The organism is Actinomadura rubrisoli, assembly GCF_004349215.1.
Classification (GTDB): Bacteria; Actinomycetota; Actinomycetes; order Streptosporangiales; family Streptosporangiaceae; genus Spirillospora; species Spirillospora rubrisoli.
Window position 1 is genome coordinate 1 of the sequence record NZ_SMKU01000008.1, and the last position, 56144, is coordinate 56144.

53 protein-coding genes and 1 pseudogene (1 of these 54 running past the window's edge) are annotated in these 56144 nt (G+C 74.2%); 30 read left to right on the forward strand and 24 right to left on the reverse strand.

Features of this window, described 5'->3' with window-relative positions:
- The coding region (locus tag E1298_RS03580) for a hypothetical protein (RefSeq protein ID WP_131889293.1) at positions 1-401 on the reverse strand (401 nt) is incomplete at its 3' end.
- A gap of 421 nt (positions 402-822) precedes the next feature.
- Between E1298_RS03580 and E1298_RS03585 the strand changes: the two genes are divergently transcribed.
- Complete coding sequence (locus E1298_RS03585) at positions 823-2163, forward strand: NsdA family TPR-like regulatory protein (RefSeq protein ID WP_131889294.1); 1341 nt, start codon at positions 823-825, stop codon at positions 2161-2163.
- An 8-nt stretch (positions 2164-2171) separates the two neighbouring features.
- Here E1298_RS03585 and E1298_RS50135 read toward each other — a convergent pair whose 3' ends face one another.
- From E1298_RS50135 to E1298_RS03605, 5 genes and pseudogenes are all read right to left on the reverse strand, one after another.
- A complete protein-coding gene (locus E1298_RS50135) occupies positions 2172-2342 on the reverse strand; it encodes a hypothetical protein (RefSeq protein ID WP_243725370.1) in 171 nt (56 codons plus the stop codon).
- A 124-nt stretch (positions 2343-2466) separates the two neighbouring features.
- Positions 2467-2889, reverse strand: a pseudogene (locus E1298_RS50140) (DUF4132 domain-containing protein); the annotation flags it as partial.
- Positions 2804-3331 (reverse strand): hypothetical protein, encoded by a 528-nt coding sequence (locus tag E1298_RS47700; protein WP_165975283.1) that lies wholly within the window; start codon positions 3329-3331, stop codon positions 2804-2806. The gene E1298_RS47700 and the pseudogene E1298_RS50140, both read right to left, overlap by 86 nt.
- 481 nt (positions 3332-3812) lie before the next feature.
- Positions 3813-4379 (reverse strand): hypothetical protein, encoded by a 567-nt coding sequence (locus tag E1298_RS03600; protein WP_131889296.1) that lies wholly within the window; start codon positions 4377-4379, stop codon positions 3813-3815.
- A 171-nt stretch (positions 4380-4550) separates the two neighbouring features.
- A complete protein-coding gene (locus E1298_RS03605; RefSeq protein WP_131889297.1) occupies positions 4551-4886 on the reverse strand; it encodes a hypothetical protein in 336 nt (111 codons plus the stop codon).
- 152 nt (positions 4887-5038) lie between these two features.
- Between E1298_RS03605 and E1298_RS03610 the strand changes: the two genes are divergently transcribed.
- From E1298_RS03610 to E1298_RS03620, 3 genes are all read left to right on the forward strand, one after another.
- The gene (locus E1298_RS03610) at positions 5039-6484 is read left to right on the forward strand and encodes a protein kinase domain-containing protein (protein ID WP_131889298.1); all 1446 of its coding nucleotides are present in this window, start codon (positions 5039-5041) and stop codon (positions 6482-6484) included.
- A gap of 63 nt (positions 6485-6547) precedes the next feature.
- The gene (murA, locus tag E1298_RS03615; RefSeq protein ID WP_131889299.1) at positions 6548-7849 is read left to right on the forward strand and encodes a UDP-N-acetylglucosamine 1-carboxyvinyltransferase; all 1302 of its coding nucleotides are present in this window, start codon (positions 6548-6550) and stop codon (positions 7847-7849) included.
- Between the two features lie 76 nt (positions 7850-7925).
- Positions 7926-8780, forward strand: coding sequence for a hypothetical protein (locus tag E1298_RS03620; RefSeq protein WP_131889300.1), 855 nt, complete (start codon positions 7926-7928; stop codon positions 8778-8780).
- Here E1298_RS03620 and E1298_RS03625 read toward each other — a convergent pair.
- Positions 8777-9937 carry a pyridoxal phosphate-dependent aminotransferase gene (locus E1298_RS03625; protein WP_131889301.1) on the reverse strand — a complete coding sequence of 387 codons (1161 nt, stop codon included), beginning with the start codon at positions 9935-9937 and terminating at the stop codon, positions 8777-8779. The genes E1298_RS03620 and E1298_RS03625 overlap by 4 nt on opposite strands.
- Before the next feature lie 102 nt (positions 9938-10039).
- Between E1298_RS03625 and E1298_RS03630 the strand changes: the two genes are divergently transcribed.
- The 4 genes from E1298_RS03630 (at position 10040) to E1298_RS03645 (ending at position 16137) form a co-directional block, all read left to right on the forward strand.
- A complete protein-coding gene (locus E1298_RS03630; protein WP_131889302.1) occupies positions 10040-10786 on the forward strand; it encodes a GntR family transcriptional regulator in 747 nt (248 codons plus the stop codon).
- A gap of 86 nt (positions 10787-10872) precedes the next feature.
- Positions 10873-12474: a long-chain-fatty-acid--CoA ligase gene (locus tag E1298_RS03635; RefSeq protein ID WP_131889303.1), complete on the forward strand. Its 1602-nt coding sequence runs from the start codon at positions 10873-10875 to the stop codon at positions 12472-12474.
- 139 nt (positions 12475-12613) lie between these two features.
- Positions 12614-14185 carry an FAD-dependent monooxygenase gene (locus tag E1298_RS03640; protein WP_131889304.1) on the forward strand — a complete coding sequence of 524 codons (1572 nt, stop codon included), beginning with the start codon at positions 12614-12616 and terminating at the stop codon, positions 14183-14185.
- Positions 14186-14187: 2 nt separating this feature from the next.
- Entirely contained in the window at positions 14188-16137 is a 1950-nt protein-coding gene (locus E1298_RS03645; protein WP_131889305.1) for an aconitate hydratase, read from the forward strand.
- A 69-nt stretch (positions 16138-16206) separates the two neighbouring features.
- Here E1298_RS03645 and E1298_RS03650 read toward each other — a convergent pair whose 3' ends face one another.
- Complete coding sequence (locus E1298_RS03650; RefSeq protein ID WP_131889306.1) at positions 16207-16614, reverse strand: DUF2795 domain-containing protein; 408 nt, start codon at positions 16612-16614, stop codon at positions 16207-16209.
- A gap of 121 nt (positions 16615-16735) precedes the next feature.
- On the opposite strand from E1298_RS03650, the gene E1298_RS03655 reads away from it, so the two are divergent.
- Both E1298_RS03655 and E1298_RS03660 read left to right on the forward strand, forming a co-directional pair.
- On the forward strand, positions 16736-17086 hold the full coding sequence (locus E1298_RS03655; RefSeq protein ID WP_131889307.1) for a DUF7668 domain-containing protein: 351 nt from the start codon (positions 16736-16738) through the stop codon (positions 17084-17086).
- Between the two features lie 81 nt (positions 17087-17167).
- A complete protein-coding gene (locus E1298_RS03660) occupies positions 17168-18643 on the forward strand; it encodes a pyridoxal-dependent decarboxylase (RefSeq protein ID WP_243725366.1) in 1476 nt (491 codons plus the stop codon).
- Between the two features lie 4 nt (positions 18644-18647).
- On the opposite strand, the gene E1298_RS03665 is transcribed toward E1298_RS03660, so the two are convergent.
- Positions 18648-20045 carry a cytochrome P450 family protein gene (locus E1298_RS03665; protein WP_131889308.1) on the reverse strand — a complete coding sequence of 466 codons (1398 nt, stop codon included), beginning with the start codon at positions 20043-20045 and terminating at the stop codon, positions 18648-18650.
- Positions 20046-20188: 143 nt separating this feature from the next.
- On the opposite strand from E1298_RS03665, the gene E1298_RS03670 reads away from it, so the two are divergent.
- Positions 20189-20395, forward strand: coding sequence for a DUF5302 domain-containing protein (locus E1298_RS03670; RefSeq protein WP_131889309.1), 207 nt, complete (start codon positions 20189-20191; stop codon positions 20393-20395).
- 127 nt (positions 20396-20522) lie between these two features.
- On the opposite strand, the gene E1298_RS03675 is transcribed toward E1298_RS03670, so the two are convergent.
- Positions 20523-21158, reverse strand: a complete 636-nt coding sequence (locus tag E1298_RS03675; protein WP_131889310.1) for a pyridoxamine 5'-phosphate oxidase family protein — start codon at positions 21156-21158, stop codon at positions 20523-20525.
- A 270-nt stretch (positions 21159-21428) separates the two neighbouring features.
- On the opposite strand from E1298_RS03675, the gene E1298_RS03680 reads away from it, so the two are divergent.
- A complete protein-coding gene (locus E1298_RS03680; RefSeq protein ID WP_131889311.1) occupies positions 21429-22322 on the forward strand; it encodes a hypothetical protein in 894 nt (297 codons plus the stop codon).
- A gap of 88 nt (positions 22323-22410) precedes the next feature.
- Positions 22411-23364: a serine hydrolase domain-containing protein gene (locus E1298_RS03685; protein ID WP_131889312.1), complete on the forward strand. Its 954-nt coding sequence runs from the start codon at positions 22411-22413 to the stop codon at positions 23362-23364.
- 124 nt (positions 23365-23488) lie between these two features.
- On the opposite strand, the gene E1298_RS03690 is transcribed toward E1298_RS03685, so the two are convergent.
- On the reverse strand, positions 23489-24265 hold the full coding sequence (locus E1298_RS03690; protein WP_131889313.1) for a DUF899 domain-containing protein: 777 nt from the start codon (positions 24263-24265) through the stop codon (positions 23489-23491).
- Positions 24266-24417: 152 nt separating this feature from the next.
- Here E1298_RS03690 and E1298_RS03695 point away from each other — a divergent pair, with 152 nt between their 5' ends.
- Positions 24418-25053, forward strand: coding sequence for a TIGR03086 family metal-binding protein (locus E1298_RS03695; protein WP_131889314.1), 636 nt, complete (start codon positions 24418-24420; stop codon positions 25051-25053).
- A gap of 27 nt (positions 25054-25080) precedes the next feature.
- On the opposite strand, the gene E1298_RS03700 is transcribed toward E1298_RS03695, so the two are convergent.
- The gene (locus E1298_RS03700) at positions 25081-26118 is read right to left on the reverse strand and encodes an MBL fold metallo-hydrolase (RefSeq protein ID WP_131889315.1); all 1038 of its coding nucleotides are present in this window, start codon (positions 26116-26118) and stop codon (positions 25081-25083) included.
- A 100-nt stretch (positions 26119-26218) separates the two neighbouring features.
- On the reverse strand, positions 26219-27226 hold the full coding sequence (locus E1298_RS03705; RefSeq protein ID WP_131889316.1) for a dihydrolipoyllysine-residue succinyltransferase component of 2-oxoglutarate dehydrogenase complex: 1008 nt from the start codon (positions 27224-27226) through the stop codon (positions 26219-26221).
- Between the two features lie 115 nt (positions 27227-27341).
- On the opposite strand from E1298_RS03705, the gene E1298_RS03710 reads away from it, so the two are divergent.
- The 4 genes from E1298_RS03710 (at position 27342) to E1298_RS03725 (ending at position 30204) form a co-directional block, all read left to right on the forward strand.
- A complete protein-coding gene (locus E1298_RS03710) occupies positions 27342-27986 on the forward strand; it encodes a PadR family transcriptional regulator (RefSeq protein ID WP_131889317.1) in 645 nt (214 codons plus the stop codon).
- A gap of 142 nt (positions 27987-28128) precedes the next feature.
- The gene (locus E1298_RS03715) at positions 28129-29154 is read left to right on the forward strand and encodes an ABC transporter ATP-binding protein (RefSeq protein ID WP_131889318.1); all 1026 of its coding nucleotides are present in this window, start codon (positions 28129-28131) and stop codon (positions 29152-29154) included.
- On the forward strand, positions 29151-29927 hold the full coding sequence (locus tag E1298_RS03720; protein WP_131889319.1) for an ABC transporter permease: 777 nt from the start codon (positions 29151-29153) through the stop codon (positions 29925-29927). The genes E1298_RS03715 and E1298_RS03720 overlap by 4 nt, the downstream gene beginning before the upstream one ends.
- A 70-nt stretch (positions 29928-29997) precedes the next feature.
- Complete coding sequence (locus E1298_RS03725) at positions 29998-30204, forward strand: DUF5988 family protein (RefSeq protein WP_131889320.1); 207 nt, start codon at positions 29998-30000, stop codon at positions 30202-30204.
- 11 nt (positions 30205-30215) lie between these two features.
- Here the strand turns inward: E1298_RS03725 and E1298_RS03730 are convergent, their stop codons facing one another.
- Entirely contained in the window at positions 30216-31568 is a 1353-nt protein-coding gene (locus E1298_RS03730) for a M20/M25/M40 family metallo-hydrolase (RefSeq protein WP_131889321.1), read from the reverse strand.
- A gap of 216 nt (positions 31569-31784) precedes the next feature.
- Between E1298_RS03730 and E1298_RS03735 the strand changes: the two genes are divergently transcribed.
- From E1298_RS03735 to E1298_RS03770, 8 genes are all read left to right on the forward strand, one after another.
- The gene (locus E1298_RS03735; RefSeq protein WP_131889322.1) at positions 31785-33419 is read left to right on the forward strand and encodes a peptide ABC transporter substrate-binding protein; all 1635 of its coding nucleotides are present in this window, start codon (positions 31785-31787) and stop codon (positions 33417-33419) included.
- 6 nt (positions 33420-33425) lie between these two features.
- On the forward strand, positions 33426-34352 hold the full coding sequence (locus E1298_RS03740) for an ABC transporter permease (protein ID WP_131889323.1): 927 nt from the start codon (positions 33426-33428) through the stop codon (positions 34350-34352).
- Between the two features lie 79 nt (positions 34353-34431).
- Positions 34432-35409: an ABC transporter permease gene (locus E1298_RS03745; protein ID WP_207944420.1), complete on the forward strand. Its 978-nt coding sequence runs from the start codon at positions 34432-34434 to the stop codon at positions 35407-35409.
- 7 nt (positions 35410-35416) lie between these two features.
- Positions 35417-36451 (forward strand): ABC transporter ATP-binding protein, encoded by a 1035-nt coding sequence (locus E1298_RS03750; RefSeq protein ID WP_131889324.1) that lies wholly within the window; start codon positions 35417-35419, stop codon positions 36449-36451.
- Positions 36435-37454 carry an ABC transporter ATP-binding protein gene (locus E1298_RS03755; protein ID WP_131889325.1) on the forward strand — a complete coding sequence of 340 codons (1020 nt, stop codon included), beginning with the start codon at positions 36435-36437 and terminating at the stop codon, positions 37452-37454. Before E1298_RS03750 ends, E1298_RS03755 begins: the two co-directional genes overlap by 17 nt.
- 132 nt (positions 37455-37586) lie before the next feature.
- Positions 37587-38447 (forward strand): spermidine synthase, encoded by an 861-nt coding sequence (locus E1298_RS03760; protein ID WP_131889326.1) that lies wholly within the window; start codon positions 37587-37589, stop codon positions 38445-38447.
- Positions 38448-38479: 32 nt separating this feature from the next.
- Entirely contained in the window at positions 38480-39250 is a 771-nt protein-coding gene (locus E1298_RS03765) for an SDR family oxidoreductase (protein WP_131889327.1), read from the forward strand.
- Positions 39251-39465: 215 nt separating this feature from the next.
- Complete coding sequence (locus E1298_RS03770; protein WP_131889328.1) at positions 39466-41439, forward strand: SpoIIE family protein phosphatase; 1974 nt, start codon at positions 39466-39468, stop codon at positions 41437-41439.
- On the opposite strand, the gene E1298_RS03775 is transcribed toward E1298_RS03770, so the two are convergent.
- From E1298_RS03775 to pdhA, 4 genes are all read right to left on the reverse strand, one after another.
- Complete coding sequence (locus E1298_RS03775; RefSeq protein WP_131889329.1) at positions 41436-42587, reverse strand: VldE C-terminal domain-containing protein; 1152 nt, start codon at positions 42585-42587, stop codon at positions 41436-41438. The two genes, E1298_RS03770 and E1298_RS03775, sit on opposite strands and share 4 nt — an antisense overlap.
- 100 nt (positions 42588-42687) lie before the next feature.
- The gene (locus E1298_RS03780) at positions 42688-43947 is read right to left on the reverse strand and encodes a dihydrolipoamide acetyltransferase family protein (protein ID WP_131889330.1); all 1260 of its coding nucleotides are present in this window, start codon (positions 43945-43947) and stop codon (positions 42688-42690) included.
- The gene (locus tag E1298_RS03785) at positions 43944-44945 is read right to left on the reverse strand and encodes an alpha-ketoacid dehydrogenase subunit beta (protein WP_131889362.1); all 1002 of its coding nucleotides are present in this window, start codon (positions 44943-44945) and stop codon (positions 43944-43946) included. Before E1298_RS03785 ends, E1298_RS03780 begins: the two co-directional genes overlap by 4 nt.
- A gap of 8 nt (positions 44946-44953) precedes the next feature.
- Positions 44954-46066, reverse strand: a complete 1113-nt coding sequence (gene pdhA, locus E1298_RS03790) for a pyruvate dehydrogenase (acetyl-transferring) E1 component subunit alpha (RefSeq protein ID WP_131889331.1) — start codon at positions 46064-46066, stop codon at positions 44954-44956.
- A 104-nt stretch (positions 46067-46170) separates the two neighbouring features.
- Between pdhA and E1298_RS03795 the strand changes: the two genes are divergently transcribed.
- On the forward strand, positions 46171-46674 hold the full coding sequence (locus E1298_RS03795) for an Lrp/AsnC family transcriptional regulator (protein WP_131889332.1): 504 nt from the start codon (positions 46171-46173) through the stop codon (positions 46672-46674).
- On the opposite strand, the gene E1298_RS03800 is transcribed toward E1298_RS03795, so the two are convergent.
- The 5 genes from E1298_RS03800 to E1298_RS03815 form a co-directional block, all read right to left on the reverse strand.
- Complete coding sequence (locus E1298_RS03800) at positions 46666-47841, reverse strand: serine hydrolase domain-containing protein (protein ID WP_165975285.1); 1176 nt, start codon at positions 47839-47841, stop codon at positions 46666-46668. The two genes, E1298_RS03795 and E1298_RS03800, sit on opposite strands and share 9 nt — an antisense overlap.
- 74 nt (positions 47842-47915) lie before the next feature.
- Positions 47916-48755 carry a DUF4253 domain-containing protein gene (locus tag E1298_RS03805; RefSeq protein ID WP_131889333.1) on the reverse strand — a complete coding sequence of 280 codons (840 nt, stop codon included), beginning with the start codon at positions 48753-48755 and terminating at the stop codon, positions 47916-47918.
- 138 nt (positions 48756-48893) lie between these two features.
- Positions 48894-49067, reverse strand: coding sequence for a hypothetical protein (locus E1298_RS47705; RefSeq protein WP_165975286.1), 174 nt, complete (start codon positions 49065-49067; stop codon positions 48894-48896).
- A gap of 27 nt (positions 49068-49094) precedes the next feature.
- Positions 49095-51575, reverse strand: a complete 2481-nt coding sequence (locus tag E1298_RS03810; RefSeq protein ID WP_131889334.1) for an ABC transporter permease — start codon at positions 51573-51575, stop codon at positions 49095-49097.
- Entirely contained in the window at positions 51572-52294 is a 723-nt protein-coding gene (locus tag E1298_RS03815) for an ABC transporter ATP-binding protein (RefSeq protein WP_424923061.1), read from the reverse strand. Before E1298_RS03815 ends, E1298_RS03810 begins: the two co-directional genes overlap by 4 nt.
- Before the next feature lie 177 nt (positions 52295-52471).
- On the opposite strand from E1298_RS03815, the gene E1298_RS03820 reads away from it, so the two are divergent.
- The 3 genes from E1298_RS03820 to E1298_RS03830 are packed head-to-tail and all read left to right on the forward strand — an operon-like array spanning position 52472 to position 54802.
- A complete protein-coding gene (locus E1298_RS03820; RefSeq protein WP_131889336.1) occupies positions 52472-53692 on the forward strand; it encodes a sensor histidine kinase in 1221 nt (406 codons plus the stop codon).
- Positions 53680-54318, forward strand: coding sequence for a LuxR C-terminal-related transcriptional regulator (locus E1298_RS03825; RefSeq protein ID WP_131889337.1), 639 nt, complete (start codon positions 53680-53682; stop codon positions 54316-54318). The genes E1298_RS03820 and E1298_RS03825 overlap by 13 nt, the downstream gene beginning before the upstream one ends.
- A 13-nt stretch (positions 54319-54331) precedes the next feature.
- Complete coding sequence (locus tag E1298_RS03830; protein ID WP_131889338.1) at positions 54332-54802, forward strand: NUDIX hydrolase; 471 nt, start codon at positions 54332-54334, stop codon at positions 54800-54802.
- Between the two features lie 21 nt (positions 54803-54823).
- Here E1298_RS03830 and E1298_RS03835 read toward each other — a convergent pair whose 3' ends face one another.
- Positions 54824-56144: the 3' portion of an aminotransferase class I/II-fold pyridoxal phosphate-dependent enzyme gene (locus E1298_RS03835; protein ID WP_207944421.1), read on the reverse strand. Its footprint extends 14 nt past the window's final position; 1321 of the gene's 1335 nt are visible here — the last part of the coding sequence; its start codon lies beyond the right edge, outside the window; its stop codon occupies positions 54824-54826.

The following is a 56144-nucleotide window of genomic DNA, read 5'->3' on the forward strand; positions in this document are numbered from 1 at the left end:
ATGTGCCCCACCGCCCCGGGCACGTCCCCGATCGGGCCGATCTCCTTGCCCATTCCCCAGTGGAATGTCCCGCGCTTGCAGGTGATCAGCCGCTCCGGCTCGTCTGGCCCCCGCTCCGTGACGATTAGGTTGGTCGCGAAGGCATGGACGGTGACGCCGCGCTCGCGGAGACCGGCCGCGACATCGCGCAACGCAAGCCGGGCGTCGGTGCGGTCAGCCTCGTCCAGCAACTCATGCAGGAGACCGGGTTCGTCGGCCTGCACTCCGACGCTCCCGCCGCGTCCGGGCGGGATCAGGCGCGAGGCATGCCAGATCGTGCCGCCGGGATGTCCCTCGGCATCGATCAGCCAGTCGGGGAACTGCTCGGCCAGCGCGTGCCGGGCCTCCTCTTGTTCAGTCATTGCCTGCTCTCCTCGATGCCGGTGGCCTTACGCAGCTTGCCCCGCAGGCCCTCAGCGGTGTCGGCGTCCAGCGTGGCGCCCTCGACCCCGGACAGATCCTCACTGACCAGGGATACGCGAGTCGCCCACCAGCGGCCGGTATCGGTGGTGTGGATGATTGACCAACGCGGGAACTCCTCTCGGAGCGCGGCCTTCTCCTTCGCGATGGCTTCATGAGATCACCGCGTCCGGGGTCGCCTTGTCTCTGGGCGGGGCCACGCACCGAGAAGGATCTTTTGGACCACACGGGAACGGTGGCTGGTGCGTGGCCCCGCACCATTGAGTGAAAACCCTGCACGGTGCGTCACGGAACGCTCACAATGGCCTCAGGCCAGGGGACATCCCCGTGTTCCCGTCCCAGCGGTGAAGGGTGTCAAGGGTCATGACCGTCCAGCAGCGCCCCGCGTGGGCCGTCCACCTCCAGGCCGCCCGCGAAGCACGCGGCTGGGGGCCCTTCGAGACCGCCCGTCGGCTGCGCGAAGCGATCGGCATCACCAGCCATCCCAGCGACAAGGTCAGGAGCCTGGCCAAGCAGGTCACCCGGCACGAAAAGGGGCACGTGTTCCCCACCGACTGGGCCCCCGCCTACGCCGCCGTGCACGGAATCCCGCAAGACGAACTGTTCCCCGCCCCTCCGCCCTCTGAGCAGCTGGTAATCACCGGCCCTGCGAGTACCGTGGATCAAAGTCCTCTACTCGACCCCTGGGACGACGTTGTGAGACGACGTGAACTCATCCACGATGCCGCGGCCTTGACCGCGAGCGCGACCGTCGCGCCGATCCTGGCGAAACTCACCGAGGCATGGCAGGCCAGCGAACCCTCCCTTCCTGGGGCGAGCGTGTCGCAGGCGATGATCGACGACTGGGAGGACGCCGCCGTCGTCCATGGCCGGCGAGCCCGCGTCGAGCCTCCCGCCGTGATCCTTGCCGCGCTGGCGGCCGACTTCACGGTCATGGCCCCGCACCTCAAACGCAAGCAGCCCGACGCTGTGCGGCGCGACCTGGCGCATGCCGCGGCACGACACGCGATGCTGATCGGGGGGAAGCTCGTTGACCTGGGCCAGCGCCGAGAATCGCGCCGGTGGTGGGGCAAGACCCGCGCACTCGCCGATCAGTCGGACGATCCGTTGCTGGCGTCGTGGCTCCGCAGCAGGGAGGCGCTCTACCGGCGCGGTGACCCTAGCGAGGACTTGGAGGAGGTGCTCCGCGTCGCGTCCGAGGCCCGGCGCCTGGCTGGGGAGCGACCCAGCGCCCCGCTGGCCGCCGCGTTCACCGCTGAGGCACAGGTGCTTGCCTGTCTGGGACGTATGGGCGAGGCCGTCTCGGCACTCAGATCCGCAGAGGCGGCGTTCGACAAGATGTCCACGTCCACAGTCTTCGATCCCGACTGGGCACGGCGCGAGGAGGGACTCTGGTTCGATAAGAGCCTGATCTACACGCTTGCCGGTGACGTACGGCAGGCGACCGAAGCTCAGAACACTCTGCTGCGGCCGGACGCCGATTATCACGTCACTGTGGAGATACAACTGCACCGGGCAGCGTTGGGGGCACGTACCGACCCCACGTCAGGGCTAGAGGAGGCCACCCGCATGGTGGCCGCTCTACCGCAGGACCGCCGGACGACGAGGTATCTGGGGGCCGCCCGCATGACTCTCAACGCCATCCCCGACAAGGCGGCAGCGCTACCGGCTGCGCGGGAACTGAGGGCGCTGCTCTCTGGTTAGAGCGCCGGCTACGTCCTGCGGGTGCTCCGAGCGGTGAGGTCGGCGATGAGCTCGGAGGCGGTGATCGGGTCCAGGTCGACCATGATGCGGCGGTCGCCGGGCAGCGGACGGAAGATCCCGCCGGGGTTGTCGCGGTCCCAGCCACGGTGCCTCATCGCGAGGGCCCTCACCGTCCGCACCGTGGCGTCCTCGAACCGGGTGAGGCGGCCGCTTGCGCGCTCCTCCCCGGTGAGCGCGTGGACCGGTTCTCCGGATCTGGGGGAAGGGCTGGAGGGTCTCGTAGTCGTCCAGTGTCGCCCGCCAGGCTCGGAGGGTGTCGCCCAGGTCGAGCGGGTGCGCGATGCGGATGGCGGCGGAGCCGGGCGGGGTGAACGCGTCGTCGTGGACGTCGGTGAACGTGCGGTCCTCGGCGAGGCGGAACGCGGTGTCCTGGGTTCCTTCCTCGGCGAGCCAGATAAGGCGGCGCACGATGTGTCAGATGACCGGGTGCCGGACGAAGAGGGGACCGAACTCGGCGGGCGTCCAGCGCCGCAGCGTGACCATCGCCGTCTCCAACCGGCGGATCTGGTCGGCGGCGGTCCGCGCCACCTTCTTCATTGAGGAGAAGCGCTGGTAGGCGGCGGGGGACAGGGCGGCGTCGTCACCGGAGGACAGGCGGGGGAGGGTCTTGCGGCGCCGCCCGTCCTCGCCGATGACGAACGGGTCGAGCGCCTCGTCGAAGCCCACGGTGAAGCGGAGCGAGCCGCAGCGCCGTCGCGTCGTCGCCGAACCGGCCGAGCTGGTCGAGGGCCCAGCCGTCCCCGGCGGACGCGCCGTACCGTTCCGAGCGCTCGAACAGCGCCCACGCGAACCCGGCGAGGGAATGCGCGTCGCACACGTCGCGGACCATCTCTATGCCCGCGTACACCTCGCCGAGCTTCGACATCGCCAGCAACATGACCACCTGGGCGGTCGCGGTGTCCGGCAGCGCCCGTTCGCGGCCCCGCAGGAGGATCTGCGGGAGCATGCCCGGCGCGGCCCATTCCGGTACGTCCGGTATGCGGGCGGGCAGGCGTTCCAGCGGGTCGGCCGTCAGTAGGGCCTCGATCGCGTCGGCTGCTCCGGCGCCGAGATTGCGGGCGGCGGCGACGATCTCCGTGGGGCCCAGCTCGGCGGCGAGGAACCGCAAGGCCCCCCTCGGCCTGCCTTCGGGACGTGTCCGCCTCGCCCAGCGCGGCGGGGAGGAGCATCCGGGCGGCGCCGGTGCGATGCCTGCCGAACCAGGCGATGGTCGTCTGCTGGCCGGACTTCTTCCGCGCGAGCCAGCCGGCCATCAGCTTGGCGATCCCGGCGGTCAGGTAGGGGACGAGGATCCCTGCCGCAGGCCCCGGGGTTCTGCTCGGCGGCCCTCGTCACCAGCGGCAGGGCGTCGGGCCCGTAGCGTCCGGCCATGGTCTTGAGCCAGGGCATGTCGTCGGCGTGCCAGGAGGAGTGCGGGTCGTCCCAGTCGGCGAGCAGCGGGCAGATCAGGTCTTCGGGCCTCTGCGCGAACAGGGCGGTGGCGGTGAGGCGGCCGATCGGTTATGGCGGGATAGCGGCGCCCCCGGCTCGGCAGGTACGGGACGGCCCATGCCTCGCGCTCGCCGGGCGCCCAGGTCACCTTCCGCTCGTCAGGTGGGGTCGGCCCGGTGATGACGACCGGTTTCGCCGCTTTCCGCTTGCGGGCCCAGGGCGGCTCGACCAGTAGCGTCGGCAGCTCGTCCGGGTCCGCCTCGGGTATCCGCGCGGTGGACGGGACGGCCGCCTCGACGGTCCGGCGTGTCTCGGAAGCGAGCCCGGGGCAGCATCGCCGCGGTCGTCTCCGGGTGGGCCCGCACATGGTCGGCTAGTAGCGCGGCGGCGGTCTTCGAGCGGGCGGCGGCGGGCACCAGGAGCCGCAGCGCCCGTGCTGGGGAACGCGTCATCGCCGCGATCAGCACGGGCTGGACGTACTTCTCGTCCGACCGGTCGATCAGCGCCTGGAACGCCGCGTCCCGGGGCAGCAAGGCGATGACGTTGAGCAGCCGCCTGTGCTCGGACGCGCCGACGTGCCCCTCGTCCAGCGTCCTGGCGAACAGGGGGAGGGCGCCGGCCCCGGTGGCGTCGGCCAGCGTGACCTGGAGGCCCATGGGGCAGGAGCCCGGCTGGAGCACCGCGTCCATCGTGAGCTGCCCGGGTGTGCTGAGGGCGTGACGCAAGAACCACCAGATAGGACGCGACCATCTTCTGCGCCTGCGTGTTCCGGTGACTCGCCAGCCGTTCCGCCGCCTGCCGGAAGACGGGTTCGTCGGCGGCGGCGAGCAGGGCGCGCATGTGCCGGGCGGCCTCCTGATCCGCCTTGATCTCGTCGCCGCTGTGCAGCCGCACCTTCAGAGCGCGGCCCTCGGACGGTACGTGCGGCGAGGGTGCTCAGCTCGACCAGGGCGCACGCGGCGAACGTCGTCCCGCGCCCGCCGGATCGGGCTTCCCGGTGAGGTACCGCTGGTCGCGCTCCACCCATTCGGTGGGCCGACGAGCGTCCTCCGCAGGGAATCGGCGTCCGGCCACACCTCGTCCACGAGCCCCCGGATCCGCTTCGCGGCGGTCTCGTCCACGGTGACCCGCGGCCCCGGCGAGCCGCCCCGCCGCGGATGCAGGCGCCGTCGCAGCTCGGCGGGGAGCACCAGGGCGTCCTCGTCCGGCGGAAACGGGGGTCGATCACTCATGGCGCCTCACCGTAGCGGCGCGCCCCGACAGGCCCCTGACTGTGAGCATCGGCCCTCCGTTCTGCGGTTCTCGCGGGGATGGAGGCGCCCCGCCGCGCATTGTGACCTTGGCGAGGTTGCGAGTGGACGGGCGGCGCGGCAGGGTACAGGCCATGACTTGGGACGTTCCGGGTTATTCCGTGGTGAGGGTCCTGAGCGAGGGTCCGGCCGGACGCGTCGTCCAGGCGGTCCGCGACGGGTTCGGGGAGCAGGTCGTCATCCTCGACCGGGCCGAGCTGGCCGACGACGACGCGCGGCTGCTGGCGACGCTGCGCGACCCGCACGTCGTGCGCGTCCACGAGTACGTGGAGGGGCGGCGGGCGCTGGTCATGGAGCTCGTCGACGGGGTGACGCTGGAGCGGCTGATCGGCGAGTCGGGGCCGATGGCGCTCGACGCGGCCCTGCGGGTGCTCAAGGGCTGCCTGCTCGGCCTCGCGGCGGCGCACCAGGCCGGGATCGTCCACCGGAACCTCACGCCGGCGAACGTGCTGGTCGTCGGGGGCGCCTGCAAGGTCACCGGGTTCGGGCTCGCGGTCCGCGGCACGTCCGTCTTCACCGCGCCCGAGCGGCGGGACGGCAGCGTCACGGCGGGCGGGGACCTGTACTCGGCGGCCGCCGTGTTCTACCAGTGCCTGACGGGGCGCCCCCCGGGCGAACGGGGCGTGCAGTTGGAGCGGCTGCCGGAGCGCGCGCGGGCGCTCGTCGTGCGGGGCATGGCGCAGTACCCGCCGGCCCGGCCGAAGTCGGCGGCGGCCTACGCCGCCCTGGTGGACGCCGTGGCGCGGAACGAGTGGACGCGGCCCCAGCCCCCGGCCGCGCTTGCGGCGCAGGACGCACCTGTCGCGCCGGAGGCCCCGGAGGAACGGCCCGGCCTGCTCAAGCCGCTCGCCGGGATGGTGGCGCTCGGGCTCGTCTGCGGATTCGGGACGTTCGGCATCGCCAAGGCGTTCGGGGACGACGAGCCCGCGCACGCGACCCCGGTGGTCAGCCACCGGCCCGTCCAGCCGGGGACCGGGGTGTCGCGGGGACGGCTGGCCTACACGATCAATCCCGCCGCGCGGGTCGTCGGCGCCGCGAAGGCGCTGAGCCCGACCAACCGGCAGCGGATCGACGTGCTGCTGAGCGTGACGCCCTCTCAGGCCCACCCCGGGAACACCGTCACCGTCCGGATGGTGGAGCGGCGGGCCAACCGGTCGGCGTGCCCGCCCGCCGCCCAGGGCAAGTGGGGCTGGAGCGTCGGCGACGGGCATGCGCAGGCGCTGTGGCTCTACCCCGCGTCCGCCGGAGTCCTGCCGTCGCGTCCGAGCGACCGGCGGGTCGAGGCCGCGGTGCGGACGGCCCCGCCCAAGACCGCGGCCAAGGGCTGCGGGCGGACGACGGTCGTCCGGAGCACCTACACGTTCAAGATCGACAAGACGATCAAGCCGGGGTCGTACCTGCTGTCGCCGTGGAACCCTCCCCGGGTCGCGCGGATCTTCACCGGCACGGGCGCCCGGGCGCCCCTGGCGGCGGCGCGGGCCACCAACAGGGGACGGCTTCCGGCGCTGACCGTCCGGTAGACCGGACGTGGCCTTTGGATGGATTCGGTTGGTGCACCCGCAGGGCGGCCGTAGGCTGCACGAATGACCGAGAAGCTGTGGGAGATCGAGCCGTCCGGCCCGCTGCGCGGCGACGTCACCGTGCGCGGGGCCAAGAACGCGGTCAGCAAGCACATGGTGGCGGCGATGCTCGGCGCGGAACCGAGCACGATCCGCAACGCGCCGGACGTCGGCGAGGTCGGGATCACGACGGGGATGCTGGAGCACGTCGGGACGGGTGTCGAGCGGTCCGGCGGCGAGATCACCGTCGTGCCGGGCCCGGTGTCGGAACCGGGCGTCGGCAAGGCGTTCACCGGCCTGAACCGCATCCCGATCCTCATGCTCGGCCCGCTGCTGCACCTGGCGGGGGAGGCGTTCGTCCCGCTGGTCGGCGGCGACCCGATCGGCCGCCGCCCCGTCGACTTCCACGTGGACGCGCTGCGGGCGTTCGGCGCCGAGGTCACCATCGCCGCCGACGGCATCCACGCGCGGGCGTCCCGGCTCGTCGGGACCCGGATCGACCTGCCGTACCCGAGCGTCGGCGCCACCGAGACGGTGCTGCTGGCGGCGGTGCGGGCCGAGGGCAAGACGGTCATCAGGAACGCCGCGACGGAGCCGGAGATCATCGAGCTGGCGCTGTTCCTGCAGCGGATGGGCGCCCGGATCTCCTTCGCGCCGGACCGGCGGATCGTGGTCGAGGGCGTCGAGCGGCTGAGCGGCGCCCAGACGCGCCTCGCCGGGGACCGCATCGAGGCGTTCTCCTACCTGGTGGCGGGCCTGGTCACCGGCGGTGAGGTCCGGGTGCACGGCTGCCCGCAGGACCGCCTGGTCACCGCGATCACCACGCTGACCGGGATGGGCGCCCGGTTCGAGATCACCGATGACTGGATCATGGCGTCGGCACCGGACGGGCTGCGCCCCGCGGCGGTGCAGACCGACACGCACCCGGGGTTCGCGACGGACTGGCAGACGCCGCTGATGGTGCTGTTCACTCAGGCGGACGGCATGTCGGTGCTGCACGAGACCGTGTACGAGAACCGGCTCGCCTACGTCCCGGCGCTGCAGAGCATGGGCGCGGAGATCGAGGTGTACGACACCTGCCTGGGCGGCCCCGCCTGCCGCTACCACGACACGCCCGCGCTGCACTCGGCGGTCGTGCGCGGGGTGAGCAAGCTGCGCGGCGGCGACGTGACCATGCCCGACATCCGGGCCGGGTTCTCGGCGGTGCTGGCGGCGGCGGTGGCGGAGGGCCCGTCCACGCTGCGCGGCGTCCACCACATCGAACGCGGCTACCACCACCCGGTCGAGCAGTTCCGCGCCCTGGGCCTGGCCCTGCGCGCCGGCTAGCAGCGGCCGGGCCGGATGACCCGGTGATGACCGAAACCGACAAGACGCTTGTGGCGGCGGCGGGCACGCTGGAGCCATGGATCTGAACAAGGCCGCCGACTTCATGGCCACGCATGCGCGCCCGCTGGACCGCCGCCGCTTCGACATGCTGACCGGGAAGGGCGACCCCGAGGCGCTGCTGGCCGCCCTCAACGCCTACCGCAACCCCGACGGCGGCTACGGCCGGGGACTCGAACCCGACCTGCGGTCGAGGACGAGCCAGCCGGGGCCCGCCCTGCACGCCTTCGAGGTCTTCGAGCAGCTCGCCCCCGGTACGGCGCCGGAGGCGGCGGCGCTGTGCGACTGGCTGGAGGCGGTGGCGCTGCCGGACGGCGGCCTGCCGTTCGGGCTGCACGTGCCCGACCCGGCGGGGTGCGCGCCGTTCTGGGCGGACGCCGATCCGCGGACCTCGTCGCTGCAGATCACGGCCATCGTCACCGCCACGGCCCAGCGCGTCGCGGCGCACGATCCGGCGGTCGCCGCGCATCCCTGGCTCGGCCGCGCCACCCGCTACTGCCTGGACACCGTCCGGACAAGGGATGAACTGCATGCCCTGGAGCTGGCCTTCGTGCTGTCGCTGGCCGACAGCGTCCAGGACACCGAGCTGATCGCCCTGCTCGGCAAGCACATCCCCGAGGACGGGCTCGTGCACGTCCAGGGCGGGCTGGAGGACGAGATGATGCGCCCGCTCGACTTCGCGCCCTACCCGGACCGCCCGGTGCGGGCCCTGTTCACCCCGGACGTGGTGGCCGCCGAGCTGGCGCGCCTCGATGAGCAGCAGCAGGACGACGGCGGCTGGGCCGTGGACTTCGCCACCTACTCCCCGGCGGCGCACCTGGAATGGCGCGGCTACGCGACCGTCAGAGCCGTCTCCATCCTGCAGCGCAACTAGGCGAGGGCGTGGTGGAAGCGGGTGGAGAGGTCGGCGAGGCGGTCTACCGGCTCGTTGGCGAAGACGAGCCGCAGGTAGTGGGCGCCGCTCGGGCCCCAGCCGTCCATCGGCGTCGCGGCGACCTTCGCTCGGTCGAACAGCCGGCGGGACAGGTCGGCGGGCGTCAGGCCGAGGGGCCGGGTGTCCAGCAGCAGCGACCAGCCGCCGTGCGGCCGCACCACCGGCAGGCCGGCGAGCTGCTCCAGGATCAGCTCGCAGCGCTCGCGCCAGATCCCGGTCGCGGCGGCCACGTCGGCGTCGGCGTCCGGCGCCGCCAGCGCCGCCGCGACCGCCTCCTGGGCGATCCCGACCTGGCAGACGACGTTCGTGAGCCCGACCAGCCGGATGTCCCGCATGATCTCGGCGGGGCCGGCGACCCAGCCGACGCGCCACCCGATGAGCCTCAGCTCCTTGGACGCCGACCCGACCGTGATGGTGCGCGCCGCCAGGCCCGGGACGCGGGCGGGGTGGTCGGGCGGGCGGCTGTCGAAGCGGATGCGCTCCATCGCCGCGTCGTAGACGAGCCATGCGTCGTGGCGGTCCAGCGCGCCGGCCAGGGCCGTCCAATGTGAGGTGTCCAGGACGAGCCCCGTGGGCATGGCGGGCCCCATCATCAGGACGGCGGCGGTGCGGGGGCCGACGGCGCCGGCCAGGCGCTCGGGGTCGACGACCCAGCCCTGGGGGGTCGCCTCGCACGGGACGAAGCGGGGCACGCCGCCCGCGAGGCGGACCCGGTTGACCAGCCCGGCGTAGATCGGGTCGCACAGGACGACCTCCTCGCCCGGTTCGACGGTCGCGAGGAGGGTGTTCAGGATGCCGTTCAGGCCGCCGGCGACGCTCACGCACTCGGTGTCCGGGTCGTAGGAGCGCCCGGAGAGGCGCCCCACGTGCGCGGCGGTGGCCTCCAGCAGGCCGCGGTGCCCCTGGAACGGCAGGTAGCTGTTGGCGTCGTCGGCGTCCACGGCGGCGCGGGTCGCGGCCAGCGCCGCGGCCGGGGGCCGCACGTCGGTGTCGAGGTTCTCCAGCCGGAGGAACTCCGGGTCGGCCGCGGCGTCGGCGGCGTCGCCGACCCTGTCCACGCCGATGCCGGGGATGTCGCGAAGCCTGGACACCGTCACGGTCGCGCTCCTCACTTCGATCTTGGTGCCCAGCGTGCTGCATCGCCCGGCGCGGCGTCCAGTGACGGCCGGAGAACGTCCGGAATCGGATATGTATGGGGGGTGATCGATTCCTCCGGGCCGTTGCCGAAGTACCTCCAGCTTCGCGCCATCCTGCTGGACCTGATCGAACAGGACCGGCTGCCGGTGGACGCGCCCGTGCCGTCCGAGCGCGAGATGTGCCGCACCTATGGGGTGTCGCGCATGACGGTCCGGCAGGCGGTCGACCAGCTCGTCGCCGAGGAGAGGCTGCGCCGCATCCCCGCCAAGGGCACGTTCGTGGCGCGTCCGAAGGTGCAGATGCCGAAGGAGCTGGTCTCGTTCACCGAGGACATGCGCGCCCTCGGCCTGCGGCCCGGCTCGGTCGACCTCGCGTCCCGCACCATCGAGGCGGACGCGCGCCTGGCCGCGCTCTTCGGCGCCGGGCCGGGCGCGGCCGTGCACGTCCTGGAGCGGCTGCGGCTGGCAGACGGGGAGCCGATGGCGGTGGAGCGCTCGCACATCCCCGCGTCGCTCGCGCCCGGCCTGTTCGACCGCCGCCCGCCCGACACTTCGCTGTTCGACGTGCTGGAGCGCGAGTACGGGATCGTGATGGACGCGGGGGAGCAGACCATCGAGGCGGGCCCGGCCGGCGCGGGCGACGCGCGGCTGCTGGGGATCGAGCCGGGCGGCACGGTGTTCTTCCTGCAGCAGCGGACGTCCAGCCGCGGGATCTGCGTGGAGGTGACCTTCGCCATCTACCGGGCCGACCGCTACCGCATCCACCTGGGCCTGGAGAGCCGGAACCGCCCCGCGGCGGGCGCCGGCTGACGCCCTCCGCGTGAGAGCCTTGGAGACGCGGGTCACATCCGCGCCGGGGTCGCGCCCGCCCCGGCCGACGGCACCGGAGGATCGCGATGCGCAACGGACCGGGCTACACCCCGCTCACCCCGCTGTCCTTCCTGGAGCGGTCGGCGGAGGTGTTCCCCGGCAAGACCGCGTACGTGCACGGCGACCGCCGCGTCCCCTACGCCGCGTTCGCCGCCGAGGTGACACGGCTCGCGAACGCGCTGCGGGCCATCGGGATCGAGCCGGGCGACCGCGTGGCCTACCTCGCGCCGAACGTGCCGGAGTTGCTCGTCGCGCATTTCGCCGTGCCGCTGGCGGGGGCCGTCCTCGTCGCGATCAACACCCGGCTGGCGTCCGAGGAGGTCCGCTACATCCTCGGCCACTCGGGCGCGAAGGCGCTGGTCGTCGACGCCGGGCTGCATCCCACGGCGGCGCCCCTGGCCGGTGGGCTGCCGGACGTCGTGACGGTGTCCGCCGCCGGAGCCGAACCCGACCCGGCGGTCGGCGGTATCACCTACGGCGAGCTCCTCGCGCGCGGCTCCGACGACCCCCTCCCCTGGAGCGTGGACGACGAGAACGCGGCCATCTCCATCAACTACACGTCCGGCACCACTGGGCGCCCGAAGGGCGTCGTCTACACGCACCGGGGCGCCTACCTCAACGGGCTCGGCGAGGTCCTGCACTCGCGGCACACGCCCGACAGCGTCTACCTGTGGACGCTGCCGATGTTCCACTGCAACGGCTGGTGCACGCCGTGGGCGCTCGTCGCGGTCGGCGGGACGCAGGTGTGCCTGCGGGCCGTCGCCGCCGGGGAGGTCTGGCGGCTCATCGACGCCGAGGGCGTCACCCACCTCAACGGCGCCCCCACCGTCCTGGTGGCCATCGCCAACGCCGCCGAGGCGCATCCGCTGGAACGGCCGCTCGTCGTCACCACGGCGGGCGCCCCGCCGAGCCCCACGATCATCGGGCAGATGGAGGGGCTCGGCGCGAAGATCGTCCACGTGTACGGGCTGACCGAGACCTACGGGCCGTACTCGGTGTGCGAGCCGCAGCCCGGCTGGTCCGCGCTGGCGGCGCCCGAGCGGGCCCGGCTGCTGGCCCGGCAGGGCGTCGGGATGATCCAGACGGACGGGCTGCGCGTCGTCGACGCCGACATGGCCGACGTGCCCGCCGACGGCGAGACGCTCGGCGAGATCGTGATGCGCGGCAACAACGTCATGCGGGGCTACCACGACGACGAGGACGCCACGGCGGCGGCGTTCCGGGGCGGCTGGTTCCACTCCGGCGACCTCGGCGTCCGCCACCCGGACGGCTACGTCGAGCTGCGCGACCGGTCCAAGGACATCATCATCTCCGGCGGCGAGAACATCTCGACCGTGGAGGTGGAGCGGGCGATCGACTCGCATCCCGCCGTCCTGGAGGTCGCCGTCGTCGCGGCGCCGGACGGCACGTGGGGCGAGCGGCCCAAGGCGTTCGTCGTCCTGCGGGAGGGGCGCGCGGCGACGGAGGCGGAGATCGTCGAGCACGTGCGCGGGAGCCTCGCCCGGTACAAGGCGCCCGACTCCGTCGAGTTCGTGGCCGGGCTGCCGAAGACCTCCACCGGGAAGATCCAGAAGTTCCAGCTCCGCGAGAGGGAGTGGGCGGGCCGCGACCGCCGCATCCAGGGCTGACCGCGCCCGCGCCCGGCCGCGTCCAGGGAATCGGATCCGGCCCCCGCGCGGACGGTACAGGCGCGTGAGGAACGCCCGTTCCGGGGAAGGTTCGGGAGGCGGGAACCGAGCACGGCCGACAGAGCGGGAGGGGAGCGGGATGTCACCCATCGACAGGTCCACCGGCGAGCCGGCCGGGAACGTGCTGATCGTGGGGGCGGGCCCGACCGGGCTCCTGCTGGCGGGGGACCTGGCCGCGGCGGGGATCGGCTGCACCGTGCTGGAGCGGCGGGAGGAGGACACGAGCAACCTGACCCGCGCCTTCTCCGTCCATGCCCGGACGCTGGAGCTGCTCGACGCGCGCGGTGTCGCCGACGAGCTGGCCGCGACGGGGACCCGCGTCGAGAGGGTGCGGTTGTTCGGAGGTCGCGGGCTGCGGCTGTCCCGCCTGCCCGGCCGCTTCCCTTACGTCCTGGTCACGCCGCAGTACGAGACCGAGCGGGTGCTGCGGGAACGGGCGCTGGCCGCGGGCGCGGAGATCGTGCACGGCGCCGAGGCGGTCGGGCTCCGGCAGGACGCGGCGGGCGTGGACGTGGACGTCCGCACGGCCGCCGGGGACGAGCGGACCCGCCGCGCGTCGTACGTGGTCGGCGCCGACGGGGTGCGCAGCACGGTCCGGGAGGCGCTCGGGCTGCCGTTCCCCGGGCAGGCGGCCGTCCGGTCGGTGATGCTCGCGGACGTGCGGCTGGACGACGCGCCGAGCGAGGTCCTGACCGGCGGGACGTCCGGCGACGCGTTCGCCTTCCTCGCGCCGTTCGGGGACGGCTGGTACCGCGTGATCGGCTGGAACCGGCGCCACCAGGTCCCCGACTCCGAGCCCGTCGACATGGACGAGCTGCGGGAGGTGGTGCGCCGCGCGCTCGGCACAGACCACGGCATGGGCGAGCCGCGCTGGACGTCCCGGTTCCGCAGCGACGAGCGGCAGGTCCCGAGGTACCGGGTGGGGCGGGTGTTCCTCGCGGGCGACGCCGCGCACGTCCACTCCCCGGCGGGCGGGCAGGGGATGAACACCGGGCTGCAGGACGCCGCCAACCTCGGCTGGAAGCTGGCCGCCGAGCTGCGCGGGTGGGCGCCGTCCTGGCTGCTCGACAGCTACCACGAGGAGCGGTACCCGGTCGGGCGGCTCGTCCTGCGCGGCAGCGGGGCGTTGCTGCGGTTCGCACTGGTGGAGCCGCCCCTGCTGCAGAGGGCGCGCGGCGCGGCGGTGTGGGCGGCGACCCACGTCCGGCCCATCGAGCGGCGGCTGGCGGGCAGGGTGTCCGGCATCGACATCGCCTACCCGGCGCCGCAAGGCGCCCACCGGCTGGCCGGGAAGCGCGCCCCGGACGTCCCGCTCGCGGGCAGCCCGGGGCGGCTGTACGGGCTGCTCGGCGACGGGCGGTTCGTGCTGGTGGTGGCGGCCAACGACCCGGCGGTGACCTACCTGGCGACCAAGCGGTGGGCGGACCGCCTGCACTGCGCGCTGGCCGGGGGCGCCACCCGCACCACCGCGCTCGTCCGCCCGGACGGGTACATCGCGTGGGCGTGCGACGAGACCGCGCCCGACCGGCGCGCCGCCGCGATCCGCGACGCGCTCGCCCACTGGTGCGGGCAGCCCGCCGAGCGGCCCCAGCACGACCCCCACCCGGCCGAGCGGATCCCGGGGAACGTCCAGGAGGAGAAGGGCATCTGACCATGGCGGCCCAGAACGTCGCGCGCAAGCTCATCGCCTCGCACCTGGTGAGCGGCGAGATGACGCCGGGCGCCGAGATCGGGCTGCGCGTCGACCAGACCCTCACGCAGGACGCGACCGGCACGATGGTGATGCTGGAGCTGGAGGCCCTCGACCTGGACCGCGTCCGCACGCAGGTGTCCGTCCAGTACGTCGACCACAACCTGCTCCAGGCCGACGAGCGCAACATGGCCGACCACATCTTCCTGCGGTCGGCGTGCCGCCGGTACGGGCTCTGGTACTCGCGTCCGGGCAACGGCGTCTCGCACCCCACGCACATGCAGCGCTTCGGCGTGCCCGGCGCCACGCTGGCCGGCTCGGACTCCCACACGTGCGCGGCCGGGTCCCTCGGCATGCTCGCGATCGGCGTCGGCGGGCTGGAGACCGCGATGGCGATGGCCGGGGAGCCGCTGCACGTGACGATGCCGGAGATCTGGGGCGTCCGGCTGACCGGCGCGCTCCCGCCCTGGGTCAGCGCCAAGGACGTGATCCTGGAGATGCTGCGGCGGCACGGGGTGCGCGGCGGCGTCAACCGCGTCATCGAGTACCACGGGCCCGGCCTGGCGTCGCTGTCGGCCATGGACCGGCACGTCATCGCGAACATGGGCGCCGAGCTGGGCGCGACGACCACGGTGTTCCCCTCGGACGGGCGGGTCCGCGCGTTCCTGCGCGCCGAGGGACGCGAGGACGACTTCACCGAGATCACCGCCGACCCGGGCGCCGCCTACGACGCCGCCGAGGAGATCGACCTGTCCGCCCTCGAACCGCTGATCGCCCGTCCCGGCTCGCCCGGCGACGTGGTGCCGGTCCGCGACGTCGCGGGGCGGGAGGTCCACCAGGTGGTCGTCGGGTCGTCGGCGAACCCCGGGCTGCGCGACTTCGCGTCCGTCGCGGCGATCGTCCGGGGCCGCCAGGCGCATCCGCGGGTGTCGCTCGACGTCAACCCGACGTCCCGGCAGATCCTCCTCGACCTGACGCGGACGGGCGCGGCGGCCGACCTGATCCAGGCCGGCGCGCGGATCCACCAGGCGGGCTGCCTCGGCTGCATCGGCATGGGCCAGGCGCCCGCGATCGGCCGCGACAGCCTGCGGACGTTCCCGCGCAACTTCCCCGGACGCTCCGGCACGAAGGGCGACCGGGTCTGGCTCTGCTCGCCCGAGACCGCCGCGGCCGCCGCGCTCACCGGGGAGATCACCGATCCGCGCGACCTGCCCATGGACCCGCCGGACGTCCGGCTCCCGGAGACCTCCAGCGCCGATCACGCGATGCTGGAGGCGCCCCCGCCGCCCGAGGAGGCGTGCGGCGCCGAACTGGAGAAGGCCCCCAGCATCGGCGTCCTGCCCGAGCTGGACCCGCTGCCGGACGAACTGGACGTCCCCGTCGTGATCAAGGTCGGGGACGACGTGTCCACCGACGAGATCCTCCAGGCGGGCGCGCGGGCCCTCCCATACCGCAGCGACATCGCCAAGCTCGCCGACTTCGCCTTCACCCGGCTCGACGAGGGCTACCCGGACCGCGCCCGCCGGGCCGGTCCGCACGCGGTCGTCGGCGGGCGCAACTACGGGCAGGGCTCGTCGCGCGAGCACGCCGCGATCGCGCCGCGCCACCTGGGGCTGCGGCTCGTCCTCGCCCGCTCCTACGCCCGCATCCACTGGCAGAACCTCGTCAACTTCGGGATCCTGCCGCTGGAGTTCGCCGACGAGGCCGACTACGACCGCGTCCGGCAGGGCGACGAGCTGCGGATCGGGAACGTCCGCGGCGCCCTTGCGGGCGGCGGCGGGATCGAGGTCCGCAACCTCACCAGGGACGAGACGTACCGGGCGCGGCACCGCCTGTCCCCGCGCCAGCGCGACCTGGTCGCCGCCGGAGGCCAGATCCCCCACCTGCGCGCCCGCGGACCCCGTGATCATTAAGCCGCGGCGAGCCGTCCCCGTGAGGGCTGGCACGGGGGCGGCTCGCCGCAAGCGGGGACGGGAGGCGGATCAGAAGCGGCGGCTCTCGCGGCCGTAGCCGAGTTCCTCGGCGACGTCGGCGAGGTTCTCGTAGTCCCGGTCGGGCAGGGTCTCCAGGGCCCCGACCGCCTCGTCCGGGGCGCCCTCGCCGGACGCGTGGGCGACCAGCTCGTCCGGCCGCGCCGGATACCGGACGCCGGTGAGCAGCCGGGCCAGCGCGCTGCGGCCCTCCACGTCCCGCGCGCTCATCCCGGGAGGGGACCCCTCGCGCGGATCGCCGCCGGGGGCGGTCGGATCCCACGCGGCGTCGCCGGAGTACGGCTCGGTCTCCTTGAACTCCTCGGCGTGCGTGGAGTGGCCGCCGCGGACCATGCCCTCCGTCTCGTGGCCGATCTCGTCGTCCAGCCTGGGGCCGTGCTTGTCGCTCTTGTCTGGCATCGTTCGTCCTCCCTGCGCGGTCGAGCCGGCCTCATGGTCCTTCGTGGTCACAATCTTCCCGGGCGGGGCCGTCTAAACAGGACGCCGATCTTGGCGCGCCGGGCGCGGTACGGTGTGGCGCATGCTGCCGGAGGAGGGCGTGAACGCCGTTCGGGCCGTGGTCGCCCTGCTGGTGCGCGGGCACTACGAGGAACTGGAGACCCTGACGGAGGGGCGCAGATACACCGCGTCCGACATGGCGGCGACGATCGCCCGGTCCGGGCGCGACCTGATCAGCCCGCCGGAGGAGGCGTTCCGCGCCGTCGACGCGGTGGCCGCCCCGCAGGAGGCCGCCGACGAGCGCGCCTTCCACGTCGAGTTCCCGCTGTGGACGGCCCAGGAGGGCCGTTCGGACATGGCGGTCGGCCTCGTCGTCTCCGAGGTCATGGACGGCGTGTGGACCGTGGCGCTGGAGGGCATCCGGGTGCCCTGACCTGCCGCCGCGCCGGCCGGCCTCCGCGTTCGGGGCCCATATGATCTGGTCCGGGCGGGTCTGCGGCAGACGGGAGCGCACGTGGCAGGGCACATGACGCCGGAGGAGTTCCGCCGGTACGGCAGGCAGGTCGTCGATTGGATCGCCGACTACCAGGAGAAGATCGAGTCCTATCCCGTCCTGTCACGGGCCCGGCCGGGCGAGGTGCTCGCGAGCCTGCCCGCCCACCCGCCGGAGCGCGGCGAGGGGTTCGAGGCCGTCCTCGCCGACCTCGACCGCGTCGTGATGCCCGGGATCACGCACTGGCAGCATCCCGGCTTCTTCGCCTACTTCCCCGCCAACGCCAGCGGCCCCGCGATCCTCGGCGACCTGCTGTCGGCCGGGCTCGGCGTCCAGGGCATGCTGTGGGCGACCAGCCCCGCCTGCACCGAGCTGGAGACCCGGACGATCGACTGGCTGGCCGAGCTGCTCGACCTGCCCGCCCGGTTCCGCGGCGACGGCGCGGGCGGCGGCGTCATCCAGGACTCGGCGTCCGGCGCCGCGCTCGTCGCGATCCTCGCCGCGCTGCACCGGGCCGACGGCGGGACCGCCGGACGCGAGGGGATCACCCGCCGCCACACCCTCTACATCAGCTCCCAGACCCACTCGTCGCTGGAGAAGGCCGCCAAGGTCGCCGGGATCGGGTCGGCGAACGTCCGCGTCGTGGACTCGGGCCCCGGCACCCTCGCCATGGCCCCCGCGCACCTGGACGCGCTGCTCGCCGAGGACGCCGCGGCGGGCGCGGTGCCCGTCCTGGTCTGCGCGACGGTCGGCACCACGTCCACGACGGCGGTCGACCCCGTCCCCGAGATCGGCGAGGTCTGCGCCCGGCACGGCGTCTGGCTCCACGTGGACGCCGCGTACGCAGGCGTCGCGGCCGTCTGCCCGGAGCTGCGGTGGGTCAACGACGGGCTGGACGGCCACGTCGACTCCTACTCGACCAACCCGCACAAATGGCTGCTCACCAACTTCGACTGCAACGCGCTGTGGGTGGCCGACCGGGCCCCGCTGGTGGGCGCGCTGTCGATCCTGCCGGAATACCTGCGCAACCAGGCCACGTCCTCGGGCGAGGTCATCGACTACCGCGACTGGCAGATCTCGCTCGGCCGCCGGTTCCGCGCGCTGAAACTGTGGTCGGTGATCCGCTGGTACGGGGCGGAGGGGCTGCGCGAGCACGTCCGGACGGGCGTGCGGCTGGCCCGCGACCTCGCGTCCTGGGTCGCCGCCGACCCCGGGTTCGAGCTGCTGGAGCACCCCCCGTTCGGGCTCGTGTGCTTCCGCCCGCGCTGGGACGGCCTGCCGGACGGGGAGGCCGACGCGGCGACGATGCGGCTGATGGAGCGGCTCAACGCGTCCGGCGACCTCTACCTCACCCACACCAAGGCCGGCGGGCGCGTGCTACTGCGCATGGCGATCGGCGCCCCCGCCACCGGCGACGCCCACGTGGCGGCCGCCTGGCGCCGGATCCGCGAGGAGGCGGCCGAGCAGGCCGCGGAACGGGCCGACCCCGGCCGGTGAGCCCCTAGGACTGGGCGAGGCGGACGGCACGCAGGATGCGCCGCACCAGCGACCGCGATTCGGGCTCGTCCGCGCCCTGCCCGGCGGCCGGCTCCGCGTCGGGGCTCCCGGCGGGCGGCGGCGGCTCGCCCGCCAGCTCGTAGTGGACCGGCAGCGAGCGCAGCCCCCGCATCATCGGGGACGACCGCCACGGCAGCTGGTCGGCGGGCAGCGCCAGCCGCAGCCCGCCGAACCGGTCGAACAGCCGCTCCACCGCGATCACGGTGATGGTGGTGGCCAGGTCGCGGCCGAGGCAGGCGTGCGGCCCCGCGCCCCACGCCAGGTGCGCGCGGGAGCTGTAGATCGAGTCGGCCGCCGCGCCTTCGGTGAAGGCGGGGTCCAGGTGCGCGGCGGCGGGCGACAGCATGACCGGGTCGCCGGCCGCGATCTGGAACCGGCCGATCCGCACGTCGACCTTCGGCCAGCGGAACGACAGGTTGGCCATCGGCGGGCTGGAGATCGCGGCCCGGTTGACCGCCTCCTGGATCATCCCGGCGGACAGGCTGTCGCGGGCCCCGGTCTCCCCGATGACCACCTCGGCGATGGTGTTGCCGACCAGCGTCCCGGTGAAGTCGCCGATCAGCCCCGTCAGCAGGACCATCTCGCGGGCCAGCTCGTCCACCGTCAGGTCCGGGACGGCGGCGAGCATGAAGGACGGCAGGTCCTCGCCGGGCTCGGCCGCCTTGGCCGCGCACACCTGCGTGACCTCGGCCATCAGCCGCGCGGACGCCTCGGCGGCGTCCGGGCCAGCGTCCAGCACTCGCCACAGGTCCATGATCAGCTCGTCGCCGCGGGCGCTGTCGGCCCCGAGCAGCCGGCCCATCACCATCAGCGGGAGGGGGCGCGCGTACTGCGCCGACAGGTCGGCCCAGCCGGTGCGGCCGCCGCCCTCCGACAGCACGGTGATCAGCTCGTCGGCGTACCGCCGGACGGCCTGCTCCAGCTGCTTGGCCTGCGGCCGCGAGCGGTCCTGGAAGGGGCGCAGGCCCTCGCTCCAGGCGCCCCGGAGCCGGCTCAGGTCGGCGCCGTCGCGGAACACCGAGAAGTCGAGCCCGTACACGGGCAGCAGCGGCCAGTCGGCGGGCACGCGGCCCTCGCGGCGCGCGCGCCAGGAGTCCAGCCGCCGGCTCCAGACGCCGCGCGCGTCGCGCAGGATGTCGAGCGTCTGCGGGTAGCCGATGACGAGCCACGCGGGCACCCCGAGGACGTCCACCGGCGCCACCGGCCCGTACTCGGCGCGCAGCCGCTCGTAGAAGAGCGCGGGACGGGACTCGTAGTCCCGGTTGACCAGCGGCTGGACGGCGAGCGCCTCCAGCGGCGGATGGGCCGGCGCGGGCTCGGACGGCGGGATCTGGGGCTCCACGAGCACACCCTAGGGGAGTTCGTCCCGCTAATGATCGTCCCGCCGGGAAAACCCCGGAATGATCTTCCCGGCGGGTCCGGTGCCCGCGTTCCCCTCCGGGTATGTGAGGCTAGTGGGTGCCCCTACAACGGCTGGAGGTCCGCATGGCCGACTCGTCAGGAGAGAAGGACGGCAGCGAGAAGGACGGCAGCGAGGACGACGTGAAGCGCAGGTTCCGGGAGGCCCTGGAGCGCAAGCGCGGAGCGGCGGCCGAGAAGAACGCGGGCGCGGGCGGCAGGAGCGGTTCGAAGGTGCGCGGCACCCACGAGCGCGCCGACCACCAGCGCCAGTTCCGCCGCAAGAGCGGCTGAGCGCCGGCCGCGCAGCCCGTCCGCACACGAGAGCGGCCGGAAGGGGCCGCACCGCCGAGACCCCCGCGCGAATGCGCGGGGGTCGACGAGGCGTGCCCTGGGCCCGCTTCGGCCGCCGGTCCGCGTGTCAGCCCCGGTACAGCTTCTTCTCGTAGGCGGGGCCGTAGTACTCCTCCAGCTCCTCGACGCTCTCCTTGGTGAACTGCACGTCCTTCTGGATCCGGGCGTGCGAGGGCAGCGCGCCGGGCTCCCACTCCCCGGGCTTCCACAGGTTCGACCGCATGAGCGCCTTGCCGCAGTGGAAGAAGATCTGCTCGATCTCCACGACCAGGGCGAGGACCGGGCGGTGGCCCTTGACGACCATCGCGTCGAAGAAGGGCGCCTCCCGGACGAGCCGTGCCCGGCCGTTGATCCGCAGCGTCTCGCGGCGCCCGGGGATCAGGTGGATCAGCCCGACGTGCGGGTTGGCCAGGACGTTGAGGAAGCCGTCGGCGCGGCGGTTGCCGGGACGGTCGGGGATGGCGAGGGTGGTGTCGTCGAGGACGCGGACGAACCCGGGCGGGTCGCCCTTGGGGGACACGTCGCAGTTCCCGGCGGCGTCGCTGGTGGCGATCAGGCAGAACGGGGACCGTGCGAGCCATTCCCGGTCCCAGTCGTGCAGGGCGACGCGCTCCTTGTCGACCGCGCGCGGCATCGGGGCGCCGAGCAGCTCGCGCAGCTCCTCCGCAGAGGTGATCTCGGTGAACTCGGGGGCGAGCGTCATCGCCGCTCCTTCCGCCGTGGGGCCCGGAAGGCCAGCGTAACTCCCGGCCGTCCGGGCATCGTGGACCGGGCCATCCCGACTCCACCCGCCGTGCCCCGGCGCTTGCCTCCCGCGCCGCGTCCGCGTTTCCCGGGACGGGAGCGGGTGCGATAAAAGAGCGCGGCCGCGCGATCACTCGCGGCGACGAGTAATTCCGATTCCGCATTCCAGCGGGTGCCCAAAGATTAGTATCCGGCCCTACAGGTTCTGGTCGTCTTCTCGGAGGCCCGGGTGATCGGCGTCGCGACCTCGCTCGTCGCGGTCTGCCTGTGCTATTGCGGCGTCGCCCTGTTCAAGGCGGCCAGCGCCCGGATGGAGCCGCTGCGCGGCGACCGCCTCCCGCACCTGCTCGGCCAGCTGCTCACCAGCCGGCTGTGGGCGGCGGGCCTGCTGCTGCTCGTGGCGGGCGTGGAACTCCAGCTCGTCGGGTTCGCCAGGCTGCCGGCCGCGCTGGTCGTCCCGCTGTCGGGCACGGCGGGCGTCCTCCTGCTGGGGTTCACCGCCGGGTGCTTCGGCGAGCGGCTCGGCGGGCGCGACTGGCTGGGGATCGCCCTGTTCGCGCTGGGCGCCCTCCTGGTGGCCGCGTCGCTGGCCGACGGGAGCCGCGGTCCCGGCCGCCCGCCGCCGCCGTCGGTGCTGCTCGCCGTCGCCGTCCCGTCCCTGGTCCTGCCCGCCCTGTGGTCGGTGCTCGGCCACCTGCGCCCGGACGGCCGCCACCGCCGCACGTCCGCCGGCGTGTCCTACGGCGTCGCCTGCGGGGTCCTCGTCGGCGCCGCCGAGATCGGCGTGAAGGGCCTGGCGATCACCTTCTACGCCGGCGCCGGCGCCGCCGACGTGCTCGCCGGCCCCCACTTTTACATCGCCGTGGTCGGCATGGCGCTCGCGCTCGTCCAGGGCATGATCGCCTTGCAGCGCGCCCGGATGGCGGTCTGCATGACCGTCGCCACCATCGTCGCCCTGATCTACCTGGTGGTGGCCGGAACGTTCCTGTTCGGCGGCGACTGGCCGTCCGACCCGCTGTGGGGGGTGCTGCGGGTCGCGGGGGTCGGCGTCGCCGTCGCGGCGGTCTTCGCCTTCCCGCGCGAGGCCCCGCCCGAGCACCCGTCCCACCGCGCCCGGGTGTGACCTGTCCTGGAACGGACGAGGTAGGGCTGACCGCAGCAGGAACCCACCGGCTGGCCCCGTCGTGGCGGTGACGCGGCGTCCCTAGCGTTTGCGTACGGGCGGCGGGTCCCACTTCCGGGCGGGCAGCAACACCAAGACGTACGTGGCCACGGTGATCCTCCAGCTCGTCGCCGAGGGACGGATCGGCCTGGGCGACTCGGTCGACAAGTGGCTGCCCGGCCTCGTCCAGGGCAACGGCAACGACGGCAAGAAGATCACGGTGCGGCACCTGCTGCAGCACACGAGCGGGCTCTACAACTACACCGAGGACCTGCCGTTCGGGACGGAGGCCGACTTCCAGGCGCACCGGTTCGACCACCACACGCCCGCGGAGCTGGTCGGGATGGCCTTGAAGCACCGCCCGAGCTTCGAGCCGGGGGAGACCAAGCCGGACGGCGACCCGAAATGGGAGTACTGCAACACCGGCTACGTGCTCCTCGGCATGATCATCAAGCGGGTGACCGGACATGAGTGGGACCGGGAGGTCATGCGGCGGATCGTGCGGCCGCTCGGCCTGACGCACACCGGGTTCGCCCCGGGCTACGACGTTCCGCGGCCGCACGCGCAGGGCTACCAGCAGTTCACGGTGGGCGGGCCGTTCGTGGACGCCACCCGGATGGACTACAGCTGGGCGTCCTCGGCCGGGACGCTGACCACCACGGCGGCGGACCACAACCGGTTCTTCAAGGCGCTGATCGGGGGACGGCTGCTGCGCCCCGCGCAGCTGGCCGAGATGCAGAGGACCGTGCCCACGGACATGGACGGCTACTTCACCGGCGCCCGGTACGGGCTCGGGCTGATTTGGCTCCCCCTGCCCTGCTCCAAGGCCGGGTACTGGGGGCACGGCGGTGACACGCCCGGCTTCATGACCCGCGAGGGCGTCACCCCCGACACGCGGCGGAGCGTCGCGATCAGCGTGCCGTCGCAGCTGGCGGGCGATCCGGGGCTGCCGCTGGACCTGGCGGCGAGGACGGCCGTCCGGAACGTCCTCTGCGGGCGGTAAGGCCCGCACCGGCGCATCGGCGCACCGGGTGGCCGCGTGGTGTCCCCCGTGCGGACCACCACGCGGCCGCCGGGCCGCCGCGCGCAGGGCACCACCGGTGCCCAAGGGGAAGGGCGCGGCGCTCTCAGTGGGAGTACTCGTCGTCGTACTCGTCGGGATAGGGCAGCTTGCCGCCCGCCTGCACGCCGCCTGAGCCGCGGCCCTTGGGCTCCTCCCACTCCTCCTGGCGGCCGAGGGCCGTCATGTCGAGGAAGTAGTAGGAGCCGCCGACCTGCTCGGTGCCGCGCGCGTACGCGGAGTAGGTGTGGTAGACGGCGTCGCCGTCGCGGAGGAAGCAGCTGGAGCCGGGCAGCTCCATCGGGCGCTCGCTGTCCAGGAAGGCCCGCTCGCCGGCCCGGCGGTACTCGTCGGCGGTGCGGTAGTTGTACTCCTCCGGCGCCACCGATCCGTCGACCGTGACGTGGAAGTCGTAGTTGAAGTCGCTGCCGTACGAGGAGTACCAGGGGAACACCCAGCCCATCTCCGCCCGGAACGGCCCGATCTTCGACTGCGGCGCGCGGGACACCGCGGCGTAGGCGGTGCCGCGGTCGCGCAGGTGGCGCAGGTGCCCCACGGAGATCTCCGCGAGCCCGGACGAGCAGCTCCGGCAGGCGCGCTCCCAGGACGGGTCCCACATCACGTGCCCGACGATGAGCTGGCTCCGGCCCTGGAACAGGTCGAGCAGGCCCGCCTTGCCGTCGGGCCCCTCGAAGACGTAGTCCTTGTCGATCCGCACCATGGGCAGGCGGCGACGCTCGGCGTTCAGCGCGTCACGGGCCCGGGTGAGCTCCTTCTCCTTGACGAGCAGCGCCTTGCGCGCGGCCACCCACTCCTCGCGCGTGACGACCTCCGGAAGGGCCATGCCTTCTCCTCCGTCCGAAACAGGGGTGCGTGCGGTCATTTGGTACCGACTTGGTGGCGCACCGGAAATCATCGGCCCCGTCCGGTGACTTTCGGGACGCGGCGGAGTCGGTCCTTGTGGGGGATGGCGCCCCCAGGAGGATGAGGGGTGCGATGGACGCGGTGGAGACGGCGGCGCTGCGGGGCTACGGCTCCGGGCTGCTGGAAAGGTCGATCGGTTTCGCGGTCGGCGTCCTTGAGTCCGTCACGGCCGAGACGCTCCGGCGTCCGACGCCGTGCCGGGGCTGGGACCTGGAGGCCCTGCTGCGGCATATGGCCGAGTCCCTGGCCGCGCTGTGCGAGGCCGTCGACACCGGCTCGGTGCGGCTCTTCCCGGACGACGACCCGGGGCACGACGATCTGGGGCCCGCCGAGGCGGGCGCTTCCGCCGCCGCGCTCGTGGTGGGCTTCCGCGCGGGCGCCGACCGGCTGCTCGGGGCCTGGACGGCCGCGGCCGAGGACGACCGATCGGTCACCGTCGGCGGCTGCCCCATGCGCGGGAGCCTGGTCGCCGGGACGGGGGCCATCGAGATCGCGGTGCACGGCTGGGACGTCGCCTGGGCCACCGGGCGGCCGCGCCCGATCCCGCCCGCCCTCGCGGGCCAGCTGCTCAGGCTCGCCTCGACTGTGGTCACCGACGCGACCCGGCACGGCCTGTTCGCGCCGCCGGTCCCGGTGCCGCCGGCGGCCGGGCCGAACGACCGCCTGCTCGCCTACCTCGGCCGCGACCCGTCCGCGGTCCCCGGCTGACCGGCAAGCGCCCTAGGGGCGGAGGGGTCAGCCGCGAGGGGCGTAGCGGCGGACCCCGCCGTCCTCGTGCGCGTCCAGGACGCCCTGGTCGGCCAGGACGTCCAGGTGCGCCTCGATCTCCAGCACCGCCAGCATCCGGCTGAACGAGTCCAGGTCGTCCAGCTTGCGCTTGCGGCGCGTCCACGGGATGGCCCGCGCCACCTCGAAGGCCGTCGCGTGCCCCGCGCGGACCTGCCCGGCGGCGGCGTCGAGGCGGGCGGCGTGGTGGTCGAGCAGCTCGTCGATCCGCGTGTGCGTGCTGGCCTTCACCGGGCCGTGCGCGGGCAGCAGCAGCGTGTCGGGCATGTCCCGGACGAGCCGCAGCGACGCCAGGTAGCTGCGCAGCGGCTTCGGCTCGGGCTCGGTCTCCAGCCCGATGGACGGGCTGATGTGCGGCAGCACGTGGTCCCCGGCGAACAGCAGCCCGGCGGCGGCGTCGCGGAGCACGACGTGTCCGCGCGTGTGCCCGGGCGTGGCGAACACGTCCAGCCCCCGCTCGGCCAGGGGAACGCGCTCCTCGTCGTCCAGCCAGGCGTCCGGCATGGCGTCGGGGACGCTCCGCCCGGAGGTGTCGACGGGGGCGCCGGCGATCTCGTCGGCCAGGTCGCCCGCGCCGCAGCGGCGCAGCAGGTCCACCTGGCGGGGGTGCAGCCCCCGGCGGACGTCGAACGCCTCGATCGAGGGCCGCTCGCCGCGGCCGATCCGCACCCGGGTGCCGAACGACTCGCGCAGCGCCAGGGCCTGGGAGTAGTGGTCCCAGTGCGCGTGGGTGACGAGGAACTGCGCCACGTCGTCCAGCCGGTGCCCGAGCGTGCGGAGCGCGCCCTCCAGGGACGCGCGCGTGTCGGGCATGGCCCAGCCGGAGTCGATGACCACCGGGCCGCCCGGGTCCTCGATGACGTACACGTTGACGGCGTGCAGCGAGGGGATCGGCAGCGCGAGCGGGATCCGGTGCACCCCCGGCGCCACCTGATGGGCGCCGGGTTCGGTCCAGTCCGTCGGCTGCTCCACGACCGGTGCCGTCACCGCGCCCCCCTCGACAATCGAATCACGTTCGGGGTCGAACCTACTTCATGCTGAATATCCGATTCGTCGCACCCCTGGCCGGCCGGTGCCGAGCGGCGGGTCAGCGGTGCCCGGCGTCCCGCCCGGCGGCGCGGCGGGCCTGCGCGGCGGCCTCGCGGGCTTCGCGCGCCGCCTCGTCCGCCCTGGCCCGGGACTGCTCGGCGCGCTCGGCCCTGCGGACGGCCGCGTCGCGGGCGGCGACGGCCCGCTCCAGCTCGTGCCGCAGGCGCCCCACCTCGGCGGACGCGGCCTCCGCCTCCTCGCGCGCCGCCCCGGCCCGCTCCGCGCGCTCGCCGAGCGCGCGCTCGGCCTCCTCGGCCCGCTTGCGCAGCGACTCGGCCCGCCTGGCGCGGACCCCGCTCGTCCGCGACGCCTTCGGCTTGGCGGCGGGACGCCCTTCAGGTGGCGCGCCCGCCTTCGGCTTCGCGGGGCGCTCCTCGCTCGTGCGCGACGCCTTCGGCTGGGCGGGGCGCTCCTCCAGCGGCGCGCCCGCCTTTCCGGTCTTGGGCTTCTGCTCCCGGTCCTTCCCGGCCTCGGGCCGCCTCTCGGCCCTGGGCTCCGGGCGGCCGTCGCCGTCGGGGCGCGGCGCCGCGGGGAAGCCGGCGGGGACGAAGCCGGTGTGGCTGCGCGGCTGCGAGAGCCGTCCCGCGCGGACCTCATCGGCCACGTCGGCGTCCACGGTGGCGGCCTGCAAGGTGTCCTCGACCTCCCGGACGGCCTGCTCGCGCAGCGGGTTGCCCGCCTCGGCGGCCAGCTCGCCCGCCCTGCGCACGAGATCGCGGATCAGCCGCGCCCGGCGCTGTTCGAGGTCGCCGAGCCCGCCGCCCGAGCCCCACGCGGCGCGCATCTCGGCGCCGACGTCCAGCAGGCGGCCCAGGTCGTCCGCCGCCGAGCGCGACAGCAGGTTGACCGCCCACGCGGGCAGCGTTGGGCGGCGCAGCGCCCCGATCCGCTTGGCGAGCGCGGCGTCGCCGTCCGCCTTGGCCTGCCGCGCCAGCCGCGTCCTGGTGGCGACGAACTCGGCCGGGACGGCGCCGTAGAGCTCGTCGGCCGAGCTGGAGAAGTCCACGCCGCATTCCTACCCGGGCGCGGGCCCAGGTGATCAGGGCGTCCGGGACCGGCCTGGACGCGGCGCCGCGCCCTCGATATACTTGCACGCGAGTATTCGTCCACGAGGAGTCGGGATGCCCAAGCGGCGCAAGGTGAGCAACCTCCTCGGCCTTGCCGTCCTGTCCACGGTGTCGGCCAGGCCCATGCATCCCTACGAGATGGCGTCGCTGATGCGCGCGCGCGGCAAGGACAGGGACATGGACGTCAAGTGGGGCTCGCTCTACACCGTCGTCCGGAACCTGGAGAAGCACGGCTTCCTGGCCGTGGCGGGGAGCGCCCGGGAGGGCGCGAGGCCCGAGCGGACCGTCTACCGCATCACCGACGCGGGCCTGGAGGAGCTGGCCGACTGGGTCCGGGAGCTGATCGGGGTGCCCGAGCGCGAGCATCCGCGGTTCAAGGCCGGGCTGTCGGTGATGGGCGCCCTGGGCCCGGACGAGGCGGCCGAACTGCTGCGCAGGCGGCTCGACGCCCTGGACCGCGAGATCGCCGAGGACGCGGCGGCGCTGGCGGCCGAGGACGAGGTGCCCCGCATCTTCCTCCTGGAGGCCGAGTACGACCTGGCCGTCCGGCGGGCGGAGGCCGGCTGGGTGCGCGGGCTGCTGGCCGAGATCACCGGCGGTTCGCTGCCGGGCCTGGACCTGTGGCGCGCGTTCCACGAGACCGGGCGGGTCCCCGCCGAGGTGGCGGAGCTGGCGGAAAGGGGCGCGACGGAGAACTGAGCAGAAGTGGTCCCGGTGGCGGTGCGGCAACACCGCCGCCGGGACCGGAACCCACCACCCGATCCACGCGCGGAGCGGGACCCGGCGGCGAGACCGCGGTCACCAGCCTATCCGGGGTCCTCCGCGCGCAACGGAGGCGACCATGGCGCACGCCATCGAGGCCGAGGGCCTCGTCAAGACCTATCCCGGCGACGTCCGGGCCCTGGACGATCTGTCCATCACCGTCGGCCCGGGGGAGATCCTGGGCCTGCTCGGCCCGAACGGGGCCGGCAAGTCCACCACGGTCAAGATCCTCACCACGCTGATCCGGCCCGACCGCGGGAAGGCGGCCGTGGCCGGGCACGACGTGCTGCGCCGCCCCGACCGGGTCCGGCGCCTCATCGGCGTCGTGTCGCAGCGCTCGGGCGCCGACCCCGACGCCAGCGGGCGCGACAACCTGATCCTGCAAGGCCGCCTGTACGGGATGGGCGGCGCCGAGGTGCGCCGCCGCGCGGGCGAGCTGCTCGAACGGCTGGGCCTGGGCGACGCGGCGCGCCGCGCGGTGAAGACCTACTCCGGCGGGATGCAGCGGCGCCTCGACGTGGCGCTCGGCCTCGTCCACCGGCCGCGCGTGCTGTTCCTGGACGAGCCGACCACCGGCCTCGACCCCGAGGCGCGCACGGCGATGTGGGCGGAGATCGCGCGTCTGGCCGGGGACGACGCCCTGGCGATCCTGCTCACCACCCACTACCTGGACGAAGCCGACCGGCTCGCCCGGCGGGTGGCGATCGTCGACCGCGGCCGCGTCGTCGCCGAGGGCACCCCGGACGCGCTCAAGGGCGAGCTGCGCGGCGACGCCGTCCACCTGGAGTGGCGGGAGGCGCCCGACGAGGCGCTGGCGCGGGCGGCCCTCGGCCGCCTGCCGGGCGTCCGCGACGTCCTCGTGGACGGGCCTCGGCTCAGCGCCCGGGCCGACGACGGCGCCGCCGCGGTGCCGGCGGTGCTCGCCGCGCTGGACCACGCCGGGATCCCGGCCGCCGCCGCGACCGTCGCGCGGCCGTCCCTGGACGATGTCTACCTGCGCTACGCCGGACGCCGGTTCGCCCAGGCCGACGCCGCTCCCGCCTCCGAGGCCCCGGCCCAGGGGACCGCCGCCGCCGACGCCGTCACCGCCGGAGGTGCCCGATGACCGCGCTCCTCGCCGGGACGTGGTGGATGACCCACCGCCGGCTGTCCGCGCTGCTCCGCAGGCCCGCCGTGCTCGTCATCACCCTCGTCCAGCCGGTCGTGTGGCTGTTCCTGTTCGGCGGGCTGTTCGAGAAGGTCGTCGAGCTGCCGGGATTCGGGACGGGCTCGTACCTGGACTACCTCGTCCCCGGCGTCGTGATCATGAACGCGGTGTCGCTGAACTCCTTCGCCGGGATGGGCACCATCGACGAGATCGAGCGCGGCACGCTCGACCGGTTCCTGGTGACCCCGGTGCGCCGCGGCGCGATCACCAACGCGGGCGTCGCCGAGCAGGCGATCAGCACCGCGTTCCAGTCCGCGGTGATCATCGCGCTCGGCCGGGCGGCGGGCGCGCACTACCCGGGCGGCGCCGCCGGCCTCGCGGTGCTCGTCGCGATGGCGGTGCTGGTCGGCGTCGTCCTCGCCGCGCTGTCCAACACCCTGGCGCTGCTGGTGCGGGACCGCAACACCATCATCGGGCTGAACGTGATGCTGCTGCTCCCGCTCACGTTCCTGTCGTCGGCGTTCATGGCCAAGGGCCTGATGCCGGGCTGGATGCGGCACGTGGCGTCCGGCAACCCGGTGAGCTGGGCCCTGGACGCCGGGCGCGCCGCGCTGTCCGACGACCCGGACTGGGGCTCGGTCGCCGCGCACGGCGGCGCGCTGCTGGCGCTCACCGCGGCGACCGTGGGCCTCGCGGTCCTGTCGTTCGGGAGCTACCAGAAGTCGCGGTGAGGGCGGGGTCGCACGGATACCTCCTTCCGGAGGATTGGCGCGAGGGCCGCACCGTGTGACGATCCGATCTATGGACACCTCGCTGAAGGCATTCCTGGAAGGCGGTCCGGCGGACCTGCCGGACCGGATCGTCGGGATCACCCCTCCCGGTGTCGAGCTGAGGCTGCCGTTCCGCGGTGGATACGAGCACTTCCAGGCCACCGCCCGGCACCGGGACACCCCCCACGGCCGGCTCCCCGTCTACCGCTGGTCCCGCCGCTCCGCCACCCCCGACTAGGACGCATTGAATCAACGCGTATCGAGGAAGCGGTCGAGGACGCGCGTGCCGAATGCCAGGCCCTCCAGCGGGACCCGCTCGTCCACGCCGTGGAACATCCCCAAGTAGTCCAGCTCCGGACCGAGCAGCAGGGGCGCGAATCCGAAGCTCGCGATGCCGATCTGGTTGAAGGACTTGGCGTCGGTGCCGCCCCCCATCACGTACGGCACCGGGCACGCCGCCGGGTCCTCGGCGCGCAGCGCGCCGGCGAGCGTGTGGAAGGTGTCCCCGGCCGGGTCCGCGGCCGGGGCCTCCTCGTAGTTGAGGAACTCCCGCGTGACCTTCGGGCCGAGCAGCCGGTCGACGGTGGCGAGGAACTCCTCGCCCGTGCCCGGCAGGTACCGGCCGTCCACCTGGGCGGTCGCCGTGCCGGGCACAACGTTGATCTTGTAGCCGGCGTCCAGCCGGGTCGGGTTGGCCGAGTTGCGGATCGTGCTCTCGAACAGCCGGCCGACGCCGCCGAGGCGCGCGGCCTCCTCGTCGAGGCGGTCGTGGTCGATGGTGGTGCCGAGCGCGTCCGCCAGACCGTCCAGCAGGGCCCGGACGCCCGGGGTCAGCCGGACGGGCCAGGTGTGGGAGGCCAGCCGGGAGACGGCGTGGGCGAGTTCGGCGACGGCGTTGTCGGGCGCGGGCTTGGACCCGTGGCCCGCGGTGCCGCGCGCCGTGAGCCGCATCCAGGTGGTGCCGCGCTCGCCGGTCGCGATCGGGTAGATCCGCCTGCCGCCCGCGTCCACGCTGAAGCCGCCCGACTCGCTGATCGCCTCGGCGCAGCCCTCGAAGAACTCCCGGTGCTCGCGCACCACGTACCGCGACCCGTAGTCGCCCGTGCACTCCTCGTCGGCGAGGAACGCCAGCACCAGGTCGCCGCGCGTGCGGCGGCCCTCGCGCAGCCGCCGCCGGACGGTCGCGAGCGTCATCGCGAGGGTGCCCTTCATGTCGACCGCGCCGCGCCCCCACACGCACCCGTCCCGCACCTCGCCGGAGAACGGGGGGACACTCCACTCGGACGCGTCGGCGGGCACGACGTCCAGGTGCCCGTGGACGAGGAACGCCGGATGGGAGGGGTCGGTCCCGGGGACGCGCGCGAGCAGGCTCGCCCGGCCGGGCGCCGACTCGACGATCGTGGACGCGACGCCCACCTCGTCCAGGAGCGCGGCGACGTGCTCGGCGGCGGGCCGTTCGGGACGGGCCACCCCCTCGCCCTGGTTGGTGGTGTCGAGGCGGATGAGATCACCGCAGATCTCCGCCGCCTCCACGCCCGCTGAGGCGGCCCCCGCGCCCGCCGCGGCGGCGTCCCCGGACTCCTCGCGAACCCTTTGCCCCATTACTCCCACACCCGCCTTTCGTAACAAACCTTCATTTTCACCCCCCGCTGACCTCTGTCAACGAGTGATCAACAACGTATCGATCCGGTTTCGAATCCCGCAGCGATGTACCCAAACGGCCCGCGCGGTACAACGCTGCCACCAATCTGAGACGCGGTGGGCAGGTGCCGCCGCACGAAGCGACACCGTAGGAACCGACAGGGCACGAGGAGGAGCATGACCAGCCTCAGGGGTGCGAGCCGGAAGGTCCGCGGGCGCACGGGCGCCGGCCGGGGGACCGCGGGGCTCGCCGCGGTGGTGCTCGCGGCGTCGCTCGGGCTCGCGGCCTGCGGCGGCGGTGACGGCTCGTCGGACGGCACGTTCACCGTCGGCCACTCCGAACCCGACCACCTGGTGCCCGGCAACACCACCAGCAGCTACTCGTTCGACGTGCTCAGCGGCCTGTTCGACAACCTGGTGGGGCTCACCAGGGACGGCAAGACCGTGAACCTGGCCGCCGAGTCGGTCACCACGAAGGACCAGAAGGTCTGGACGGTCAAGGTCCGGCCGGGGCAGAGGTTCCACAACGGCGAGCCGGTCACCGCGGGCAGCTTCGCCGACGCCTGGAACACCGCGGCGTACGGCCCGAACGCCTTCAGCGCCAACGACTACTTCTCGCACTTCCAGGGGTACGCGGAGATGAACCCCGAGGACGAGGACGCCAAGCCGAAGGCCGACAAGCTGTCGGGCGTGGAGGTCGTGGACGAGGCCACCCTCAAGGTGACCCTGACCGACGCGTTCAACCAGTTCCCCCAGCTGCTGACCTACCCGGCGTTCGCGCCGATGCCGAAGGCCGGCCTGAAGGACGTCAAGGGCTTCGACGAGCATCCGATCGGCAACGGCCCCTACATGATGAGCGGGAACTGGGAGCGCAACAAGCAGATCAAGCTCGTCCCGTTCCCCGGCTACACCGGGTCGCGCAAGCCGAAGAACAAGGGCGTCATCTGGAAGAGCTACTCCGGCGCCGACACCGCCTACACCGACCTGCGGGCCGGCCGGATCGACGTGCTCCAGACGATCCCCTCCGCCAAGGTGTCCGAGGCCAAGCGGCTGCTGGGCGACCGGTTCCTGCCCCGCAAGATGGGCACGATCGACTACCTGGGCTTCCCCCTGTTCGACAAGCGGTTCGCGAGCCCGGACCTGCGCAAGGCGATCTCGATGTCCATCGACCGTCAGGGCATCAACAAGGCCGTCTACAACGGCGACTTCTTCCCGGCCGACTCGCTGCTCCCGGCGATCATCGAGGGGCACCGGCCGAACGCGTGCGGCGAGCTGTGCACCTACGACCCGGCCAAGGCCAAGGAGCTGTACGCCAAGTCGGGCGGCTTCAAGGGGACGCTGGAGCTGTACTTCTCCAACGCGCAGCCGACCTACTACCAATGGATGCAGATCGTCGCGAACTCCCTGCGGCAGAACCTCGGCATCCAGGACATCCAGTTCCGGCAGGTCCCCGCGTCCGACTACTTCGGGATGCTGAACAAGCGCACGGAGAAGGGCCCGTACCGGCAGAACTGGGAGGCCGACTACCCGACCGCCCAGAACTACCTGGAGAACCTGTGGAGCACGGGCAGTAACCGCATGGGCTGGAAGAGCCCGGAGTTCGACGGCCTCATCGCCAAGGCGAACCGGTCGGCGGACCCGCAGGAGGCCCTGAGGTTCTACAACCAGGCCGAGGACGTCGCCATCCGCGAGATGCCGATGATCCCGCTCTGGACGTGGGCGGGCCAGGGCGGCCGGTCCAAGAAGGTCGGCAACGTCACCATCACGGCGTACGCGACCGGGCTCCTGGCCAACGAAGTGACAGTGAAGTAGCCGGCGATGTGGCGCTATGTCCTCCGGCGGCTCTTGCAGGCGGTCCCCGTCTTCATCGGCACGACGCTGCTCATCTACGCCCTGGTCTTCGCGCTGCCGGGCGATCCGATCCAGGCGCTCGCCGGGGACAAGCCCGTGCCCGAGAACGTCCTGCAGACCCTGCGGGAGCGGTACAACCTGAACGACCCCCTGCTGGTGCAGTACGGCAAGTACATGTGGGGGCTGTTCCAGGGGAACCTGGGCGAGAACTACGACGGGCAGAAGGTCTCGGAGATGCTCGGCGGGCGCTGGACGGTGACCGCGCAGCTCGCCGTCACCGCGTGGCTGTTCGAGCTGGTCATCGGGATCTCGCTCGGGGTCTGGGCGGGCCTGCGGCGCGGCAGGCTCGCCGACACCCTGGTCCTGGGCGGGACGACCCTGCTGATCGCGGTGCCGGTGTTCGTGCTGGGCTACACCGCGCAGATCCTGTTCGGCCTGCACTGGGAGATCTTCCCCACGGCCGGGACGGACGAGGGCTGGCCGGTGAGCTACCTGCTGCCCGGCATGGTCCTGGGCTCGCTCGGCCTGTCCTACGTCGCGCGGCTCACCAGGACCAGCCTCGCGGAGAACCTGCGGGCCGACTACGTGCGCACCGCGAACGCCAAGGGGCTGTCGCGGGCGCGGGTGGTGGGCCGGCACGCGCTGCGCAACTCGCTGATCCCGGTCGTGACCTACCTCGGCGTGGACTTCGGGTCGCTGATGGGCGGCGCGATCGTGACCGAGGGCATCTTCAACCTCCCCGGCATCGGCCAGCAGGTGTTCCAGTCGATCCAGCTGAAGGAGGGGCCCGTGGTGGTCGGCGCGGTCACCGTGCTGGTGCTGATCTTCCTGCTGGTCAACCTCGTCGTGGACCTGCTGTACGGGCTGCTGGATCCCCGGATCCGGTACGAGTGACCCTTGGGGGACGTGTGGAGGGGCACGATGCCGGTACGGCGTTCGACAGTGGGGGTTCGACTCCAGTGAGGCATGGGCGATGAAGACCAAGGAACCGGGCGGGCCGGGCCCTGAGCCGCCCGGCGCGGCGCCGGAACCCCCGGCGGACGCCGGCGCGGGCGCGCCGGGCAGCGCCGCGGCGGCCGTCGCGGTCGTGGGCGGCGAGATCGGCAGGGCGTCCCTGTGGGACGACGCGTGGCGGGACCTGCGCCGCCGCTGGGTGTTCTGGGGGTCGGCCGCCGTCCTCACCGCGGTGGCGGTGATGGCGGTCGTCCCGCGGGTGTTCGCGGGCAAGGGCGTCAACGAGGGCTGCGACCCGAACCGCGCCAAGCTCGGGCCGTCCGGCGATCACTGGTTCGGCACCGACCTCGCGGGCTGCGACTACTACGCGCACGTCGTGCACGGCGCCCGCCCGACGCTGCTGATCGGCGTCGCCGTCACGCTGTTCGCGTTCGTCATCGCGCTGCTGTTCGGGATGCTGGCCGGCTACTACGGCGGCCTCCTGGACGCGGTCATCGCCCGGATCACCGACGTGTTCTTCGGGCTGCCGTTCGTGCTCGGCGCCACCGTGATCCTGGTCGCCTTCCCCGGGCACGGCATCGGCGCGATGACGCTGGTGCTGGTGATATGCGGCTGGACGACGATGATCCGCATCATGCGGGCGCAGGTCATCTCCGTCCGCGACGCCGACTACGTGCAGGCGGCGCGGCTGCTGGGCGCCTCGGACCGGCGGATCATGGCGCGGCACATCCTGCCGAACGCGCTGGCCCCGGTGATCGTGGTGGCCATGCTCAACGTCGGCAACGTGATCGCGGGCGAGGCGACGCTGGACTTCCTCGGCGTCGGCCTGCAGTACCCGGAGGTCTCGTGGGGCCTGCAGCTCAACCAGGCGCAGGACGCCTTCGTGGACCATCCCCACCTGCTCATCTTCCCGGCGGTGTTCCTGTCGGCCACGGTGCTGAGCTTCCTGATGCTCGGCGACGCCGTCCGCGACGCCCTCGACCCGAAGCTGCGGTGACGAAGCGATGACGACGGAACTGAGGAGCGCGCCGACCGACGCTACGCCGCCGGTGCCCCCGCTGCTCGTGGTGGACGACCTGCACGTGCGGTTCCGCGTGCGCGGCCAGGACGTGCACGCGGTCAACGGCCTGTCCTACACCCTCGCCGAGGGGGAGACGGTCGCGATCCTCGGCGAGTCGGGGTCGGGCAAGAGCGTCGCGGCGCAGGCGGTCATGGGGATCCTCGACACCCCGCCCGCCCGCATCACGCAGGGGTCGGTGCGGCTGCGCGGCGAGGAGCTGCTGGGCCTGCCCGAGCGCCGCCGCCGGGCCTACCGGGGCGACCGCATCTCGATGATCTTCCAGGACGCGCTGACCGCGCTGAACCCGGTGTTCACGGTCGGCGACCAGATCCGCGAGATGTACCAGGTGCACCGCGGGCTGCGGCGCAAGGCGGCCACCGCGAAGGCCGTCGAGCTGATGGAGCGGGTGCGGATCCCGTCCGCCGCGCAGCGGCTCGGCGACTTCCCGCACCAGTTCTCCGGCGGCATGCGCCAGCGCATCATGATCGCCATGGCGCTGGCGCTGGAGCCCGACGTGCTCATCGCCGACGAGCCCACCACCGCGCTCGACGTGACCGTCCAGGCGCAGATCATGCGGCTGCTGGCCGGGCTGCAGGACGAGCTGCGCATGGGCATGGTGCTGATCACCCACGACCTCGGCGTGGTCGCGGGCGTCGCGGACCGGATCGTCGTCATGTACGCGGGGTCGGTCGCCGAGCAGGCGCCGGCGCGGGGGCTGTACGCGCGCCCCGCCCACCCCTACACGCGCGGCCTGCTCGCCTCGGTGCCGCGCCTCGACCGGCGCGGCGCGGCCCTCGTCCCGATCAAGGGGACGCCGCCCAACCCGGCCGCGCTCCCGCCCGGCTGCCCGTTCCAGCCGCGCTGCCCGCGCGCCGAGGCGGTCTGCGTCGCGGAGCGGCCACCGCTGGTCAACGTCGCGCCCGGGCACGACGCCGCCTGCCACTTCGCCGAGGAGGTCCACAGTGCCGGAGCCGAGTGACGGCCCGATCCTGCGGGTGGACGGCCTGGTCAAGCACTACCCGGTGACCCGCGGCGTGGTCGTCAAGCGCGCGGTGGGCCACGTCAAGGCCGTGGACGGCGTGGACCTGGAGCTGCGCCGCGGCGAGACCCTCGGCGTCGTCGGCGAGTCGGGGTGCGGGAAGTCCACCCTGGCCAAGCTGCTGCTCGCCGCCGAGCGTCCCACGGCGGGAACCGTCCGCTTCGAGGGCCGCGACATCTTCGCCCTGTCCAAGGCCGAGCTGCGCGCGCTGCGCCGCCGCATCCAGATGGTGCTGCAGGACCCGTACTCGTCCCTCAACCCCCGCATGACCGTCGGCGACATCGTGGGAGAGCCGTTCGCGATCCACCCCGAGGTGGCTCCCAAGGGGGAGCGGCGCGCGCGCGTCCAGGAGCTGCTGGAACTCGTCGGCCTCGACCCCGACCACGTCAGCCGCTACCCGCACCAGTTCTCCGGCGGGCAGCGGCAGCGCGTCGGGATCGCCCGCGCCCTGGCCCTGCGTCCCGACGTGATCGTCTGCGACGAGCCGGTGTCGGCGCTGGACGTCTCCGTCCAGGCGCAGGTGATGAACCTGCTCGCCGAGCTGCAGCGCGAGCTGGGCCTGGCGTACGTCTTCATCGCCCACGACCTGGCCGCCGTGCGCCACATCTCCGACCGCGTCGCCGTCATGTACCTCGGGAAGGTCGTCGAGACCGGCGACGAGACGCAGATCTACGAGCACCCGACCCACCCGTACACGCAGGCGCTGCTGTCGGCCGTGCCCGTCCCGGACCCCGACGCGTCCGGGCCGGGCGGGCAGATCCACCTGGAGGGCGAGCCGCCCTCCCCGCTGGACCCGCCGTCCGGCTGCCGGTTCCGCACCCGCTGCTGGAAGGCGCGGGACCTGTGCGCGCAGGAGGAGCCGGCCCTGCGCGAGCGGGACGGCTCGGCCCATCCCAGCGCCTGCCACTTCGCCTCCGAGGAGATCCTCGCCGACCGCGCCTGACCCGCGGCCGGTTCCGCGACCCGGCCCCGGGAACGGCTGCGGCGATCATTGAGGGCGCAGGTCGGAGGCGGGACGCCGGACGGGACGCGGGCCGGAGCGGCGCGCGCGGAAGGGTTCCGTAGGGTGGGGGGCATGGCGCGCAAGGGCAGGCCGGGGCCCCGGCCGGATCGCTACCCGATCGCCGGCGGGGAGGCCGAGCTGCTCCGCGACGCCGACCGGGACGGCGGCTGGATGCTGCTCGTCGACGGCGTGCCGCAGTCCTATGTGGACCTGTCCGACCCCACCTACCTCGACTTCGAGTACATGCGGCTGATGGGCGACGTCGTGGACGCGCTCGCCCCGCCGGACGAGCCGTTCGACGCCGTGCACATCGGCGGGGCGGGATGCACGCTGCCGCGCTACATCGCCGCGACCCGCCCCGGATCGCGGCAGGTCGTGCTGGAGCCGGACGGGGAGCTGGTGCAGCTCGTCCGCGAGCAGCTGCCGGTCAAGGGCGTGCCGGGCCTGCGGATCCGCGTCACCGACGGGCGCACCGGGGTCGCCGCGCTCCCGGACGAGGCCGACGACCTGGCGGTCATGGACGCGTTCGCCGAGGCGGCCATGCCGGTCGAGCTGGCCACCCGCGAGTTCGTCCAGGACGTCGCGCGGGTGCTGCGGTACCAGGGCGTGTACCTGGTGAACGTGGCGGACGGGTTCCGGCTGCCGTTCGCCCGCCGCGTCGTCGCCACCGTCCGGTCGGTGTTCCGGCACACGCTGCTGATGGGCGACCCGGGCGTGCTGCGGGGACGGCGGTTCGGCAACCTCATCGTCGCCGGGTCGCGCCGCCCGCTGCCCGCGGCGGAGCTGACCCGCCGCGCGGCCGGCGGCATCACCCGCGCCCGGCTGCTGGAGGGCCACGACCTGGCCGCGTTCTGCGCCGGGGCCGCGCCGCTCCACGACGGCGAGCAGATCATCACACCCGTTCCGCCGCCCCAGGTCTTCGGAGGCTCTTAGGGCGCCCTGAGGGCGGCGCAAAGGAGGAGATCATGATTCTCGTGACCGGGGCGAGCGGCACGCTGGGCCGGCCCCTCGTCCGCCGGCTCGCCGGGGACGGTGCCGACGTGCACGCGCTGAGCCGTGGCGCCAGGGCGCCGGAGAAGGGCGTGACCTGGCACCAGGGCGACCTGAGGACCGGCGGGGGCGTCGACGCGGCGGTCGCCGGAGCCGAGACGATCGTGCACTGCGCCAGCGACCCGCGCCATCCCAAGAGCGACCTGCCCGCGACGCGCGGCCTGGTCGAGGCGGCGCGCAGGCAGGGCGCCCCGCACCTCGTCTACATCTCGATCGTCGGCGTGGACCGGATCCCCTACGGCTACTACAAGACCAAGCACGCGGTCGAGCGGCTGATCGAGGAGTCGGGCCTGCCCTACACGATCCTCCGGACGACCCAGTTCCACACCCTGCCGGCGATGGTCCTGGACGTCCTCGCCAAGGTCCCCGGCGTCATGCCGCTGCCGACGGGCCTGCGCTGCCAGCCCATCGACGCCGGCGAGGTGGCGGAGCGCCTCGCCGAGCTGGCCCTCGCGGCGGGGCCCGCCCGGCGCGTGGAGGACATGGGCGGGCCGGAGGTCCTCACGCTGGAGGAGATGGCGCGCTCCTACCTGCGGGCGACGGGGCGGCGGCGGGCCCGGTTGCCCGTCCCGCTGGCCGGGAGCGCCGCGCGCGGGTTCCGGGCAGGGCACCATCTGGCCCGCGACCACGCGGTCGGCAAACGGACTTGGCAGCAGTTCCTGGACGAGGAGCGGGCACCGCGCTGAGCACGCCGCCGGCGCGATTCACCGCCCGCTGAAAGGGCGCCCGGCCTGTCCGGACGCGCGGAAATCGCCGACGCGGCGCCAAAGGGGCCATGCCCCCGGATCCCCCGCAGGAACGGGGCTCCGGGCCGGTTTCCCCTGCCGTATCGGCCTCATCGGGCCGCTCCATGTCCCATAATCGAGCGATGGAGTCGTCCACCCGAATTCTGATTCTCGGCATGGATTCGTCGGGGAGAATACTCCAGTTCGACCGAAACGCCGCCGCCGTTCTGTCGGCGGATCCGGACGGCCTGCTCGGTGCCCGGCTCGACGAGGTGATCGCCGGGGCGGCGGAGCCGTTGCGGGAGGCGCTCAAGGCCGGGCGGGAGCGCACCGCGATGCTCGCCGTGGAGACCCCGGCGGGCGTGACGCTCGACGCCGTCGTCACCGTCCACCCCCTGAGCGGCGGCGCGCCCGGCCTCGCCGCGCTCGCCGTCGTCCGCGTGCCGGTGCCGCTCGCCGACCGGTTCGTCGATCCGGCCGTGATCCGCAGGGCGCTGCTGGACGACGCGCTCCCGCGCATCGGCTCCACGCTCGACCTCGACCTGCTGGCGCGCGGTCTGATGGACGTGCTGGTCCCGCACTTCTGCAACTCCGGCGCGCTGCTGCTGCGCGACAGCCTCGTCGACGCCGACGAGCCCCCGGTGGGCGCCGACGGCCCGCTGATGCGCCGGATGGCCATCGGCTTCGACGACGACGATCCGGCGTGGGACGCGACGTTCCCGACCGGCGAGGCCCTCGTCTACCCGGACGGCACCCCGTACACGCGGTGCCTGGACACCGGGCAGCCCGTCCTGGTCGGCCTCGGCGGCGACGGCGCCGCCCGGATCGCCGCGCTCTGGCGCCGCCCGCCGGTCGCCGACCTGCTCAAGGGCTCCTCGATGCTGCTGCTGCCGATCATGTCCGGCGGGGGCGTGCTCGGCTTCTTCGCCTGCGGCCGCAACGTCGCGCACCGCCCGTTCGACGCCTACGACGTCGAGATCGGCATGGAGTTCGCCTCCCGCGCGTCCATCTTCATCGAGAGCGCCCGCCGGTACGGGCGCGAGCGGGCCACCGCGCTCACCCTGCAGCGCAGCCTCCTGCCCACCGGGCTGTCGGCGCCCTCGCCGGTCGAGGTGCACCACCGCTACCTGCCCGGAAGCCGCCTCATCGAGGTCGGCGGCGACTGGTACGAGTCGATCGCGCTGCCCGGCGCGCGCGTCGCCCTCGTCGTCGGGGACGTGGCCGGGCACGGCGTCAAGGCCGCCGTCACCATGGGCCGGCTCCGCACCGCCATCCACACCCTCGCCGGGCTCGAACTGCCGCCCGCCGAGGCCCTGGAACGGCTCGACTCGCTGATGCGGACGCTCGGCGAGCGCGAGCCCCACTTCGCCACCTGCGCCTACGTCGTCTACGACGCGGTCAGCGGCCGCTGCGAGGTCGCCAGCGCCGGGCACCTGCCGCCGCTGATCGCCCCGCCCGGCACCGGCTCGCACTTCCTCGGCGTCCCGCCCGCGCCGCCGCTCGGCGTCGGCGGCGAGCCCATCGTCAGCCGCGAGTTCGCCGTCGAGGACGGGACGCTGCTGTTCCTCTACACCGACGGCCTCGTGGAGAACCGGGCCCGCGACATCGACGACGGCCTCGCCCGCCTCCAGTGCACCTTCGGGCCCGACGCCACCACCCGGACGCTGGAGGAGCTCTGCCAGGCCGCGCTCGACGGCGTCTACGACGACCAGCACCGCGACGACATCGCGATGCTGCTGGCCCGGCTGCGGCGCATCCCGTCCGACCACCACGCCTCCTGGGAGCTGCCCGCCGAGCCCGCCGCGGTGCGGCGCGCCCGCGGCCTGGTCCGCGACCGGCTCGCCCGCTGGGAGCTGGACGAGCTGGCCGACGCGACCGCCCTGCTGGTCTCCGAGCTGGTCACCAACGCGATCCGGCACGCGGGCGGCCGCATCACGCTCCGGCTCATCCGCGAGGGCGGGCTCGTGTGCGAGGTCTTCGACACCTCCGACGGGCGTCCCCGCATCCGCCACGGCAACGAGGGCGACATGCGCGAGACCGGCCGCGGCCTCCACGTCGTCGGGCGGCTGGCGGAGCGCTGGGGCGTCCGCCGCACCGCGACCGGCAAGGTCGTCTGGTGCGAGCAGAAGCTGCCGAAGGCCGTTCGCTAGCGCAGTACCGAGATGTGCACGTGGTCGTGGTGGTTCTGGGTGAGGCTCCCGCGATCGGCCATCGGCCGCCACCCGCCGCCGCGCGCGTTCCAGATGTGCTGCCTCCAGATCACGTAGGAGATGCCGAGGCGCCGCGCGTTGCTGATCGCGTACTGCGCGACCTGGTCGCCGTGCCGCTGCGCGCTCGGCGTCGGCATGAGACCCGCCGTGCTCTCCATGAAGTCGCATGCCCGGCCGTCGCCGTGGTCCTGCGGGTCGCCGGCGCGGTAGCAGCCGATGGTGGGGAAGGGGCCGAACATCCCGTCCACCTCAAGCAGCATGGTCCGCATCGTGGGCGTCATCATGTTGCCGGTGATCGGCGTCCGGCCGCCCGGCGTCCCGTCCGGGCGGCCCGTCACCCGCGGCCGGCCCTTGGGCACGGCGTTGCCCGCCGGAACGGACGGCCCCAGCGCCGCGACCTTCGTGCCGCGCGGGAGGATCTTCTTGAGCCGCTTGGCGAGCTTGCCGGCGTCGGTCCTGGGGGCGCTGAGGACGAGGCCGTTGCCGTCCGGCATCCCGAGCGTGCGGGCCTGCGCGCGCGACACCACGGCGTCCACGTCCCCGATGCCCATCGAGGCGTAGGCGCCGACCCGCACCTGCCCGGGGTGGGCCCTGCTGCCCGCCGGGACGACCTCGCCGAGCGGCAGCGACCCGTCCCGGCCCAGGTCGAAGGACACGGCGAGCCCGCCGGTGGCGACCATCCGCCACAGCTGGTCCGACTCGGCCGTCTCGCGCGGCGCGAACGCCCGGAACGCCGACGGGTCGACGCCGAGCAGTCCCACCCGCCGTCCGCCGACCTGCGCGCGGGCCGCGTCGACGACCGTCACGCCCGCGACGCCCCGCATCCGCCGGGCGCGCTCGACGGCGGCGGGCGGCAGCGGGACGGTCCCCGCGATCAGCAGGTGCGGCGTGTAGCGGCGGGTCAGGGGCGCGACGACGGGCACCGGCGGGGCGGCGTCGCCCGCCACCGACACCAGGTTCCCGGCCCCGGGGCGCCCGCCGTCCTCCAGCCGTCCCGACGCGATCACCGCCACGTCGGCGGCGAGGGTCACGGCCACGGCCGTCCCGACGACCGCCGGCACCACCCGCGTCCGGTTGCGCGTCCGCACCTGGCTCCTCCCAGCGTCCGGTCGGAGCGGGGTGAGGGCCCGCGTCCGATCACGCCTGCCCGCATCGTAGGCGACGCGGCCGGCGGGCGCGCGGCCCGGTCTACAGGTGCGTGATCAGTACCCCGGGGCGCTCGACGCAGTCGGCGACGAAGCGCAGGAACCCTCCCGCGACGCCGCCGTCGCAGACCCGGTGGTCGAAGGTGAACGACAGCTGCGCGACCTTGCGGAGCCGGACCTCGCCCTCGAACGCCCAGGGCCGGTCGGCGATCCGCCCCACGCCGAGCATGGCCGCCTCGGGGTGGTTGAGGATCGGGTTCGAGCCGTCCACCCCGAAGACGCCGTAGTTGTTGAGCGTGAACGTCCCGCCGGTGAGGTCCCTCGGGGTCAGGCCCCCCTCGCGGGCGGCGCCGGTCAGCTCGCGCAGCCGCGCGGCGAGCTCGGCGAGGGTGAGCCGGTCCGCGTCGTGGACGACGGGCACCACCAGCCCCCGGGGCGTCTGCGCGGCGACGCCGAGATGCACCCGCGGCATCTGGACGATCTCCTCGCGCGCGGTGTCCACGTGGGCGTTCAGCTCGGGGAACCGGCGCAGGCCCGCGACGCACACCCGGGCGAGGAGCGCCAGCACGCCGACGTGCGCGTCCGGGCTCGCCCGGTTGATGTCGTCCTTCAGCTCCACCAGGGGCGTGGCGTCGACGTCGACCCAGGTGCCGGCGTCGGGGATCTCGCGGCGGCTGCGGGACAGCTTCTCGGCGATAGCCCGCCGCGTCCCCGTGAGCGGCACACGGACCACGCCGTCCTCGGACGCCGGTGCGTCCGGGGGCGCCGCGGCGGCGATGGCGGCGTCGACGTCGCGGCGGAGCACGACGCCGCCCGGCCCGCTGGCCGCCACCGCGCGGACGTCGACGCCGTGGTCGCGCGCCAGGCGGCGCACCACGGGCGAGATGACGCGCGGGGCCTGCGGGGCCGGCGTGGGGGACGCCGGCACCGCGCGGGCGGCCTGGGCGCGGGCGCGGCGGCGCGACCGGCGCGGCGTGCCCGTCCCATAGCCGACGAGCACGTTGCCCGAGCCGGCGTGCTCCTCCTCCCGGTGCCGCTCCTTGTTGGCGGACGACCCGTCCGGGACGGTCACCGCGATGAGCGGCTCGCCGACGCCGACGACGGAGCCGGCCTCGGCGTACAGCTCCGCGACCGTCCCGGCGAACGGGATGGGCACGTCCACGGCGGCCTTGGCCGTCTCGACCTCCACGACGCTCTGGTCGACGGTCACGGTGTCGCCCGCGCGGACCCGCCAGGCCAGGATCTCGGCCTCGGTGAGCCCCTCGCCGAGGTCGGGAAGGCGGAACACCTCGGTCGCGCTCATGCCGCGCCATTCACGGGCAGGAAGCGCGTGTCGGGCTCGTCGTCGCGCTGCAGCCGGTCGAGCGCGTCCAGGATCCGGTCGGTGTTCGGCAGGTGGTGGTGCTCCAGCATCGGCGGCGGGTACGGGATGTCGAACCCGGTCACCCGCAGCACCGGGGCCATCAGGCTGTGGAAGCAGCGCTCCTGGACGCGGGCGGCGATCTCCGCGCCGACGCCCGCGAAGCCCGCGGCCTCGGCCACCACGACGCACCGGCCGGTCCTGCGCACCGACGCGACGACCGTGGCGTCGTCGAACGGGACGATCGTCCGCAGGTCGACGACCTCCAGGTCCCATCCCTCCTCGGCGGCGGCCTCCGCGGCCTCCAGCGCGACGGGCACGGACGGGCCGTAGGCGACGACCGTCGCGTCCCGGCCGGGGCGGCGGACCGCGGCGCGGCCGAACGGCCCGGTCCGCGCCGGCAGCTCGACCTCCGCCTTCGACCAGTACAGCTTCTTGGGCTCCAGGAAGACGACGGGGTCGGGGTCGTCGATCGCCTCCCGCAGCAGCGAGTACGCGTCGTCCACCGCGGCGGGCGTGACGACCTTCAGCCCCGGCGTGTGCGCGTAGTAGGACTCGCTGGAGTCGCAGTGGTGCTCGACGCCGCCGATGCCGCCCGCGTACGGGATGCGGATGACCATCGGCAGCTCCAGGCGGCCCCGCGTGCGGTTGCGCGTCTTCGCCACGTGCGAGGCGATCTGCTCGAACGCCGGGTAGGCGAACGCGTCGAACTGCATCTCCACGACGGGCCGGAACCCGCCCATGGCCATGCCGACCGCGAAGCCGACGATGCCGGCCTCGGCGAGCGGCGTGTCGAAGCAGCGGTCGTCGCCGAACTTCGCCGCCAGCCCGTCGGTGACGCGGAACACGCCCCCGAGCGTCCCGACGTCCTCGCCGAAGACCACGACCCGCTCGTCGCCGTCCAGGGCGTCGCGGAGCGCGGCGTTGAGCGCCTGCGCCATGGTGGTGATCACGCCGTGGCCTCCTCGGCTTCGAGTTCGGATCGCAGCGAGGCCCGCTGCTCGTCCAGCTGCGGTGTGCGGGTGCCGTAGACGTGGTCGAACAGCCCCAGCGGGGCGAGTTCGGGATCGGCGTTCATCCCGGCGCGCAGCCGCGCGGCGAGCTCCTCGGCGGCGGCGGCCGCGGCGGCGACGTCCTCGTCGCCGAGGTGGCCGCGCCGCCGCAGGTACGCCTCCAGCCGGGCGACCGGGTCGCGCCTGCGCCACCGCTCGGCCTCCGCGTCGGTCCGGTAGCGGGTCGCGTCGTCGGCGTTGGTGTGGGCCTCCAGCCGGTAGGTGTGCGCCTCGACCAGGAACGGCCCCTGGCCGGAGCGCGCGTGCTCGACGGCCGCGGTGAGCACGGCCAGCACCGCGACCGGGTCGTTCCCGTCCACCTGCTCCGAGCGCACCCCGTACCCGACGCCCTTGTGGGCCAGCGAAGGCGCGGCGGTCTGGCGCTCCAGCGGGACGGAGATCGCGTACTGGTTGTTCTGGACGAGGAACACCACCGGCGCCTTGAAGACCGCGGCGAAGTTGAGCGCCTCGTGGAAGTCGCCCTCGCTGGTCGCGCCGTCCCCGACGCACGCCAGCGCCACCCGTCCCGTCCCCTTGCGGTGCTCGGCGTGGGCGAGCCCGGCCGCGTGGACGGTCTGGGTCGCCAGCGGCGTGCACTGCGGCGCCACGTGATGGCGGCGCGGGTCGTACCCGCAGTGCGCGTCGCCGCGCAGCAGCGCCAGCACCTCCACCGGGTCGATGCCGCGCGCCACCAGCGCCATCGACTCGCGGTAGGTGGGGAACAGCCAGTCGCCGTCCCGGAGGGCGAGCGCGGCGCCGATCTGGCACGCCTCCTGCCCGTGGCTGGAGGGGTAGACGGCGAGCCGTCCCTGCTTGGTCAGCGCGGTGGCCTGCGCGTCGAACCGGCGCCCCGCGACCATCGCGCGGTACGCCTCGCGCAGCAGCTCCGCGTCCGGCTCCGGATAGCGCGGCCGGGGCCGCGCCGCCGCGCCCGTGTCGGTCAGGAACCGGACGGGGCGCGCCGAGGGGAGCAGCCCCTCCCGGACGCCGCCGCGATCGTGCTCCGCCATGGCCGCCTCCTCAACCCGCCGATGGTGAAAATATGAACCTGAAGTGCCATAAGTCTCAATAGACTGCCCAAGTCAGGGACGAACGGCCGAGCGGAGGACCGTGCATGGACCATTTGTCGCACGAGGCCGCCGCACCCGCCGAGACCCCCGGACGAACGGCGGCGGTCCTCGACGACGTCGACCGGGCGATCCTGCGCGAGCTGGAGGCCGACGGCCGCCTGTCCATGCGCGCCCTCGCCGAGCGGGTCAGCGTCTCGCGCTCCAGCGTCTACGCGCGGGTGGAGCGGATGGTCGCCGACGGCGTCATCGCGGGCTTCACCGCGCGCATCGACTCCGTCCGCGCCGGCCTGGGCACCGCCGCCTACGTGACGGTCTCCATCGACCAGAACGCCTGGCGGGAGGTCGCGGCGCAGCTGCGCGAGGTGCCCTACATCCAGCACCTGGCGTTCGTGGGAGGCGACGTCGACCTGGTCATGCTGGTCCGCACGCCGGACAACGTCACCCTGCGCGACATCGTCCTGGCCCGGATCCACGCGGTCGCGGGCGTCCGCTCGACCCGCACCTGGCTCATCTTCGATGAGGCCCGGGGAAACCGCCGCCTACGCTGAGCCGGAGCAGAACTCGGCCTGGACGGCGGCGTCCTCCAGTTCCTGCTCGCCCCAGTCGCCGTTGCGGTTCATGGTGAGGACGTGCCGCCCGTCGCCGGTGGCCGCCGTCCGGGACGCCGAGCCGGGGATCATGCCGCCGTGGCCCCAGACCCAGCAGCCCTCCTTGAGCTTGAACCTGCGGATGCCGAGTCCATAGCGGTCGTCGGGGCCGCCGTGCCCGTCCTCTCCCTGGACCGGGACGGTGGCGAACATCTCCCGCTGCTGCCTGGGAGGCAGCACCTTGCCGCGCAGCAGCAGCGACAGGAACCTGTTCACGTCGCCGGTGGTCGAGATGACCTGCCCGGCCCCCCAGGCCACGGTGGGGTTGAACTCGGTGACGTCGCGCACCTTCGCGTCCGGGCCGTCCTCGAAGAGCGTGGAGTAGTGCCGCGCGTGCGGCCGTGGCACCTCCGGGGAACCGGCGGGCACGCTGGTGGACGTCAGCCCGAGAGGCTCGATGAGCCGCCGCTCGACCTCGTCCTCGTAGCGGTGGCCGGTGGCCTTTTCGATGATCATCGCGGCCAGCACGTAATTGGTGTCGGAGTATTCCCAGCGGCCCGGTTGGCCAGGCTGGAACACGGCCGGGTGGGCGAGCGCGATTCTCACCAGCTCGCGCGGAGCGACCGTGTCGTAGCGGTGCTTGTCGAACTCGTCCCCGGCGTACCTGGCGCGGAATCCGTCGTCGTTGTTGTAATTGAAGATCCCGCTGGTGTGGTTGAGCAGGTGCCGCACCGTGATCTTGCCGGGGCGGTAGCGCTCGCCGCGCACGACCCCGGGCAGCCATTTCTCGACGCTGTCGCCCAGTGACAGCTCTCCGGCGGCCTCCAGCTTGAGGAGCGTGGCCGCGGTGAACGGCTTGCTCATGCTGGCGATGCGGAACTTCTCGCCGGACGCGCGGGGCCGCCCGTCGCCCAGATCGGCGACCCCGGCCGTGTGGGTCCAGCTCCGGCCGCCGGTCATGACCTCGGCGATCACGCCCGGGGTGCCCTGTTCGACGATGGCCTCCAGCGCGGCCCGGGTCCTGGCGTGCGGTGGCGGAGAACCGGCGAGGGACGGCGCCGCCACGGCGGTGGTGAGCGCGCCTACGGAGACGATGGTCATCATGCGGGCCGAACGGGCTCTGTTCATGCATCGAGCCAACCGGCCGCGGGCCCGGCAGCACCATCGGGGATGTCCCGGAAATCGCCCTCAGGGTGACACCCTCAGTCCCACCAGAAGGACCACCAGGTCTTGCCGCGGATCTCTTCGGCGTAGCCGGCCAGGGTGCCGGGGCCCTGGAAGAGGATGTCGGGGCAGAACGCCCAGTGCTCGGCCGCGACGTGGACGGCGTGGCGGGTGGTGAGGGGCGGGGCGGAGACGCTCAGCTCCAGGGTGTTGAAGCCGAGGCCGACGACGCGGGCCCCGAAGCGGTCCTCCCAGCCGCGGACGACGGCGGCGAGCGGGGCCGTCCACTCGTTGTGGTTGAGGGCGCCCTGCCAGCCGACGGCGGCCAGGGCGTCGGCGCCGCGGTCGACCGCCGCGAGGCCGAGGGACGGCCCGCGCGCGCCGAGGACGCGGGCGTAGCGGTCGGCCATGGCGTCCGGGTCGTCCAGCGGGGTGCCGGACGGGGCGGGGCCGGGGCAGTGGCGGCCGAAGGGCGCGAGGTCGTCGTGGTCGGCGTCGGCCGCCTGCTCCGCCCAATCGGCCCACACCTCGTACATGAACGCGTGGGGGACGTAGTTGCCGATCTCGGGGACGGGCTCGGGCGCGACCTGGCCGGAGGCCCACGGCTGGTCGGTCTCGTCCAGGAGCAGGGGCCACAGCCCGGAGCGGGGGTGCTCGGCGCGCAGCCTGGCCCACAGCTCCCCGTGGACCGGCTCGTCGCTCACCCAGAACGCGGGACGCATGAGCAGCTGCCGCTGCGGGTAGCCCGGATCGGGCCAGACCACGTCGCCCTCGGGCAGCGGCACCGACAGCGTCCGCTCGACGGTGTCGTCCCCGCCGTCGGCGAACAGCTGCGGCAGGTTGCCCGGCAGTCGTCGCCGGACCTCGAGGTCATCCATTTCACGCCGTTCCAGTACAGAGCATGCCAACGGGATCTTGGCACTCCGAGATGGTAACGGCGCGGGCCGCCGCCGTGGGGCGAGCCACCGTGTTCGGTCGCTGAGGACACCCCCAGGGGGTGCCCGGCGCCCGGACGGTCAGCGCTCGTGGCCGCGGCCCCGGACGAGGTAGTCGATCACCACGGCGATGACGCCGAGACCGGTGACCGCGCTGATGACGATCTCGTACCAGGTGCCCCGGAGGGCGACGTTCGAGACGATGTTGATCGCCAGGAGCGCGCCGAAGATGGTCCAGCGGGCGTTGTTGGTCATGGTGTTCTTCCTTTCGGGGGGTGTTCGTCAGGGGATGTCCGGGGAGCCGCGCCGGGGCAGCATGGCCCGCGCGGGCAGGAGGATCGCGGCGGCGCCGGAGCCGGCCACGCCGGTCAGGACCACCGCGACGGCCACGGGGGAGACGGAGGGGAGCGGGAGCCCGGTCACCGCGGTCGCGAACGCCAGGAGCGTCACGGCGGCGATCAGGGCGCCGGCCGCGGTACCGGTGCCGAGGACGATGGCGGCCTCCAGCCGCAGCATCCGCAGCACCTGGCGGCGGGTCCCGCCGACCAGGCGGAGGAGGGCGAACTCGCGCCGCCGCGCCCCCGTCGCCAGCGCGAGCGTGGTGACCAGGCCGATGACGATGAACCCGCCGATCGCCGCGACGACGACCTGGCTGACGAGGCCCTGGAGCCGCAGTTCCCGCGAGAGCCCGGCGCCGAACGCGCCGGGGCCGATGGCGCGGGCGCCGGTGTAGGCGGCGGTGACGGGGCGCAGGTCCGCCGTTCCGCGGACGAGGACGTGGTCGTCCAGGGGGGTGGAGGAGTGCGCGGCGACCAGGGCGTGGGGCAGGAGCACGTCGCCGAAGCCGAGGCCCCGCTCGTACACCGCCACCACGCGGGCCTGGACGCGCGTCCCGTCGCCGAGCCACAGGGGCGTGGTCGAGCCGACGTGGAGGCCGCCCGCCACGTCCCGGCTGAGGGCGACGGTGCCGCCCTGGAGGTCGCCGAGCCGCCCTGAGGCGACCTTGGGGTCCATCGTGCGCTCGGCGCCGGCGCCGATGCCCCGCGCGGACAGCGACCTGAGGTTCTTCTCGCCCAGCTCCTTGGGCGCCATGACCACGGTGGTGGTCTTGACGGGCGTGGCGGCGGTGACGCCGGGCAGGCGGCGGGCGGCGTCGGCGGCCCCCTGCGGCAGGCCGGGCCCGGCCGACACCAGGACCTGGTCGGCGCGGTTGCCGTCCGCGGCCTGCCGCTCGGTCGCGTGGACGATCGTGGACTGGGCGAACAACTGCGTGCCGGCGAACGCGACGGCGAGCGCGACCGGCGTGATGACCGAGCCCGCGCGCAGGGCGGCGGTGCCGCTGGCGTGCTGGGCCAGCCGCCCGGCGACCGGCGAGGCGAGCCGGGCCGCGCGGCCGAGCACCCGGCTGCCGAGCCGGGCGAGCAGGGGTCCCATCAGCGCCGTCGCGACGATCAGGGAGATGACCAGGCCGCCGATCGAGGCGGACGCGGTGGGCCCGGAGGTGGAGGTGGAGGCCCCGAGCGCGCTCAGGCCGAGCACGAGGAACACCACGCCGGCGATGACGCGCCAGCGGGGGAGCGCGGTGGGATCGACGGCGGCCTCGCCCAGGGCCTGCACCGGCCGGATCCGCGAGAGGCGCACGGACGCCAGCAGCGCGGTCGCGGTCGCGGCGAGCAGCGTGACGGCGAACGCGGCCAGCACGGGAAGGGGGCTCAGCGACAGCCCGAAGCCGTCCGGCAGGACGCCCTTGCGGATCATCGCGGCGTGCATGCCGGCCCCGGCCGCGAGCGACAGGACGCCGCCGAGGAGGGCGGCGGGCACCCCGACCCGCGCCGTCTCGCCCAAGAGTCCCCGGCGCACCTGCCAGGGCGTCGCGCCGATCGCGCGGAGAAGCGCGAACTCGCGGGCCCGCTCGCGCACCGACAGGGCGATGAGCCCGCCGACGACCACCAGCGCGGTCATCACGGCGACGCCCCCGAGCGACGCGCCCAGCTCCAGGATGTCGGGACGGGCGGCGGCCACCGCCAGGGTCTCGGCGTCGCCTCGGGCCGAGCCGGTGGCGACGGTCAGCCCGGGCGCCGCCGCGCGCAGGGCCTTCGCGTCGGCCTTCCCGCCGGTGAGCACCGCGAGGGCGTCCGCCTGGCCCGGGTGCCCGTTCAGCGCCGCCGCCGTTCCCGCGGTGAAGAACGCCGCGGAGGGCCCGGACGAGACCAGCCCGGTGACGCGGAACGGCTGCGGCGTGCCGTTGACCTGCAACCCCACCGGACGGCCGACGGGAACACCGGCGGACCGGCTCAGGACGACCTCGCCCGGCGCCTGCGGGGCCCGTCCGGCGCTCAGCTCGTAGGGGCGGAGCGCGGCAGAGTCCCACCCGTGGCCCGTGACGGCGGCTCCGGACGACAGGACGACGGGGAACGAGACGTCCGCGACCACCCTCCGGACACCGGGGACGGCGCGCAGCCTCTCCGCCACGGCGACCGGGACGCGGGCGCGCTCGGTCAGCGGACGGCTCTGCTTCTCGGGCTCCGACCCGATCCGCCTCAGCCGGTCCTCGACGCTCTGGCGGCCCGTCACGACGGCGTCCGCCGCGCCGAACCGGTCGACGGGCGCGTGCGCCCGCCACGCCGACTCCACCAGCACCCCGCAGGCCCCGACCAGCACGGCCGCGAACATGAGCGCCGCGAAGACCCCGGCGAAGGCGCCTTTGCCCTGGCGCGTGCGCGTCCTCCGCGCGCGGGGGGACGGCTTCGCGCCGGCGCTCACAGGGACCCCCAGCGGGCCATCACGGCGGCGGGGGTCGGAGCGGTCAGCTCGTCCACGATCCGGCCCCGGCTGAGGAACAGGACGGAGTCGGCCCACGCGGCCGCCACCGGGTCGTGGGTCACCAGCACGACCGTCTGCCCGGTCAGGTCGGCCGCCTCGCGTAGCAGCCGCAGGACGTCGCGGGCCGTGGACGGGTCGAGCGCCCCGGTCGGCTCATCCGCGAACACCACTTCGGGACGGGTGATGAGCGCGCGGGCGATGGCGGCGCGCTGCTGCTGGCCCCCCGACAGCTCCGATGGGCGGTGCCGCAGCCGATCGGACAGCCCGACCCGCCGCACCACCTCGTCCAGCCACGCCGGATCGGCCCCGCGGCCGCCGAGCACGAGCGGGAGCATGATGTTCTGCTCGACGTCCATGGACGGGACCAGGTTGAAGGACTGGAACACGAACCCGATCCGCTCGCGCCGCAGCCGCGTCCGCCGGGCCTCGCTGAGGCGGCCGACGTCGACCCCGCCGATCTGGACCGTGCCCCCGCTCGGGCGGTCGAGACCGGACGCGCAGTGCAGGAACGTGCTCTTGCCCGAGCCGGACGGCCCCATGACCGCCGTGAACCCGCCGCGCGGGAACGCCCACGAGACGCCGTCCAGCGCCCGCACGTCCCCGTAGGTCCTGGTGACCGAGTCCAGGCACACCGCCGGTACGGTCGCCTCGGCTGTCATCGTCGTCATGATCTCCTCCGTGGACGTTCCCTCACCTGGTCGAACCTAGAATTCGGAGGGGGCCGGGCACATGGGCGCACGCTCCCGAATCGATGGTGTAGCGGGCTGTACCACCGGCCCGGGGGCGTGCCCCGGTGCGCGGCGCCGCGGCGCCCCTTACGGTGGCTGCGAGGTGACATGACGAGAGCACTGAGACGCAGCGCCGGCGCGACCGGCTACCTGGCCGCGGGCCTCCGGACGTCCGTGCCCGCCCTGGCCGGGCTCGCGCCGCTCGTGGCCGTCGTCGTGCTGCTGTTCGCCGCCCTCCCGTGGCTGCCGGCCGCCGCGAAGCCGCTGCGCGCGCTCGCCAACGCCGAGCGGCGCCGGGCCGGACGGGCGCTGGGCCGCGAGATCCCGGAGCCCTACCACCCGCCGGAGGGGGACGGGCTGCGGGAGGCGCTCCGGCTCGTGAGGTCCCCGGTCCTGTGGCGCGACGTCGCGTGGATGGTGCTGCACGGGCTCACCGGCCTGTGCGTCGCCGTGCTCGCGGTGGCGCTGTGGCCGGCGATCCCGTTCACCTGCTCGCTCCCGCTGTGGTGGTGGGCGGCCCCGGAGGGCTCCCAGGCGGCGTTCGTCACCCTGGACAGCTGGCCGAAGGCGCTGACGCTCCCGTTCCTCCAGGGGGCCCTCGACGTCTTCCTGCTGCTGTGGCTGGTGCCGCGGCTCGCCCGCTGGCAGGCGCTGCTGGCGGCGGCGCTGCTGGGCCCCACGCGCCGCTCCGCCCTCGCCGAGCGCGTGGAGCGGCTGTCGGAGACCCGCGCCGGGGCCCTGGAGGCGCACGGCGCCGAGCTCCGCCGCATCGAGCGCGACCTGCACGACGGCACGCAGGCCCAGCTGGTCGCCGTGGCGCTGCGCCTCGGGCTCGCCGACCGCCGCTTCGAGGCCGACCCCGAGGCGGCCCGCGCGCTGTTCCTGGAGGCGCGGGACGGCGTCGAGGAGGCCCTCACCCAGCTGCGGACGGTGATCCGCGGGATCTACCCGCCGATCCTGTCCGACCGGGGGCTGGACGGGGCCCTGCGCGCGCTCGCCGCCGGGCAGCCGATCCCGGTCGCGATGGAGGTCGCGGGCGGGCGCTCGCCCGCCGCCGTGGAGGCCGCCGCCTACTTCGTCGTCGCCGAGGCCCTCACCAACATCGCCAAGCACAGCGGCGCGACCGAGGCGGCCGCCAGCGTCCGCCGCGAGGGCGCGCATCTGAGGGTCCGGGTGCGGGACAATGGCAAGGGCGGAGCCGATCCGGGCCGGGGCAGCGGCCTCGCGGGGATCCGCCGCCGGGTGGCGGCGCTCGACGGCACCACCCGCATCGACAGCCCCGACGGGGCCGGGACGACGCTTGAGGTGGACCTGCCGTGCGGATCGTGATCGCCGAGGACAACGTCCTGCTGCGCGAGGGGCTCGTCCTGCTGCTGGCCGCGGGCGGCCACGAGGTCGTCGCGGTGGCGGGCACCGGGCCCGAGGTGCTGCCCGCGCTGCTGGAGCACCGCCCCGACGCCGCCGTCCTGGACGTCCGGCTCCCGCCCGGCTTCCGCGACGAGGGGCTGCGCGCCGCGATCGAGGCCCGCAAGCGGCTCCCCGGGCTGCCGCTGCTCGTGCTGTCGCAGTACGTCGAGGAGACCTACGCCGCCGAGCTGCTCGCCGGGGGCGCCGAGGGCGTCGGCTACCTGCTCAAGGACCGGGTGAGCCGCGTCGACGAGTTCCTGGAGGCGCTGGGCCGCGTCGCCGGGGGCGGCACCGCCCTCGACCCCGAGGTCGTCTCCCAGCTGATGACCTCCCACCGCGACCCGCTCCGGGCGCTCACGCCCCGCGAGCGCGAGGTGCTCGGCCTGATGGCCCAGGGCCTCGACAACACCACGATCGCCGCCACGCTCGTCATCACCGAGCGGTCCGTCAGCAAGCACATCGGTGCCGTGTTCGCCAAGCTCGGCCTGCCGGCCACCGACAGCGGCCACCGCCGCGTCCTGGCCGTCCTGGCCTACCTCAACTCATGACCCGCCTCACCTCATGACCCACGACCCGCCCGGGCCGCCGCCCCGGGTGCGCCGCGCCGTCCGCGCGCTGCTGCTCGACGGCGACGCGCTCGTCCTGCTCCGGCGCACGCTCCCCGGCCGTCCCGTCTACTGGACGACGCCGGGCGGCAAGATCGAGCCCGCCGACGCGACCCCCGAGGCCGCTCTGCGCCGCGAGCTGGACGAGGAGCTCGGCGCCACCGCGGGCCCGGTGCGCCAGGTCTTCGCCTGCGCCGAGCAGGTCCCCGGCCTGCACCGGCTCAACACCTTCTACGTGTGCCGCCTGGCCTCGATGGACCTGTCCCGCCGCCACGGCCCCGAGTTCGACGACCCGTCCAAGGGCCGCTACGACGTCGACCGCTTCCCCTGCACGCCCGCTGGCCTCGCGCCCGTCGACCTCATCCCCGAGACGCTCGCGGCCTACCTCCAGGACCACGCCGCCGACCTCCCCGCGCTCGTCCCCTGACCCCGCGGGCCGAGGGGCGGATCAGCGGGGACGGGCGGCCAGGGCCAGGAGGCCGGCCAGCTCGCCCAGGGGCAGCGGTGCCTCGGGCAGGCGGCTCGTGGCGACGCGGACGTGGGGCGCGGACGGCCGGATCTGGTAGCGGCTGCCCGGAGCGGCGGCGACGCCGTGGGCGGCCAGGGTGACCAGCGCCTCGGACTCGTCGGCCACCGGGACCCAGAGCATGAGGCCGTCGCGGTTGCCGGTGGGGACGCCGCGCTCGGCGAGGGCGGCGGCCAGGGCCTCGCGGCGCTCGGCGTAGGCGCGGCGGGCGCGCGCGACGGTCTCGGCGGCCGCCGGGTCGGTCAGCAGGTGGGCCAGGGCGTCCTGGAGGATGCGGCTGGTCCAGCCGGTGCCGAAGCTGCGCAGGACCCGGACGCGCTCCACCGGCTCGGCCGCGCCGCCGATCACGGCGATGCGCAGGTCCGGGCCGTGGGACTTGGAGTAGGAGCGGACGAGGACGGTGCGGTCCGGCAGGTGCGCGCCGATGCTGACCAGCGGGGCGGACGAGACGTCGCCGGTGCCGTCGTCCTCGATGACCAGGGTGCCCGCCGGCGCGAGGAGGGCGGCGAGCGCGGCGGCGCGCGCGGGGGTCAGCGCGTGCCCGCGCGGGGTCTGGGCGCGGGGCTGGTAGAGGAAGGCCGCCGGCCTGGCGGCCAGCGCCTCGGCGAGGGCGGCGGGGACCGGTCCCTCGCCGTCGCAGGCGACCGGGACGACCTCGGCGCCCTGCGCCTCCAGGATGTCCAGGACGCGGGCGCCCGTCGGGTCCTCGACGGCGACGCGGTCGCCCGGGACGGCGACGGTCCGGCAGACCAGCTGCACGCCCTCGTAGCCGCCGCCGACCGTCAGCAGGCCGGGCGCGGGGAAGGGCCAGCCGGGCTCGACGGCCTCGCGCAGGGCCGGGGTGATCGTCTCGCGGGTGTAGTCGTTGAGGCGCGGGGTGTGCGCGCCGGCGGCGAGCGCGGCGTCCAGCGGGGGCAGCAGCGCCGGGTCGGGGGCCGCGATGGCCAGGTCCACCGCGAGCCGGTTGCCGAACTCGCCGATCCGCTCGTAGCGCGCGGGGTGCGGCACGTTCGGCGGGCCGATCACGACGGTGCCGCGGCGGCGCTGGGCGCTGACGACGCGGTGGCGGCGGAGCGTCGCCCACGCGTCGGCGACCGTCCCGGGGCTGACGCCGAGCTCGGCGGCCAGGCCGCGGACGGTCGGCAGCCGGGTCCCGGCGGGGATCTCGCCGCCGCGGATCAGGTGGGTCATCGAGGCGGCGATGCCCCGGGCGCTGCGGTCGCCGATGCGCTCGGCCAGCCAC

Bases quoted from the DNA above. Each gene is read 5' to 3' on its own strand.
- E1298_RS03620 (WP_131889300.1), top strand. From the start codon at position 7,926: ATGGATCTGAACAAGGCCGCCGACTTCATGGCCACGCATGCGCGCCCG.
- E1298_RS03765 (WP_131889327.1), top strand. From the start codon at position 38,480: ATGATTCTCGTGACCGGGGCGAGCGGCACGCTGGGCCGGCCCCTCGTC.
- E1298_RS03735 (WP_131889322.1), top strand. From the start codon at position 31,785: ATGACCAGCCTCAGGGGTGCGAGCCGGAAGGTCCGCGGGCGCACGGGC.
- E1298_RS03715 (WP_131889318.1), top strand. From the start codon at position 28,129: ATGGCGCACGCCATCGAGGCCGAGGGCCTCGTCAAGACCTATCCCGGC.
- E1298_RS03675 (WP_131889310.1), bottom strand. From the start codon at position 21,158: ATGACGCTCGCCCCCGAGTTCACCGAGATCACCTCTGCGGAGGAGCTG.
- E1298_RS03745 (WP_207944420.1), top strand. From the start codon at position 34,432: ATGAAGACCAAGGAACCGGGCGGGCCGGGCCCTGAGCCGCCCGGCGCG.
- E1298_RS03640 (WP_131889304.1), top strand. From the start codon at position 12,614: ATGTCACCCATCGACAGGTCCACCGGCGAGCCGGCCGGGAACGTGCTG.
- E1298_RS03650 (WP_131889306.1), bottom strand. From the start codon at position 16,614: ATGCCAGACAAGAGCGACAAGCACGGCCCCAGGCTGGACGACGAGATC.
- E1298_RS03710 (WP_131889317.1), top strand. From the start codon at position 27,342: ATGCCCAAGCGGCGCAAGGTGAGCAACCTCCTCGGCCTTGCCGTCCTG.
- E1298_RS03780 (WP_131889330.1), bottom strand. From the start codon at position 43,947: ATGAGCGCGACCGAGGTGTTCCGCCTTCCCGACCTCGGCGAGGGGCTC.
- E1298_RS03805 (WP_131889333.1), bottom strand. From the start codon at position 48,755: ATGGATGACCTCGAGGTCCGGCGACGACTGCCGGGCAACCTGCCGCAG.
- E1298_RS03670 (WP_131889309.1), top strand. From the start codon at position 20,189: ATGGCCGACTCGTCAGGAGAGAAGGACGGCAGCGAGAAGGACGGCAGC.
- E1298_RS03645 (WP_131889305.1), top strand. From the start codon at position 14,188: ATGGCGGCCCAGAACGTCGCGCGCAAGCTCATCGCCTCGCACCTGGTG.
- E1298_RS03695 (WP_131889314.1), top strand. From the start codon at position 24,418: ATGGACGCGGTGGAGACGGCGGCGCTGCGGGGCTACGGCTCCGGGCTG.
- E1298_RS03655 (WP_131889307.1), top strand. From the start codon at position 16,736: ATGCTGCCGGAGGAGGGCGTGAACGCCGTTCGGGCCGTGGTCGCCCTG.
- E1298_RS03750 (WP_131889324.1), top strand. From the start codon at position 35,417: ATGACGACGGAACTGAGGAGCGCGCCGACCGACGCTACGCCGCCGGTG.
- E1298_RS03740 (WP_131889323.1), top strand. From the start codon at position 33,426: ATGTGGCGCTATGTCCTCCGGCGGCTCTTGCAGGCGGTCCCCGTCTTC.
- E1298_RS03725 (WP_131889320.1), top strand. From the start codon at position 29,998: ATGGACACCTCGCTGAAGGCATTCCTGGAAGGCGGTCCGGCGGACCTG.
- E1298_RS03820 (WP_131889336.1), top strand. From the start codon at position 52,472: ATGACGAGAGCACTGAGACGCAGCGCCGGCGCGACCGGCTACCTGGCC.
- E1298_RS47705 (WP_165975286.1), bottom strand. From the start codon at position 49,067: ATGACCAACAACGCCCGCTGGACCATCTTCGGCGCGCTCCTGGCGATC.
- E1298_RS03690 (WP_131889313.1), bottom strand. From the start codon at position 24,265: ATGGCCCTTCCGGAGGTCGTCACGCGCGAGGAGTGGGTGGCCGCGCGC.
- E1298_RS03770 (WP_131889328.1), top strand. From the start codon at position 39,466: ATGGATTCGTCGGGGAGAATACTCCAGTTCGACCGAAACGCCGCCGCC.
- E1298_RS03610 (WP_131889298.1), top strand. From the start codon at position 5,039: ATGACTTGGGACGTTCCGGGTTATTCCGTGGTGAGGGTCCTGAGCGAG.
- E1298_RS03785 (WP_131889362.1), bottom strand. From the start codon at position 44,945: ATGGCGCAGGCGCTCAACGCCGCGCTCCGCGACGCCCTGGACGGCGAC.
- murA (WP_131889299.1), top strand. From the start codon at position 6,548: ATGACCGAGAAGCTGTGGGAGATCGAGCCGTCCGGCCCGCTGCGCGGC.
- pdhA (WP_131889331.1), bottom strand. From the start codon at position 46,066: ATGGCGGAGCACGATCGCGGCGGCGTCCGGGAGGGGCTGCTCCCCTCG.
- E1298_RS03720 (WP_131889319.1), top strand. From the start codon at position 29,151: ATGACCGCGCTCCTCGCCGGGACGTGGTGGATGACCCACCGCCGGCTG.
- E1298_RS03800 (WP_165975285.1), bottom strand. From the start codon at position 47,841: ATGAACAGAGCCCGTTCGGCCCGCATGATGACCATCGTCTCCGTAGGC.
- E1298_RS03585 (WP_131889294.1), top strand. From the start codon at position 823: ATGACCGTCCAGCAGCGCCCCGCGTGGGCCGTCCACCTCCAGGCCGCC.
- E1298_RS03795 (WP_131889332.1), top strand. From the start codon at position 46,171: ATGGACCATTTGTCGCACGAGGCCGCCGCACCCGCCGAGACCCCCGGA.
- E1298_RS03830 (WP_131889338.1), top strand. From the start codon at position 54,332: ATGACCCACGACCCGCCCGGGCCGCCGCCCCGGGTGCGCCGCGCCGTC.
- E1298_RS03730 (WP_131889321.1), bottom strand. From the start codon at position 31,568: ATGGGGCAAAGGGTTCGCGAGGAGTCCGGGGACGCCGCCGCGGCGGGC.
- E1298_RS03635 (WP_131889303.1), top strand. From the start codon at position 10,873: ATGCGCAACGGACCGGGCTACACCCCGCTCACCCCGCTGTCCTTCCTG.
- E1298_RS03815 (WP_424923061.1), bottom strand. From the start codon at position 52,294: ATGACAGCCGAGGCGACCGTACCGGCGGTGTGCCTGGACTCGGTCACC.
- E1298_RS03605 (WP_131889297.1), bottom strand. From the start codon at position 4,886: ATGAGTGATCGACCCCCGTTTCCGCCGGACGAGGACGCCCTGGTGCTC.
- E1298_RS03760 (WP_131889326.1), top strand. From the start codon at position 37,587: ATGGCGCGCAAGGGCAGGCCGGGGCCCCGGCCGGATCGCTACCCGATC.